This window comes from Haemophilus haemolyticus (assembly GCF_001008275.1).
Lineage (GTDB): Bacteria > Pseudomonadota > Gammaproteobacteria > Enterobacterales > Pasteurellaceae > Haemophilus > Haemophilus haemolyticus_P.
Window position 1 is genome coordinate 1 of record NZ_LCTH01000034.1, and the last position, 46,923, is coordinate 46,923.

A 46,923-nucleotide genomic window follows, 5' to 3' on the forward strand; every position below is an offset into this window, starting at 1 on the left:
ACCAACCAACCAACCAACCAACCAACCAACCAACCAACCAACCAACCAACCAACCAACCAACCAACCAACCAACCAACCAGATGGTAAAACCGTTGCGGTAGTGACGTCAACAATTGGTCGTCCAGAATTAACTTTGGCTATTAAAAGCGTACAAAATCAAACTTATCCATGTAAGCATTATGTATTTGTCGATGGCAATATTTTCTGGGATAAGGCCAAACCTATATTGGAACAATTCCCTGATGTCATTCCTATTTACTTACCAATGAATACAGGAAAAAACGGAATTCTTAACGGAGCTATTAACGCAGCAGCGGCTTTTCTTGTAGAAGAAGATATTATTTGTTATTTAGATGATGACAATCAGTTACGAGAAGATCATATAGAAAGTTTAATGAATGTGATTGAACAAGGGGCTGATTTTGCTTATTCACTTCGCGCTTTTTACGATTCTAATCATCAATTTATATGTCGTGATGATTACGAATCTCTCGGTAACTGGAAACCTAAAGAGAATGTGCTGGTTCGCTTTATTATGGAAGATGGTCAACAGATAGGTTGCTTTATTAATAATAAAACTAAGAAGCACATTGATACGAATTGTTATGCGATTCCTCGTGAAATTGCTCAGAAAACAGCACATGCTTGGTACACACCTTTTCTTGGAGATCAAAAATTTTTCTCAGCCTTAAATCAATCAGAATTAAAGGGGCAAACTTCTGGAAAATATACTGTAAAATATACAGTTGATTTTGATAAAATGATTGGAGTTCATCACTGGTTCCCTCAACTAACTTTATCTGATGAAATGATCAACCTCATTTCATCAGATATATTGAAAGAGCTAAATCAAACAAAATATTGAATATTACGAAGGTCGCCCTTGGGCAAAAGAGTAAAAGTAAACAATTTTTCATCAAAAAACATAAAAAAATGTTAATTCAGGCTTGACTTATCTCTATCGTACTAGTTTAATAGTACAAAAGTTTCCAAAAGGATATCAATATGCAAACTCAAGCCTTTATTGCGGTGACAGCTCAACCCGCTCCTTATTATGCTGACACCACTGCTGTTTTTAATACACTTTGCCAACCTAATTCAAATTCTCTCCTACTCGACTCTGCTGAAATCGGGAGTAAAAACAGCTTACAAAGCCTTATCTTAGTCAATGCGGCGGTTAAAATAACTTGCTTAGGTCATAATGTGACATTTAAAGCATTAAACGAGAATGGAAAACAAGTTTTAAAAGAAATTCATCCAAAATTGACCGCACTTGGAAAAGTAAGTGCGGTTAATTTTGATGATGAATTTTCTGTACAATTTTCGCCACTTGATAATCAACTCGATGAAGATAGTAAATTACAATCTTCCACTATTTTTGACGGACTGCGTGTTATTTCTACTCTTTATCAACATAGCCAAACGCCTATTTTCTTAGGTGGATTGTTTGCTTACGATCTCGTCGCAAATTTCATTCCAATGGATGGTATTACATTGCAAAATGATGGTATCAACTGCCCTGATTACAGTTTCTATCTTGCCGAACACCTCATTACTATCGATCATCAAAATCAACAAGCGACACTCAAAAGTTTCTGTTTTGCTCAAGAAGAACAAGTCAATATTGCGAAGACCTCGCTTTCTATTGCGCAAAAACTAAAAAATATTGATAACGTTCTTTCTATTAAAGCGGCAAGTGATGAAGTTAAAACAAACTTTGACGATCCTGAATTTACTGGCATTGTGAAAGCCTTAAAACACCATATTAACATTGGTGATGTATTCCAAATTGTGCCTTCTCGCCGTTTCTCCTTGGCTTGCCCAAATACATTAGCCAGTTACGCCCAACTCAAACAAAATAATCCAAGCCCTTATATGTTCTATATGAACGATGAAGACTTTATTTTATTTGGTGCATCGCCAGAAAGTGCGCTGAAATATGAGCCAGAAAATCGTCAGTTAGAAATTTACCCAATCGCAGGTTCACGCCCTCGTGGTTTTGATGCTCATGGCAATATCGATCCTGAATTAGATGCACGTTTAGAACTAGAACTTCGTCTTGATCACAAAGAACAAGCAGAACATTTAATGTTGGTTGATTTAGCGCGTAACGATATTGCTCGAGTTTGCCAAAGCGGTACGCGTAAAGTCGCTGAATTAATGCAAGTGGATCGTTATTCTCACATCATGCATTTAGTATCTCGCGTAGTGGGTAAATTACGCCCTGAGTTAGATGCACTTCACGCCTATCAAGCCTGTATGAATATGGGTACATTAACTGGTGCGCCAAAAATCAAAGCAATGCAGCTTATTTATCAATTTGAGCAACAAAAACGCCATAGTTACGGTGGTGCGGTGGGTTATCTCACCTCTGACGGCCGTTTTGATACCTGTATCGTGATCCGTTCTGCTTTTGTACAAAATGGGATTGCCCATGTACAAGCTGGTTGCGGCGAAGTATTGGATTCTGATCCACAAATGGAAGCCGATGAAACACGCCATAAAGCTGCGGCTGTCTTAAAAGCAATTCGTCAAGTTAATACACAAGCAAAATAAGGAAGAATTATTATGGCTAATATTTTATTTTTAGATAACTTCGATTCCTTCACTTACAACCTTGTGGATCAATTCCGTGTGTTGGGTCACAACGTCACAATTTACCGCAATGATTGTGATTTAGAAAAACTAATAGAAACGGCACGTAATACACCAGATACCATTCTTGCACTTTCTCCAGGGCCAGGAACACCATCAGAAGCGGGGATTTTACTGCCATTGATCGAGCGCTTAAAAAATCATGTGCCGATTATTGGAATTTGTTTAGGCCATCAAGCATTGATTCAAGCCTTTGGCGGGAAGGTTGTTCACGCTGGAGAAGTATTGCATGGTAAAGTTTCTCGTATCACCCATGATAACGAAGCCATGTTTAAAGATCTTGCTAATCCAATGCCTGTGGCGCGTTATCATTCTTTAATGGGACAAGATTTACCAAAAGAATTTATCGTCAATGCGGAATATAATGGCATTATCATGGCAATTCGTCATCGCGATTTACCCATTTGCGCATTCCAATTTCACCCTGAAAGCATTTTAACTGTGCAAGGTTCACAATTATTACAACAATCAATTGAATGGTTGTTAAATAGATAAGACATTAAAAAGTGCGGTGATTTTTAACCGCACTTTAAAGGAGAAAAAATGATCACCGTATTCGGACTTAAATCCAAACTCGCACCACGCCGTGAACAACTGGCAGAAGTAATTTATAACAGCCTCTACCTTGGCTTAGATATTCCAAAAGGCAAACACGCGATTCGCTTTTTGTGTTTAGAAAAAGAAGATTTTTACTACCCTTTCGACCGTAGCGATGATTACACGGTCATCGAAATTAACCTGATGTCTGGTCGTATGGAAGGCACGAAAAAACGCTTGATAAAAATGCTGTTTAGCGAGCTAGAGTACAAGCTCGGCATCCGTGCTCACGATGTGGAGATTACGATTAAAGAACAACCTGCGCATTGCTGGGGTTTCCGAGGAATGACAGGCGATGAAGCGCGCGATTTAGATTACGATATTTATGTTTAATAAAATATAGAAAATTAACAAATCCATATATAAAGAAAAACAGGAATAGACTATGCAACACAACCAATTATTAGAACAACTTTATAGCGGACATTCACTTTCAACCTCAGAAAGCACCGCACTTTTTAATGCAGTCATCCAAGGTGAACTTTCCAATGAACAAATTGCTGCAATGCTTATCGCTTTAAAAGTGCGGGGAGCAAATACTGAGGAAATTACGGGTGCGGTTGCCGCATCATTACAAAATGCTAAAGCATTCCCACATCCAAATTACTCTTTTGCGGATATTGTGGGAACAGGTGGTGATGGACAAAATACCATTAATATTTCCACCGCCAGTGCGATTGTGGCAGCATCAATGGGAGCCAAAGTAGCAAAACATGGCAATCGTAGCGTGTCGAGTAAATCAGGTGCTAGCGATGTGTTAACGGCACTTGGCGTTAATGTGAATGTCACACCAGAGCAAGCTCGACAAGCATTAGATGAAATTGGTGTCTGCTTTTTATTTGCTCAACAATATCATTCTGGTTTCCGCCATGTTGCGCCAGTCCGTGCAGCTTTAAAAACGCGCACTATCTTTAATATTTTAGGTCCGCTTATCAATCCTGCTCGCCCGACTTATCATTTACTTGGTGTATATGCGTCTGAATTAGTGAAAACCTATGCTGAAACTTCGGTTGCCTTAGGGCATCAACATTCCTTTGTTGTACATGGTTCTGGCTTAGATGAAGTCGCATTACACGGCGAAACACAAGTGGCAGAAATTAAAAATGGCAAAATTGAATATTTCACTTTAACACCTGAAGATTTTGGCTTAAAAACGCAATCTCTCGAAAGCCTTCGTGGGGGGGAACCGCAAGAAAATGCCCAAATGCTCACCGCACTTTTACAAGGTAAAGGAAAGGCTGAACACGCAAATGCTGTGGCGGCAAACACGGCATTATTATTGAAATTATTCGGGCACGATGACTTAAAACAAAATGTGCAAAATGTGTTGGCGCATCTTGCATCATGTAAAGCCTTTGAAACATTACAGAAATTAACCACATATTAATAAAAAGCTAATTTGATACGCCACAATAAGAAGAAAAATGATGATCACTCAAGATTTTACCAAACCCATTGATTCCGCTACGGTGTTACAAAAAATTGTGCTTGATAAAGCACAATGGGTTAAAGCAAAGGAAACTGAATTTCCGCTTTCACAATTTAAAGAAAACATTCAAATATCTGACCGCTCTTTTTACGCAGCGTTAGCAAAAGGCACGCATCAAAAGCCCGCCTATATTTTGGAATGTAAAAAAGCCTCCCCTTCCAAGGGATTAATTCGTGCTGAATTTAATTTGGAAGAAATCGCCAATGTCTATAAACACTATGCCTCTGCTGTATCTGTGCTGACAGATGAAAAATATTTCCAAGGTAATTTTGAGTTCTTGCCTTTAGTTCGCGGTATCGTGAGCCAACCTGTGCTTTGCAAAGATTTTATGATTAGCGAATATCAAGTTTACCTTGCACGCTACTATCAAGCGGATGCGATTTTATTAATGCTTTCCGTCGTCAACGATGAGACTTACCGTGTACTGGCAGATCTTGCGCATTCTCTTGGCATGGGCATATTGACTGAAACCAGCAATGAAGAAGAATTTGAACGCGCCCTTGCGCTTGGTGCAAAAATTATTGGTGTTAATAATCGTAACTTGCACGATTTAACTGTGGATTTAAATCGTGTTGTTGAACTCACTGAAAAATACGCCGATCGAATCCCTGCTGATGTACGTATTATTAGCGAATCAGGCATTTACAATCATAAGCAAATTCGTCAATTACAAAAAGTGGCGAATGGTTTCTTAATTGGGAGCAGCTTAATGGGCTACCAAGATTTGAATAATGCGGTTCGCTCGGTGATTTTTGGAGAAAATAAAGTATGCGGTTTAACACGCGCGCAAGATGTCAAAATCGTTTACGAAAACGGCTCACTTTACGGCGGATTAATCTTCGCAGAACATTCAAAACGTTGTGTGAGTTTACGCCAAGCGCAAGAATTAGTAATCGCTGCTCCACTTCGATTTGTTGGTGTATTTCAGAATCAAGAAATTGACTTTATCGTAAAAATAGCCAACCAGTTACAGCTTTATGCAGTGCAATTACACGGTGCAGAAACTGAAACATTTATCACCGTACTTCGCCAACAGCTACCAGAAAACACGCAAATCTGGAAAGCGATTTCTGTCAATACTGAAACCCAAAGTGCGGTCGATTTTACCGATGATTTGAATGTGGATCGTTATATTTTTGATAGCCAAACAGCGAACCAACAAGGCGGCACAGGTAAAACCTTTGATTGGTCATTAATTCCTGAAAATCTTAAATATAAGATTATTTTAGCTGGAGGGATCTCGCCAAATAATGTAGAACAAGCCATTCAACAAAATTGCTTAGGCTTGGATCTTAATTCTGGACTAGAAATTTCTGCGGGCGTAAAAGATCAAGAAAAAGTGCGGTTAGTTTTTGAAAAAATTTTTAACTCGTTCTAGAATTTTTTGTTTAAGCACCACTGAATTTCAGTGGTGCTTTATTTTTAATATTATTTTTGTTCAAGTAAGGCGATTATTTTTTTCAGTGATGCAATTTCATCAGATTGTTTTTGGAGAAGCTCATCTTTATGCATAATAATCAAATTCAGTTTTTCAATCACAAAATCGTTACCACTACTTTTACCATAATAATTAGAACTTAAGTTGCTATGTTCACTAATCAAAAATATATTTTGCTGATCTGAAGAAAGCAGTTCTACAATGTCCAAATTAAAAATCTGTGCAATCTGCTCTAACTTATCTAGACGTAATTTTGTTTCTCCACGTTCAATCTTGGCATAGCCATTAACAGACATATTCATCTTCGTTGCCATATCTTCTTGTGATAACGCATTTTGTTCACGTATTGTACGAATTTTTTGATTAAGATTCATTTTAGATTTTACCCAATTTGATGTTTTTCACCACAAAAAGGTGATTAAACACTCCCTTTTGTTGGTGTAGATTAATTAGTAGTTAGTGTACCATTTCTTCACCTAATAACCAATACGATTGAATAAAAGGCTTAATAAACAACATATTAAGGAATGAAAAATGAAAAAGTTAGTACCTAGTATTATTTTAACTACAGTCGCATCCACAGTATTATCTGGCTGTACTCAATTTGTGCCTTATGAAGGGAAATCTTTAAATCCTGAAGCAAGAGGAATTACAACAGTGCGTTCAACTCCCTACGGTTGTAAAGTGTTAGGTGAGGTGGAAGGCAAGGAAACAACTAATCCATCTACCTTATATACTAACGGCTCAGTTACTCGGGAAACCTTGAGAGATAGTGCACTCAATGATCTTAGAAATAATGCTGCAGAAGCAATTGGTAAAGGAAAAAGAATTACATTACGAATTGTTGAAGAAAAACCAATTTGTAGTGCTCGTTGCCCATTAGATGAAGAAGGCTATGCAATAGAAAGCTATATTACTGGCTATAGAATCAGCGCACAAATTTTTGAATGTGGCGATAAAGATATCCAAGAAAATACATCCGCTCGTCCCCAAAAGAAAAAATAACGATAATAGGCTGCACCAATATTGCAGCCTTTTTTCTTCCCTAAAAATAAACAAACAAGAATCCTTCTCATCTAAAATAACATTCCGTTCACAATTTGGACATATTTTTTCTATAAATTCTTCATTTCATGATTATGATCAAATTTTTTTTGAAGAAAACATTTATCATTGGCCAATTCCCACAATAAATGTGTGTCTTTGGAGTGATACTATGAATAATCCGGATGGCGTTTTTTCTGCATTGGCAGATGTTTCTCGCCGAGATTTTATGAAATTATGTACCGCACTTGCGGCTACGATGGGGCTAAATTCTAAAGCGGGCGCAGAAATGACGGCAGCAATGACCAGTCCAGCACGCCCACCAGTGCTTTGGATTGGTGCGCAAGAATGTACTGGCTGTACCGAATCTTTACTGCGTGCAACCCACCCAACTGTTGAAAATCTCGTACTCGATTTAATTTCTCTTGAATATCATGAGGTACTTTCTGCCGCATTTGGTGAACAAGCGGAAGAAAATAAACATAATGCTATCCATAACTATTACGGCAAATATGTGCTTGTAGTGGATGGTTCTATTCCAATTAAAGACGGCGGTGTGTACTGCATGGTGGCAGGCAAACCAATTGTAGAACATATTCGTGAAGCCGCAAAAGGTGCCGCAGCCATTATTGCAATTGGATCTTGCTCATCTTGGGGCGGTGTTCCATCTTGCGGTGGCAACCCAACAGGTGCAGTCAGTCTTTCTGAAGTTTTACCAAAAGGCACACCAATTATTAACATTCCAGGCTGTCCTCCTAACCCACATAATTTCTTGGCAACCGTTGCCTATATCATCACTTATAAAAAATTACCAGCAATGGATAAATTAAATCGTCCATTGTTTGCTTATGACCGTCTAATCCATGAAAACTGTTATCGCCGACCGCACTTTGATGCAGGCCGTTTTGCAAAAGAATTTGGCGATTATGGTCATCGCCATGGCTGGTGTTTATATCATTTAGGTTGTAAAGGACCCGAAACTTACGGCAACTGCTCTACACTAGAATTCTGTGATGTTGGTGGCAATAACTGGCCTGTGGGTATCGGACATCCTTGCTATGGCTGTAACGATCAAGGTATCGGCTTTACCAAAGGCATTTTCCAATTAGCGAATGTCGAAAATCCAACGCCACGCGTGGAAAAACCAGATGTAAACAATGTTGAAGGCGAAGGTGCCTCAATGACGGCGATTGGCTTATTAGGCGGTGCTGCAGCCATTTTAGCAGGTGTCAGCGTGATGACCTTGAAAGAATTGAGCAAACAACATAAAGCGAACAAAGCAGCAGACAAACAAGCCAATCAAGATCAAGGACATTAAAGATGGATAGACGAAATTTCCTAAAAGCAGGTCTGCTGGGAACAGTCACATCAGGTCTGCCCGTTGCAAAAGCCGAAGCGGTGGAAAACCTTCCGCCCATTCCTGGCGCACTTGGGATGCTTTATGACTCCACACTTTGCGTTGGCTGTCAGGCTTGTGTTGCAGAATGTCAACAAGTGAATAAAACACCTGTCAACCCAAAAGGTGAGCAAACTTGGGCAAACAACGACAAACTCACGCCGTTCACACGCAATGTGATTCAAGTATGGAGCGATGGAGACGGCAAAAATAAAGATAAAACAGAAAACGGTTATGCTTATGTTAAAAAACAATGCATGCACTGCGTTGATCCAAACTGCGTTTCTGTTTGTCCAGTACAGGCTTTAACCAAAGATCCTAAAACAGGTATTGTTAAATACGATCCTGATATTTGTACTGGTTGCCGTTATTGCATGGTGGGCTGTCCATTTGACGTGCCAAAATATGACTACGACAATCCATTTGGTCAAATCAGCAAATGTGAACTTTGCAACCAAAAAGGAGTGGAACGCTTAGATAAAGGTGAATTACCAGGTTGTTGTCATGTTTGTCCAACTGGGGCAATTATTTTTGGTACCCGTGAAGAACTTTTAGCGGAAGCAAAACGTCGTTTAAGTTTATTACGTGGCACTGAATATGACTATCCTCGCCAACATGTAAACAGTAAAGACACTTATCGCGCAACCGTGCCAGCCTATCAATATCGTATTTACGGTGAAAAAGAAGGTGGCGGTACACAAGTATTAGTGTTAAGTGCGGTTCCACAAGAAAATTTAGGTTTCCCTGAGTTAGATGATATTGCTACAGGTGCACGCGCAGCGCATTTACAGCACTTCTTGTATCGAGGTTTGGCATTGCCACTGGTGGCATTAGCTGGTTTAACAATGATGACTTATAAAAATATGCACGGCGATAAGATTCGTGAACGAATTGAAGCGCAAAAAGAAGCAATGCGCCAAGCGCGTAAAGAAATGGAAGAAGCGGAGGATGAACATCATGGGTAATCCACGTCCGGTGGGCGGCCGATTAGTTTCCGCCAGTATTCTCTTTTTTGCACCTTTGGCTGTAATTTGTATCTTATTAATTATCAAACGTTTGTTCTTAGGTATCGGTTCTGTCACCGCACTTAACGGCGGTTATCCTTGGGGCTTATGGATTTCCTTTGACTTACTTGTAGGTACAGGTTTTGCCTGTGGTGGTTGGGCATTAGCTTGGACAGTATATATTTTCAACAAAGGGAAATATCACCCTCTTGTGCGTCCCGCATTGCTTGCCAGCTTATTCGGCTATTCATTAGGTGGTCTTTCCATCACCATTGATATGGGACGTTACTGGCACTTGCCTTACTTCTACATTCCAGGCCAATTCAATACAAACTCGGTGTTATTTGAAACCGCATTTTGTATGACGATTTACATCATTGTTGTTACCCTTGAATTTGCGCCAGTTTGGCTCGGGTTCTTAGGGTTGAAAAAATGGTTCAATAAGCTCAACAAAATTATGTTCTTTGTCATCGCACTTGGCGCACTATTGCCGATGATGCACCAATCATCTATGGGATCATTAATGATCGCCGCAGGTCATAAAGTTCATCAAGTATGGCAAAGCTATGAAGCATTACCAATCTTATCCTTGCTTACCGCATTTATTATGGGCTTTTCTATCGTCATTTTTGAAGGTTCTTTAGTGCGTGCAGGTTTAGCAGGAAAAACACCAGATGAGCGTTCACTCTTTACCCAGCTTGCAAAAGTGACCGCTGGATTAATCGCACTTTTCCTTGCGGTACGTTTTGGTGAATTAATTTATCATGACAAACTCCATTATGTATTTGGATTCGATAAACTTGGTAAGTTTGAAGCTTGGATGTTTTGGATGGAAGTATGGCTAATGACATTACCATTACTCACTTTATTCCTTGGTGAGAAAAAATCTGATTCACGTTGGCTATTTATCTCAGCCTTGAGCATGTTACTCGGCGCAGCCCTATGGCGTTTAAATTATTCAATGATTATGTACGATCCAGGTAATGGCTATCGTTACTTCCCATCAGCAGAAGAATTGCTAATTTCTATTGGTTTCGTTTCCATCGAAATTTGCGCCTATATTTTAATAATTCGTCTATTCCCTGTCTTACCTGTGTTGAAAGAAAAACATCATGAAGACTCGGAACAAATTATTGCCGAAAAAGCACAATTCAGTAAAAAAATGAGCGGAGCAGAATAATGACTGAAAAAAAACGTATCTCAATCGATCCTATCACACGCATTGAAGGCCATTTGCGTATCGATTGCGAAATTGAAAATGGCGTAGTAACAAACGCTTGGTCATCAGGCACAATGTGGCGTGGAATGGAAAATATCGTGAAAGGTTCAGATCCGCGTGATGCTTGGATGATTATGCAACGTATTTGTGGCGTTTGTACAACCGTTCACGCCATTATAAGTGTGCGTGCAGTAGAAGATGCTCTCGGTGCCAAAGTGCCAGTAAATGCACAATATATCCGCAACATGATTCTTTCTGCTCATAGCATGCACGACCATATCGTTCATTTTTATCAACTTTCTGCGATGGACTGGGTGGATATCACTGCGGCACTGAATGCTGATCCCGATAAAGCTGCAGAAATGCTTAAAGGTGTTTCAACATGGGGACTAAACAGTGCAAATGAATTCCGCAATGTACAAAATAAAATCAAATCTTTAGTTGAAAGCGGTCAGCTTGGTATTTTTGCAAATGGCTATTTCGGTCACCCTGCAATGAAATTACCGCCAGAAGTAAACCTAATCGCGGTAGCTCACTATTTACAAGCACTTGAATGTCAGCGTGATTGTAACCGTATTGTGGCATTACTCGGCGGAAAAACACCACACATTCAAAACTTAGCAATTGGTGGCGTAGCAAACCCAATCAACTTAGACTCTCAATCAGTATTAAACTTAGAACGTTTAATGTTTGTAAAATCCTGTATTGATCGTTTAAATGACTTCGTGACCCAAGTTTATCGTGTTGATGCGGCTATCATTGCGACTTATTACCCTGAATGGCTTAATCTTGGTAAAACATCGGGTAACTACCTTTCTGTGCCTGAATATCCAATTGACGGTGATAATTCTAAATTTGCTCTAACGGGTGGATATATTGAAAACTTCGATATTTCGACCTTCCGCTCAATTACGCAACAAAAAGATGAATTTGTTGTAAAAGGAATTAAAGAAAGTGGTAAACACGCTTGGTATGAAGACGATGAACCGCTTGAACCTTGGGCTGGTTTAACACGTCCGAAATATACAGGCTGGCAAGATGAAGGCAAATATTCATGGGTTAAAGCACCAAGTTTCTACGGAAAAGTTGTTGAAGTTGGCCCTCTTGCCTATTTAATGTGTAACTTAGCAAACGAAAATAAAGATACATTACATCACTTTAACCATATTAAAGGGTTGTATGAAAAACTAAGCGGCAATACCTTATCTGTTGACCATTTACATTCAACCTTAGGGCGTATTATTGCTCGTACCGTACATTGTTGCGTGCTAAATAATATTCTTGAACAACAATGGAAACTACTTGTTGATAATATTGGCACAGGCGATACCGTTGCTTATCTCAAAACAGACATTCCACAAACTGGTGAGTTTAAAGGTGTTGGTTTTGGTGAAGTACCTCGTGGCATGCTCTCTCACTGGGTTGTCGTTAAAAATGGCAAAATTGAAAACTATCAAGCCGTCGTGCCATCAACTTGGAACGCAGGCCCTCGTAACCAAAATGATGAAATGGGGCCTTATGAGCTGTCCATCATCGGTACACCTGTAGCAGATCCGACAAAACCATTGGAAGTTGTGCGCACCATCCACTCTTTCGACCCTTGCATGTCATGCGCAGTGCATGTTGTGAACACAGAAAATGGTGAACTCACACAAGTGAAGGTGCTCTAATGAAGCCATTAATCTTAGGCGTTGGTAATATTTTACTCGGCGATGAAGGCGTGGGCGTACGAATTGCCCAAGCCCTAGAAAATCGCTCTGAAATTTTACCGCACTTTGATGTGGTTGATGGTGGCACTTGCGGCATGGAATTACTCGATGAAATGGCAAATCGTGAGCATATCATCATCATTGATGCTGTACTCGCCAATAAACAGCCAGGAGAAATCATTGTGCTTCATGATGAGCAAGTGCCAGTATTCTTCTCTCGTAAAATTTCACCACACCAACTTGGTATTTGTGATGTGCTTTCTGCGTTAAAATTAACGGATGAATTCCCTAAAAACCTATGTTTAATTGGAGTTCAACCAGAAACTTTTGATCCACAAATTGCATTAAGTGAAACAATTCAAAAACAATTTCCAGAAATTTTTAAAACATTAGAAAACGTTTTGAAAGAATATGGATTTCACGTTCAAATGTAGATGAGAAATAATACATTTCACGCACGCCATAATTTGCTCTTATGGTATGCGTGAATTGTTGAAATTCACCTCGCTGTAAATTTTAATAATTATGTATCGACACGAAAAAACACCAGAAAATACCACCGCACTTGAAGGTGTCATTCAAGGATTCGCCGAAGATCCATCTTCAATCTTTCAAAACGAAATGCGAAAAGTTGCAGAAGAAATGAAAGATCTTCCTTTCTATCGAAAAGGTATCGACTGCTATTGTCCTAAATTTGTACTTTTTGAAAACCAATGGATAGGTACAGTTGTGACACCTTGGATGTTGAGTATTATCATTTTGCCAGGCAAAGATCAAGAATGGGAACCGCGCGAAATTGGCGATAAACTTTCAGTACAACTGCCCTATAAAACCTTCACCTTCACAGTGAGTAGTTTAGAAAATATTCCACAATATCTTAGTTGCTCCCTTCATTCTCCAATTGATCCTGCAATGACAAATAGTCAAGCAGTTCAACTCGCACAAGATTGCCTCAGAATAATTTTATCAATGCCAACAAAAGCAACAACTTTTGATCCAGATCGACGTAACTTATTCCGCGCGATAGTAAAATAGGCACAAATTTCAATAGGAGTGAAAGTATTATGTGTTTAGGTGTTCCAGGCCAAATTGTTAAAATTGGCGAAAGCGCTCTTCAACTTGCCACTGTGGATGTATGTGGCGTACAACGTGATGTGAATATTTCTCTAGTCTGCACAGGAGATCCGGCCGATTTACTTGGCAAATGGGTGCTCGTTCATGTTGGCTTTGCAATGAGTGTTATTGATGAAGATGAAGCCAAGAAAACCCAAGAAGCCCTACTCGCTATGAGTCAACTAGAGCACGAAGTTGGGGATTTTTTAGGGTTAAATCAAAAATAGTAAAATAGTCGTTCTAATTGAACGACTATTTTATTTATATGCTATTCCAATCTAAATTCTGATAAAAAATATAATTATCTTTATAAAATTTGGGAAAGTCTTCATGATCTTCGTTTAACCAAGGTTTAAACTTTCCAGTATAATGAATAATATTTGGCACAAAAGTAAAATGAGGACTTAAATCTATATTAGCCTCTCTCAATCTATCTTCTAACAAACCCACTTGAAAATTAAATTTAAGAGGCAATAGTTTAATTAATTCCTTACTTAAGCTAAAGTTAATTGTATCTTGATCACCATATTCAAATTTCTTACCATATTTTAATGCGCCATCAATAAAATATTTATCAACATTTAATTCACGCCATTTATTTAAATTAATTAGCATCACACCAGAATTAATATACTGTTGTTTATCAAAATACTTATGGAACCAATGGAATTCCATACCGTAATCAGTAACAGCTCCCAATAAATAATTATCTATGTCAATATTCCAAAGTTCATCTATTGGCTTATTAATAATTACATCTACATCTAAATAAATAACTTTGTCTAGATTTTCTGGGAGTAAACGATGAACAAACAATCGAACTAAAGAAAATGCCCCAATATGATCTGGAGATCCTACTGTTGGAAATACAATTAACTTATTAACATCTTCAATATACAAGTCATGCAGAGAGTTGCCTCGATGAGCTAAATACTGTCCGACTCTCGTTAATTCAGCTCTTGAAATACCATCATGAATAATATAAATATTTACATTATGATGGTGATAGTGCACTGACTTCAGAGCCACCTCTAAATAACTAGAATAATTTTTATCTAGTACAAATACAATATTCATTATTTAAAAACCTTAATATAGAAAATAAAATCCTTTTCTCCTTTCCTGTATATATTAGATTGCTATCGAGTTATTCCATACCCAATTTTTGGTTTATCTGAAAATACTTAGCAAAACAAAGAAAAAAATAAAAACGTCAGATTAAACCGACGTTTTTATTATTAAAATTAAAGTGCTTCAATCGCCTTATACTGCTCTTGGATTTTTTCTAATCCAGATTGGTATTCTGCTTGTTTTTCACGTTCTTTCGCAATCACTGCTTCAGGTGCTTTAGCCACGAAAGCTTCGTTGCTAAGTTTATTCTCGATGCGTTTAACTTCATTTTGATATTTTTCAATCTCTTTGGTTAAACGAGCAAGCTCTGCTTCTTTATTGATAAAGCCAGCCATTGGTACGAGCAATTCAGCATTACCGACTAATTTCGCTACCGCAAGTGGTGCGGTTTCGTTTTCCGCTAACATTTGAACGTTGTCTAACTTCGCCATGGCTTTTAAAAGAGCGGTCTGTTTTTCAAGAATTTTTGCGTTTTCTGCACTTAAATTACGGAATAACAGATCTAAGCCTTTGCTTGGTGCGATGTTGCTTTCTGCACGAATATTACGCACCGCAACGATCACTTCTTTTAACCACTCAATTTCAGCTTCTGCTTCTGGATCAAAGCCGTTTTCTTCCACTTGTGGGAAAGGTTGTAACATAATGCTATCAGCAGTAATGCCGACAAAACCTTTCACTTTTTGCCAAATTTCTTCGGTAATAAATGGAATAAGCGGATGTGCTAAACGTAATAATTTCTCTAACACGTGAACCAATGTTTGGCTTGCTGCACGGATTTGTGCTGCGTTGCCGTTTGCAAATACTGGTTTAGTCAATTCTAAATACCAGTCGCAGAATTGGTTCCAGGTAAATTCATAAATTGCATTCGCACAAAGATCGAAACGATATTGGCTTAATGAATTACGGAAAGTTTCCACTGTCCGATTAAATTCTGATTGAATCCAACGGTCTGCCACGGAAAATTCAATTTCGCCTTGACTTAAATCTAATTTGTCATTGGTAAGCACGAAACGGCTTGCATTCCATAATTTATTACAGAAGTTACGGTAGCCTTCTAGGCGTTTCATATCCCAGTTGATATCACGACCGTTTGAAGCAAGCGCAGCTAATGTAAATCGCAATGCATCTGTACCGTGAGCAGCAATACCGTCTGCAAATTCTTTGCGGGTTGCTTTAGCAATTTTCTCTGCCAATTGCGGTTGCATCATGTTGCCAGTACGTTTTTCAAGTAAATCTTCAAGGCTAATACCGTCAATCATATCAATTGGGTCAAGCACGTTACCTTTCGATTTCGACATTTTTTGGCCTTGCTCATCACGGATTAAGCCAGTTACATATACCGTTTTAAATGGTACTTGCGGTTTGCCGTTTTCATCTTTTACGAAGTGCATCGTAAACATAATCATACGCGCAACCCAGAAGAAGATGATGTCAAAGCCTGTGATTAACACATCCGTTGGGTGGAACATTTTGAGCTCTTTAGTTTGCTCTGGCCAACCTAAAGTTGAGAACGTCCATAAGCCTGATGAGAACCACGTGTCTAACACATCTTCATCTTGTTTAAGTTCAACCGCAGAATCTAAGTTGTATTTTGACCGCACTTCTTCTTCGTTACGCGCAACATACACGTTACCCTCTGCGTCATACCACGCAGGAATACGGTGTCCCCACCAAAGTTGGCGAGAAATACACCAATCTTGAATATCACGCATCCAAGAGAAGTAAAGGTTTTCGTATTGCTTCGGCACGAATTGGATTTCGCCGTCTTCCACCGCTTTAATTGCTACATCGGCAAGCGGTTTCACGCTCACATACCATTGGTCGGTTAGCATTGGCTCGATTGGCACACCACCACGGTCGCCATAAGGCACTTTGAGATCGTGTGGTTTGATTTCGTCTAATAAACCCAGCGCTTCAAAATCTGCCACGATTTTTTTACGTGCAGCAAAACGCTCTAAGCCTCGGTAATCCGCAGGAATAGTCGCCTCATAACCCGCAAGTGGTTTGCCGTCAGTACCGATAATTTCCGCTTCATCACGAATATCTGCATTTAAAGTAAATACATTAACCATTGGCAAGCTGTGACGTTTACCCACTTCGTAGTCGTTGAAGTCGTGCGCAGGGGTAATTTTAACCACACCAGTACCGAATTCACGATCAACATATTCATCGGCAATAATCGGAATTTCACGGTTAGCAAGCGGTAGAATTACTGTCTTACCTTGCAAATCTTTGTAGCGTTCATCTTCAGGATGAACCGCAACCGCCGTATCGCCCAACATGGTTTCAGGACGAGTAGTTGCCACCACTAAATAATCTTTACCATCTGCCGTTTTTGCATCGTTTGCTAACGGATAACGGAAATGCCAAAGGGAACCTTTGCTCTCTTTATTTTCTACTTCTAAATCAGAAATTGCGGTGTGAAGTTTTGGATCCCAGTTTACTAAGCGTTTGCCACGGTAAATCAAACCCTCTTCGTGCAAGCGAACAAACACTTCTTTTACTGCATTAGATAAACCATCGTCCATGGTGAAACGCTCACGTTCCCAGTCTATTGAGTTACCTAAACGACGCATTTGTTGGCTGATTGTGCCGCCTGAATAGGCTTTCCAATCCCAAATTTTGTTGATGAACGCTTCACGGCCATAATCGTGACGGGTTTTGCCTTCTTCTGCGGCAATTTTACGCTCCACCACCATTTGGGTGGCGATGCCCGCGTGGTCTGTTCCCGCTTGCCATAAGGTGTTATGCCCTTCCATACGGTTAAAACGGATCAAAGTATCCATTAAGGTTTGCTGGAAAGCGTGCCCCATGTGTAGGGAACCTGTTACGTTCGGCGGCGGAATCGCGATGCAATAGCTCGGAGCGTTTTCATTTTCAGACGGTTTAAAATAACCGCTCTCTTCCCAATGTTGATAAAGGGCTTGTTCTACCGCAGACGGATTAAAACGGTCTGCCATTTCGAATTTTTGTGTCATTTATTTTTCTCTTGGTTAGGTGCGAATTGTTGCACCGTTAATTAAATTATCACTGTTGAAATTTTGAATTTTTCTGAAAAATCTTCTCTATTTTTCCATATAGAAAAGAATGGAATAATAACTTGTTCTACATCCATACCTAACATTTGTTCTCTTATAAAACTTTCGTTTAAATCAGAAATTGCAGGAATAATACTAAATTCTGGAAGATGATTACAAAACAAAAATGAATAAATTTTATTTACTTTATTTGATTTTACATTTCTACATATATTGGCAATATTTATTTTAGACTGAACTAATAATTTTTCTAGAGAATCAACCCAATTTGACTGTACTAAGGCATTAACATTAGAATCTTTAAAATCAGATATAAAGTCTAAACAATCAATAACATCCCAATGAACGATGTTTGAGTTTGTTATGCAAGTAACTAGCATTTCTAAAGCAAAAATCGCTCGCTCTTGAGTAATAAAATCTTTTTCTTGTATGAGCAAATTAAATTGCTTATTTTCATCAATCACTTCATCAGTGATAATAATTGTATTTATCTCATCTAGTTCATTTTCTAACTTTTTATATAAACCATCCTTATAGGGAAGAAAAACTAAATAAAAATCGCCTTGATAAGACTCTAAATTCAATCTTTGATAAAACGATTCTGAGTTATATTTCCCTTGACATACGATATAGAGTTTTCCCATAGGAATTAATTTGAAAGAGAGAATAAAAAACTGCTCTTCGTTCGGATAAATCCCTCGAATCACCTCTTTTAATTCTTCCAACCCCATATTTTCCTGAGCGGCATGTTGTTCCGTCAGTTCGTCAAGAGTAATCAGCGACACGCTTAACACTTTAATGGTGCAAAAATATTGATTATCCTCAAAGCGCCCAACACGCAAAATATCGCCGGCTTTAAAATGGCTTTCGGATTTATCTCGAATGGTGATGGTTTTACGCCCAGCGAGAATGTCGGTTTCAAAGCGTTGGTAGAAGGTGATGTCGTTTGGTTGCATTTTGATCCTTAAAGTGCGGTTGGGTTTTAAAAAGTTTTTACAAAAACTATTTCAATTCTTTCTTTAAACGATCAATTTCATTTAATAAGCGATATTCTTCTTGATGGCAAAAACTCTCAGAACCTAGTTTCTCTCCCTCGCTAGTACAACGAACTTGCTGATATTGTTGTTCTAGTATTTGTAATATTTTTCGTTTTTCTGTATTTGGATCATTCTTCTGTTTTATTTTAACTGGAGCTGACGATACTTTAGATGAAACTTGAGCTTCTTGCGTTTTTTGTTGAGCAGTCATCTCTACTGTTTTTTCAGATTCAACCGTTTTTTCTTGTTCAACAGCTTCAGATTTCTGATCTACAACAGAAGTTTTCTCTTTATTTTCTTCTAAAAGAGCAGCTTCCTTTTTAATATCCTGTTTTGTGGCCTGTTGAGTTTCTTCAACTTTAGGTGTTGCTTCAACTTTAGGTGTGGCTTCAACTTTAGGTGTGGCTTCAACTTTATTTTCTTGTTTCTCACAAGCTGAAATCATCAATACAGCTGTTCCCAATAATAAACTTAAGCAAAATTTGGTTTTCTTCATCATTACTCCATTCTGTTATGCTATATTTTCTGTGGAAAGTGCCCATCCCAATGCTCTTAACTGTTTATAACGTTCTCGGGCTTGTGTTTTTAAGGCATCATCTTTCGGCACAAAATCAATAATTTGGGTAAAACTATGGCTAAAATCTGGAATTTCTTGTTGCAAATTAATTAACACATCACGGCGTTGTAAATTTCGTTTTCCAAGCCATGAAATCTCAATCGGTGTGGGATATTGAGTAGCCTCACCCGATAAATTATGTGGAACAAATTCATTAGGATCTCGTTGCCATAAACGCTCGTCAATCTCTAACGCTTGAGCCTCACTTTCACAGCTAATCAATACTTTTTTCCCTAATCGCCATATTGAGGCGGCAAGATTACAGGCTATTTCTTCGACAGTTAACGTACAATCTTGCGTAAGAATGTAAAATTGTGCAGTTTTTGCCATTTTAGCCCCGTTATTTTCTCAATCTTGCCCTATAAAAAGGGTGAAATTTTAACGAAAAAACCCTAAAAAATAAATAATTAAATATACATTATTATAAATGCGTAAAAATCCACCGCACTTTTATGATCTATGTCACAAAACTGATTTTTAACGTTTTTGTTACGTTCCACTCATAACTCGGAAGTGTTAAAATCACTTGCGTTTTAATTTTCATTCAATTCATAGGAGTACAGAATGGCATTTCGTATTGAAAAAGACACAATGGGTGAAGTTCAAGTTCCAGCAGATAAATATTGGGCTGCACAAACTGAACGTTCACGTAATAACTTTAAAATTGGTCCTGCCGCATCAATGCCACATGAAATTATCGAAGCTTTTGGCTATTTGAAAAAAGCAGCCGCATTTGCTAATCATGATTTAGGTGTATTACCTCTTGAAAAACGTGATTTAATTGCTCAGGCTTGTGACGAAATTTTAGCAAATAAATTAGATGATCAATTCCCACTCGTTATTTGGCAAACTGGTTCTGGTACACAATCCAATATGAATGTAAACGAAGTGGTTGCAAATCGTGCTCATGTGCTAAACGGTGGCAAATTAGGTGAAAAATCCATCATTCACCCAAATGATGATGTGAACAAATCACAATCTTCAAATGATACTTTCCCAACGGCAATGCATATTGCGGCATATAAAAAAGTAGTTGAGCACACCATTCCTTGTGTTGAACGTTTACAAAAAACTTTTGCGGCAAAATCTGAAGCCTTCAAAAACGTGGTAAAAATTGGCCGCACTCACTTAATGGATGCAACGCCACTCACATTAGGTCAAGAATTTTCGGCTTATGCGGCTCAATTAGATTTCGGTTTAAAAGCATTAAAAAATACTCTTCCACATTTAAGTCAATTAGCGTTGGGTGGTACTGCGGTTGGTACAGGTTTAAACACGCCGAAAGGCTATGATGTGAAAGTGGCAGATTACATTGCAAAATTCACCGCACTTCCGTTTGTCACCGCAGATAATAAATTTGAAGCATTAGCCGCTCATGATGCGATTGTTGAAACTCACGGTGCATTACGTCAATTATCAATGAGTTTATTTAAAATTGCGAACGATATTCGTCTATTAGCATCAGGCCCTCGTTCGGGAATTGGCGAAATTTTAATTCCTGAAAATGAACCAGGTTCTTCAATTATGCCGGGTAAAGTCAACCCTACTCAATGCGAAGCGATGACAATGGTCTGCGCACAAGTATTTGGTAATGACACTACAATCGCATTTGTGGGCTCGCAAGGTCACTTCCAATTAAATGTGTTCAACCCAGTGATGATCGCAAACTTCTTACAATCTGCTCAATTATTAGGTGATGCTTGCGTATCTTTCGATGAACACTGCGCGGTAGGTATTGAACCAAACTATCCACGAATTAAACAACAACTTGAAAATTCATTGATGTTGGTGACCGCACTTAATACGCATATTGGTTATGAAAACGCGGCTAAAATTGCAAAAACTGCACACAAAAATGGTACAACATTGCGTGAAGAAGCAATTAATTTAGGTTTAGTTTCTGCCGAAGATTTTGATAAATGGGTTCGTCCAGAAGATATGGTGGGTAGCCTAAAATAATTCACCGCACAAATTAACATCAGTAATATTAAAGGCGAGTAAAATTACTCGCCTTTTTACTCGTTTCTCATTTGTTTTTTGATGCGGTTTGTTATAATCAACACAATTTTATTCACGGCAATTTATTATGAAAATGAAATCCCTTTTTGTGGCAATGATAACGTTTTTTTCTGCCGCACCTTTTGCTCATTGGCAACCCATCGGAAATGCCGAATACACGTGGGGGCCGTTCCATGTTTATACCATTGGTTTATTTTCCGAAACGGGCACTTATCAAGAAAATGAACGCCCATTAATGCTCTCGTTCAAATATGAAAAACCCATTGAAGGAAAAAATTTTGCGATTACGCTTATTAAAGAAATCGAAACCTTAAAACTTAATGATGGCGATACTCAAAGCTGGCTTAAAGAAATGCAATCCACATTTCCGGATTTCTCACCGAACGATATTTTAAACTATATTGCCTTACCAGATAGAGGCTACTTCGTCTTAAATAACACTGTTTTGGAACACGATTTTGATGCTAAATTTAATCAAGCATTTATCGGAATTTGGCTTGCACCAAATAGTACTTTTGTAAAACTTCAGCCACAATTATTAGGCAAAACAAAAAGCAATCATGAAGCGGCTGAATTTTATCTCAAACCTGAAATTGAATCCGTTGATGAACAAGATTCAATGCCTGAATTGCCGCCACATTATTTATTAGATAATCAGAAAAAATCCGAAGGATAAATTCAGTTTTTTATATTTTGAACCATAAAAAATACCTGTTTCCAAATAAATTTTATTATCAAGGAAACAGGGATTTATTATTTGAACATTCTCTATCTGACTAAAATTTTTCCCAAACTGGGATAACTTCATCAACTAAATCTAAATGTTTTCCTAACTCAATCCATCCACAAGGAAAATGAAAATCGGAACCAACCGATCCCAGCAGATCAAATTCTTTTGCCCAACGAGCAAGCATTTGACGCTGATCTTTTGTCTGACCACAATCCGCCATTTCCATGCCATCACCGCCCCAAGCCTTAAAATCGGTTATCAGCTTACGCACCCATTTCCCCGTCATGTTATAACGTAATGGATGCGCAATAACGGCTATACCGCCCGCGGCATGGATTGTCTCAATCGCTCTGGGAATATCTGTCCATTCAGCTTTGACAAATGCCGATTTTCCTTGCCCTAAATAGCGTTTAAAAGCTTGACCATCATTAGATACTTTACCAATCTGCACCAAATAACGTGCGTAATGAGCACGCGTGACTTCGCCATCTGCTAAAGCTTTTGCCCCTTCATAAGCATTAGGAATCCCTGCTTTTTCTAATTTATCGCCAATTTCCACCGCTCTTTTTTCGCGTAATGCTTTTTGGCCTTGTAAAAGTGCGGTCATTTTTGGATGAGCTTTATCGAAGTTTAATCCTACAATATGGATTCCTCGCCCTTCCCAATTTGTCGAAACTTCTACTCCAGTAATTAATTCAATGCCTACTTCTTTCGCTACAGTCGCAGCTTCATCAATACCCGCAATCGTATCGTGATCGCATAATGCCAACACGTTCACGCCTTGCGCATAAGCACGATGCACTAATTCCGTTGGACTCAACACCCCATCTGATGCGGTGCTATGGCAATGTAAGTCGTATTTTTTTGTCATTATTTAATATTTTTTACTAAATCTTTTACTAATTTTGGACCGTGATAAATCAATCCTGAATAAACTTGTAACAACTCTGCGCCAGCCTCAATTTTCTCTTGCGCATTTTGAAAGCCATCAATGCCGCCGCTACCAATAATCGGAATCTGACCTTTCAGTTCTTGATGTAATCGTTTAATAATATCTGTGCTTTTATGCTGCAGCGGCTTTCCACTTAATCCGCCTTGCTGCTCCGCATTTTTCATCCCCATAACCGTATCACGAGAAACCGTGGTATTCGTTGCAATAACCCCATCCATTTTATGGCGAACCAACGTATCTGCAATTTGCACTAATTCACTTTCTGCTAAATCTGGTGCAATTTTTACCACAATCGGCACATATTTATTGTATTGGTTTGCTAAAACAGCCTGACGATCCTTGATGCCTCGCAATAAATCATCGAAATAATCACCATATTGTAACTGACGTAAATCTGGTGTATTTGGTGATGAAATATTCACAGTAATATAACCTGCATAGTTATAGGCTTTGTTCAAACAGAAAATATAATCATCTTTGCCTTGTTCCAAGGGTGTGAATTTATTCTTACCAATATTGATACCAATCACGCCTTGATAACGGGCGTTTTTCACATTTTCTATAAGATAGTCTATGCCATTATTATTAAAGCCATTACGGTTAATAATGCCTTCAGCTTCAATCAAACGAAACTGACGTGGCTTTGCATTCCCATCTTGTGCAACAGGCGTGACAGTTCCTACTTCAAGAAAACCGAAACCCAATGCACCAAAACCATCAATCGCATCGCCGTTTTTATCTGCCCCTGCCGCCAATCCAATAGGATTAGGAAAATTCACTCCCATCACCGTTTTCGGAAAGCCTTTGGGAGCATGAGTAAGGGATTTTAAGATCGGTTGAAATAAAGGATTACCAGCTAATTTCAAGCATTGAATCGTGAAATTATGAGCCTTTTCAGCATCCATTTGGAAAATGCCTTGACGGAATAATTGATACATACTCGTTTATCTCTCGGGATAGTTGACTGTAAGAAAGTGCGGTCAATTTTTACCGCACTTTAAGGGGAAGACTGCTTGTATTCTACGAGGAACAAAGATGATGTGCAAATAAAAAACCGAACCCAATCGGATTCGGCTTTAATTATGTTGTGTTTGAAAATTATTCTTTCTATATTATTACTTATGCTAATTCCGCACGTAATTTTTTCGTTACATCCACCATCACTTTTAATTGATCGATAGTTTCTGTCCAACCACGTGTTTTTAAACCGCAGTCTGGGTTTACCCATAAGCGTTCTTTTGGAATTACATTTAATGCTTTGCGTAATAAGTGTTCAATTTCACCTGCGGTTGGTACACGTGGGCTGTGGATATCATACACACCAGGACCGATGTCATTCGGGTAGTTGAATTTCACGAAGGCATCTAATAATTCCATATCTGAACGTGAAGTTTCGATGGTAATTACGTCTGCATCTAATGCCGCAATGGCAGGTAAGATGTCGTTAAACTCGGAATAACACATATGTGTATGAATTTGTGTATCATCTTGCACGCCCATTGAGCTTAAGCGGAACGCTTCGCCAGCCCATTGTAAATATGCATCCCAATCTGCACGTTTAAGTGGTAAACCTTCACGAATTGCTGGCTCATCGATTTGGATAACTTTAATGCCCGCTGCTTCTAAATCTAACACTTCATCAGATAATGCCACTCCGATTTGTTTACATACGGTTGAACGTGGAATATCGTTACGCACGAATGACCATTGTAAAATAGTCACTGGGCCTGTGAGCATTCCTTTCATTACACGGTTTGTGAGGCTTTGTGCATATTGAGACCAACGTACTGTCATTGGCTCTGGGCGAGTTACATCACCGTAAATTACTGGAGGTTTCACACAACGTGAGCCGTAGCTTTGTACCCAACCAAATTTAGTGAATGCGAAACCATCTAATAATTCCCCGAAATATTCCACCATGTCGTTACGTTCTGCTTCACCGTGAACTAATACATCTAAATCTAATTCTTCTTGGCGACGTACCACATATTCGATTTCTTTTTTCATCGCCGCTTCGTAATCTGCAAGAGATAATTCACCTTTTTTGAAGCTTGCACGTGCGTGACGAATTTCAGTCGTTTGCGGGAATGAACCAATGTTTGTGGTTGGCAGAAGCGGTAAATTTAACCACGCATTTTGCTTAACAATACGCTCTGCAAATGGCGATTTACGTTGATCCGCACCTTTTGGCAAGTTTGCTAAACGTTCTGCCACTTCAGGACGATGAATTTCTTTTGAGGTTGCACGTGCATCTGCTGCCGCTTGGCTTGCATCTAATGCTGCTTGTACAGACGCTCTGCCATGATTTAATGCTTGTTTTAATACATTTAATTCTTCTACTTTTTGTAGCGTGAAAGATAACCAGCTATAAAGTGCGGTATTTTTTTCTTTTAATTGTACTTCCACTTCTAAATCAAATGGGGTGTGCAATAATGAACAGCTTGGTGCAATCCATAAACGCTCGCCTAATTTTGCTTTTAATGGCTCTAATACATCTAATACTTTATTTAAGTTTGCACGCCAGATATTACGGCCTTCAATCACACCCGCTGATAACACTTTGCTGTAATCTTCAAATGCCGCAAGCTGTTCTGGTGCACGCACTAAATCTAAATGTAAGCCCGCAACAGGTAAGGCTTTTAATAACTCAGCATGTTGTGCAACGGAACCAAAATAAGTAGCTAATAATAATTTTGCATTCACTTTGCTTAATTCAGCGTAAACAGATTTATAGGCTTCAACCCATTCTGCAGGTAAGTCTAATGCTAATGCAGGCTCATCAATTTGAATCCACTCTGCACCTTCAGCCACTAATGCATTTAAGATTTCAACATAAACAGGCACTAATTGATTTAATAAATCGAAACGGTTAAATGCTTCGCCTTTTTCTTTACCTAACCATAAGAATGTTAATGGGCCAACAATCACAGGTTTAAAGTTTAAGCCTAAGGCTTTTGCTTCACGGATTTGATTTACATAATGTGCTGGATTTGCTTTGAAAGCGGTCGATTTTTGGAACTCAGGCACAAGATAGTGATAGTTCGTATCAAACCATTTGGTCATTTCAATTGCGAATTGATCTTTGTTACCACGTGCAAGTTGGAAATATTGATCAAGGGTTAAATTTTGGCTATCAAAACCAAAACGAGCAGGAATTGCCCCTGTTGCCACTTGTAAATCTAAAATATGATCGTAGAACGTGAAATCGCCTACTGCCACAAAATCCGCATTGGCAGCCGCTTGATGTTTCCAGTTCTTTTCACGCAATGCTTTCGCTAAATCTAATAAATCTTGCTCGGCTAATTCTTTACGCCAATAACGTTCTTGTGCAAATTTTAATTCACGTTTTGCCCCTACACGAGGAAAGCCTAAGATATGTGATGTTGTCATAATAACTCCCGTTTTAAAGTAATCTTCTTAATCATTTAGACGGCTAAACGTCTGTACGGGTATAGAATGCGTCATCTCAGTGTATTATGCAAACTTATTATTTTCAGGATTTGTATGAAATAAATTAATATTAAAGCCGCGTATAAAACAAAGGGGCATACTAAATGCCCCAAAAACTATTGCAAAATTTACCGCACTTTTAACCATATTTTAAAGATCTGGCTTTAGGTGATTTCACTTTCAGTTGGCTACAAATTGTAGCCAACTCATTTCCCTTTTACGCACATTTACGCCACCTACTGCAACGCTTTCTCAATTTTTTCAAATAAATCTTTTGACAGATTTTCTACAATGCTTAGACGTTCTAAAGCTCGTTTCATCAGCGTTTGACGTTGGGCATCAAAGCGAGAAAAACGAATTAATGGCTCGATTAAACGCGCTGCCACTTGCGGATTGCTTTCATTTAAACGGATTAACACATCCGTTAAGAAACGATAGCCTGCTCCGCTTACGTTGTGAAATGCTTTTAAATTGTGATTTGCAAAGCTACCTACTAATGCACGTAAACGGTTTGGATTGTTGAAGTTAAAACTTGGGTGATCCATTAATAACTGAATAATTTCCAATACATTTTCATCTGGGCGAGTGGCTTGTAATGCAAACCATTTATCCATCACTAATCCATCGTGTTGCCATTTTTGTTCAAAATCAGCTAACAACGCATCTCTGCAAGGTAATGCCGCTTTAGTCGCAACACTTAATGCGGCTAATGTATCTGTCATATTATTCGCATTGTTGTAGTGTTTTTGCACTAGGTTGTTGCCCAAATTGGTATAAGCCAAATAAGTTAAGCAAAGATTACGCATTGCACGCAAGGCGATGTCTTGCTGTGTAACTTGATACTCATCAAGGCGAATATGGGTATAAACGCGCAAGAAATCATCTTTTAAAGTCTCGGCAATTTGCACTTGCATAAATGCTCTTGCGGCTGAAATGCCATCAGGATCGATGGTTTTGAAACCTTCCGCAAATTCCATTTCTTTTGGAAGGGTGAGAATTAAGGTTGCCAGTTCAATATCTTTCTCATAATGGTTCAGAACATGAGAAAGTGCGGTCAAGATTTCAGGCGAAATTTCTAGCGCCTCGCCTTGTTGGAAACGCACAACATTACGACGTAATTCTTGCGCAAATAACATCTGAGCCGCATCCCAACGGATAAATTGATTGTCTGCAAATTTCAGTAAGCCTAATAACTGCTCGGTTTTGTAATCATAATCCAGTTTTACTGGTGCGGAGAAATCACATAACAATGCTGGAATTGGGCGACCATAAATGCCATGAAACTCAAAGACTTGATCTTTTTCAGTAACATTTAATACGTCACTCAACAATTCACCATTATGTTGGAGCATTTGTTTCGTGCCGTTCGCATCATAAAGCGCCACTTTTAATGGAATATGTAAATTCACTTTTTCCATTTGATCGGCGGTTGGCGGTGTGGATTGAGAAACCGTTAAACGATAAGTATGCGTTTTTTCGTCGTAAGCATCGCTAATCAATAATTCAGGTGTACCCGATTGGCTATACCAACGGCGGAATTGATTTAAATCGAGGTTATTTGCCCGTTCCATGGCAGAAACAAAATCTTCACAGGTTGCCGCTTTGCCATCATTTTCAGCAATATAAAGCTGCATGCCTTTTTGGAAACCTTGCTCACCTAATAAAGTATGCAACATACGAATCACTTCTGCCCCTTTTTCATATACCGTCACTGTATAGAAGTTATTCATTTCAATCACTTTTTCAGGGCGAATTGGGTGTGACATTGGGCTTGCATCTTCGGCAAATTGCACGGTGCGTAAAAATTTCACATTATTAATGCGATTCACCGCACGCGAACCTGTGTCAGATGAAAATTCTTGATCACGGAAAACCGTTAACCCTTCTTTCAAACTTAATTGGAACCAATCTCGGCAAGTCACACGATTGCCTGTCCAGTTATGAAAATATTCATGAGCAATTACACTTTCAATGGCAAGATAATCCTCATCGGTTGCCGTTTGTGGATTGGCTAATACAAATTTAGAGTTAAAAATATTTAATCCTTTATTTTCCATCGCGCCCATATTGAAAAAATCGACGGCAACGATCATGTAAATATCTAAGTCATATTCTAAATTAAAGCGATCTTCATCCCATTTCATCGCTTTTTTCAGACTTTCCATTGCCCAAGTTGCTCGGTTAAGATTGCCACGATCTACATAAAGCTCTAAGGCCACTTCACGACCACTTTTAGTAATAAATTTATCTTGTAATAAATCAAAATCCCCCGCCACTAACGCGAATAAATAGCTTGGTTTTGGGAAAGGATCGTTCCATTCCACCCAATGGCGACCATCTTCTAATTCACCACTTGCAATGCGATTGCCGTTAGAAAGCAAGTAAGGATATTTAGTCTTATCTGCGGTAATTTTGGTCGTATAACGCGCCAGCACGTCAGGACGATCAAGCATATAAGTGATTTGACGGAAACCTTCCGCCTCACATTGCGTACAAATGCCCTCTCCAGACTGATATAACCCTTGTAATGAGGTGTTTTCGGCTGGTACAAGGAAGGTCACAATTTCAAGTTCAAATTCTTCCGCACTTTTACCTTTTAAATCGAGCGTTAAACTCTCGCCATCTTGTTGATAAGCAGAAAATGGCTCACCATTAAATTTAATAGAAGAAAACTGGAAACTATGCCCATCTAAACGTAAAGAAGTCGCTTCATCATTTAAGCGTTGGAATTTTGTGGTTGCGGTCACCACGGTGTGTTTAGGATCAAGTTGAAAATCTAAATAAATGTCAGTGACCGTAAAATCTGGTTGTTTGTAATCTTTTCTATATTTTGCTTTGGCTAACATAATTTGCCCTATTCTTATAAAAATTGTGCTTAGGATAAAATTTTATCCTTAAAGTTGCAATGGTATTTTCCTATAAAACCCATTTAGCAAACGTTTGCTTGATGTATGTAAGATATGCTATTCTACGCCACGTTTTTAATTAAAAAATTGAGAAAATAGCATGTCAAAAACTGCACAAATTGCCGTTGTAATGGGTTCCAAAAGCGATTGGGCTACCATGCAAGAGGCAACCCAGATTTTAGATGAGTTAAAAGTACCTTATCATGTGGAAATCGTCTCTGCTCATCGTACACCAGATAAACTTTTTGAATTTGCCGAAAATGCACAAAAAAATGGCTACAAAGTAATTATTGCTGGTGCAGGTGGTGCGGCGCATTTACCCGGTATGATCGCAGCCAAAACCCTTGTGCCAGTGCTGGGCGTGCCAGTAAAAAGTTCTATGTTAAGCGGTGTAGATAGCCTTTATTCAATCGTGCAAATGCCAAAAGGAATCCCAGTCGGAACATTAGCTATTGGCCCTGCGGGAGCGGCAAATGCTGGGTTATTAGCCGCCCAAATTCTAGCAAGTTGGGATGCAGAATTGCTTTCACGCTTGCAATCGTTCCGTGAAAACCAAACTCATGCTGTACTGGATAATCCCGATCCACGCACATAAAAATATCTTTAGATCTGACCGCACTTTTAAAGTGCGGTTGCTTTTTTCGTAAATTTAACGAGAAATATTATGCAAAACTCCACCTTATACCCAACCGTTTATGTACTTGGCAACGGACAACTCGGCAGAATGTTACGTTATGCTGGCGCACCTTTAGATATTTATGTTGAACCCTTAGCCTTCAATGCGCCAGTTTTTGACTTACCTGAAAATGCGATCATCACGGCAGAAATTGAACGCTGGGAAAAAACGCCTTTGACTGAATTACTCGGCAATCATAAAAACTTCGTCAATCAACATGTATTTGGATTATTAGCCGATCGTTTTACTCAAAAATCCTTGCTTGATGAACTGAATCTTTCGACCTCGCCTTGGTGTTTATTAAAAGATAAAAATCAATGGAATGATCTTTTCCAAACTGTTGGCGAGAAAGTCGTCGTTAAACGCAGAACTGGCGGATATAATGGACGTGGTCAATGGATTATCAGCGATGAAAACAAAGCGGACATCACTGATGACTTATTCGGTGAAGTGATCGCAGAAAAATTTATTCCTTTCGATTATGAGGTTTCTATTGTAGGCGCAAGATTTAAAAATGGCGAAAAGCGTTTTTATCCCGTTACACATAACCTGCAACAAAACGGTATTTTACGTTACAGTGTGGTTGATATTGCGTTTCCTCAACAATCTGCACAACAAAAGCAAGCGGAAGCCATGCTCTGCAAAATTATGGATAAGCTAGGCTATATTGGTGTGATGGCAATGGAATGTTTTGTTGTAGGTGACAAATTACTAATTAACGAACTTGCGCCTCGCGTACATAACAGTGGGCATTGGACTCAACTAGGATGCTCGATTAGCCAATTTGAATTACATTTACGTGCGCTACTTAATTTGCCAACGCCTGAATTACAAACATTCTCCCCTAGTGTGATGGTGAATTTAATCGGAACAAACCATAACCCAAAATGGCTTAATACACCGTTTGCACAACTTCATTGGTACGGTAAAGAAGTGAGAGCTGGACGTAAGGTTGGGCATATCAATCTTTCTCATCCAAATAGAGCGGTCATTATTCAACAATTAGAAAAACTTCGCTCTGAATTACCGGAAGATTATCAATCGGGATTAAATTGGGCGATTGAAAAACTAAAATAATGTAAAAAATGACCGCACTTTTTGATGAATATTTAAAAATATCAAAGTGCGGTTAATTTTTATAAAAATCTTTCTTGATAAAATAAAACGGCTGAAGTATAAAATTATCCACCACACAACACATACATAAGGAAAAGCTATGTTTGAACATATCAAAGCGGCACCAGCCGATCCAATCTTAGGCTTAGGCGAAGCATTCAAATCCGAAACTCGCGAAAATAAAATTAACTTGGGCATTGGCGTTTATAAAGATGCGCAAGGCACAACCCCAATTATGCGTGCGGTAAAAGAAGCCGAAAAACGCTTATTTGATAAGGAAAAAACGAAGAATTATCTGACTATCGATGGTATTGCGGATTATAACGAACGCACAAAAGCACTACTTTTCGGTAAAGATTCTGAAGTCATCAAATCTAATCGTGCAAGAACAGTACAAAGCTTAGGCGGAACAGGCGCATTACGTATTGCTGCTGAATTCATTAAACGCCAAACCAAAGCACAAAATGTTTGGATCAGCACCCCAACATGGCCAAATCACAATGCCATTTTCAATGCGGTGGGGATGACGATTCGTGAATATCGTTATTATGATGCTGAACGTAAATCCCTTGATTGGGAACATTTACTCGAAGATTTAAGCCAAGCAAATAAAGGTGATGTAGTACTTTTACACGGTTGCTGCCACAACCCAACTGGTATTGACCCAACCCCTGAACAATGGCAAAAATTAGCCGCACTTTCAGCAAAAAATGGCTGGTTACCACTCTTTGACTTTGCTTATCAAGGTTTAGCCAATGGCTTAGACCAAGATGCTTACGGTTTACGTGCATTTGCAGCAAATCATAAAGAATTATTAGTGGCGAGCTCATTCTCTAAAAACTTTGGTTTATACAATGAGCGTGTAGGTGCCTTTACGCTTGTAGCTGAAAATGCAGAAATTGCTTCCACCGCATTAACACAGGTGAAATCAATTATTCGCACACTCTACTCTAACCCAGCATCTCACGGTGGGGCGACCGTAGCAACAGTATTAAATGATCCACAACTTCGCCAAGAATGGGAAAATGAATTAACTGAAATGCGTGAACGCATCAAAAAAATGCGTCATTTATTCGTTCAGTTATTAAAAGAATACGGTGCAGAACAAGATTTCAGTTTTATCATGGAACAAAATGGTATGTTCTCTTTCAGCGGCTTATCACCAGAACAAGTAGATCGTTTAAAAGATGAGTTTGCCATTTACGCTGTTCGTTCTGGTCGTATCAATGTGGCTGGTATTACTGAAGACAATATTCGTTATTTATGTGAGAGCATTGTGAAAGTGCTGTAATTCATAAAAAGCAAAAGTGCGGTTAAGTTTAACCGCACTTTGTCATTACCACTTCTCTAACGCTTCTTTGTCGCCCTCTCTTGCTTCAATCCAACGTTCGCCTTGATTGGTTTGTTCTTTTTTCCAAAACGGTGCTTTGGATTTTAAGAAGTCCATAATAAATTCATTAGCATGGTAGGCATCTCCACGATGAGCAGAACTGATGCCGACTAAAACAATTTCATCGCCAGTATGTAAAAGTCCCACACGATGAATCACTGACACTCGCTGGATATCCCAACGCGCTTTCGCCTGTTCTACAATTTCACGTAAGGCTTTTTCTGTCATTGCGGGATAATGTTCTAAGTATAAGCTGGACACTTCATCACCTAAATTAAGATCGCGAACTTTACCCACGAAAATAACCGTTGCGCCAACCGAATGTTGCTCAGAAAGCCATTGGTAAACGACATTTTGATCAAAAGGTTGTTCTTGTACTGAAATTTGAATATCCGTCATTTAGCCCCCTGTTACTGGTGGGAAAAATGCAATTTCATCGCCATTTTTGACCGCACTTTCTAACGGCATCAAAGTTTGATTAATCGCTACTAAAAGTTTACCTTTTTCAAGTGCCAATGCCCACTTATCACCTTTTTGAGCAAGATGTTCACGCACCGCCTCAGCTGTATCAAAATCGCCTTCAAGCTGAATTGAATCTTCACCAATTAATTCTCGAGTTTGAGCAAAAAATAAAACATTTAACATCTTATTTTTCCTCCGCAATAAAATGGCCGGATTTTCCACCGCTCTTTTCTAATAGGCGAACGTGCTCAATTACCATGTCTTTTTGTACGGCTTTACACATATCGTAAATGGTTAAGGCTGCTACGCTTGCTGCCGTTAATGCTTCCATTTCTACGCCGGTTTTTCCGGTTAATTTACAAAGAGATTGAATGCGAACTTGATTAGTTTCAAGTAACGGCTCTAAATTCACTTCCACTTTAGAAAGTAACAATGGATGGCAAAGTGGGATAAGTTCCCAAGTGCGTTTTGCCGCTTGAATACCTGCAATACGAGCAGTAGCAAATACATCGCCTTTGTGATGTTTGCCTTCCACGATCATGGAAAGGGTTTCTTTTGACATAGTTACAATGGCTTCAGCACGAGCTTCGCGAACAGTCTCTGCTTTTGCAGAAACATCCACCATATTGGCTTCGCCTTGAGAATTGATATGCGTAAATGTAGTCATAATAAAATAAAGTGCGGTTAAAATTTTGAATGTTTTATATGTGTGACAAAAGCAAAATAAGTGAACAGTAAAATTCGCCTATTTTCTTTTAGCCACCGATAGAGGCTAAATGATTTCTTACGCCACTATCACCGATATGCAAATAATGATGCTCACGTTTTCCTTGAAGTGCGGCAAAAATACGAGCCTGTAAAATATCTTGCTGTTCATGGGATTGCAATAAATCACGTAATTCAATGCCTTCTTCGCCGAATAAACAGAGATGAAGTTTGCCCTTCGCTGACACTCTGAGACGATTACAGCTTGCGCAGAAATTCTTCTCATAAGGCATAATTAAACCAATTTCTCCTGCATAATCAGGATGTGTGAAGACTTTAGCTGGGCCATCAGTATAGGATTTGTGCTGTAATGTCCAACCATTTTTCAGCAATTTATCCGCTAAAACTTGTCCAGAAAGATGGTGTTTATCAAAGAAGCTATCCATTTCACCTGTTTGCATGAGTTCGATAAAGCGCATTTGAATTGGACGATCTTTCACCCAAACAAGGAATTGGTCAAACTCTTTGTCATTCAAATTTTTCATCAAAACTGAATTGACTTTGACTTTGTTGTAGCCCACCTCAAATGCACGATCTATACCACGCATCACGTCATCAAATTTATTGATGCCTGTAATTTGATGGAACATTTTTGGATCTAAACTATCAACACTGACGTTAATAGACGTAATCCCTGCTTTCTTCCAATCAGCCACATCTTTTGCCATGCGATAGCCATTTGTCGTGACGGCTAATTGACGGATTCCATCAATATTAGCAATGCTTTCAGCAATAGAAATAAAATCTTTGCGTAAAGTCGGTTCGCCACCCGTTAAACGAATTTTCTCTGTGCCCATTTCAGCAAACGCTTGAGCAAGATGGGTAATTTCTTTTAACGTTAAGAAACTTGGCTTGTTAGTTTCAGGTTGATAACCATCAGGCAAACAATAGGTACAACGAAAATTACACTGATCGGTAATCGACAGTCGTAGATAGTAATATTGGCGTTGGAAAGGATCGACTAAGCGAGACTCTCCTACGTTCTTGATAGGAATGGATTGCATTTTACACCTTTCTAAATACGGAGAGGATAAACCGTTTCCAGCGTATCCCTGAATAACACACGGCGTTATTGGCTTGTCGCCGTATTTCTATGAAACTTAGGCCAAACAAGCTCGGAGTTATGCGTTAAATTTAATTTGTCATCATTCTAAAAGATTTCACTTCATAAAAACAATCAATAATACTGATAAAAATCAGGATTTTCCCAAATTCTTAAAAATTAATTATATAAAAAAATACATAATGAATTTAAAGCTGGCTCATTAGTGATAATTAATCCTATTTATGTAAATAACCATAAATTTTGACCTGATTATTATGAGGTATTTTTATTGATTTAAATCATAATTTAATCAATAAATAAATCTCTCTACTTTTCATAATCATAAAAATATCCTACTATTTTTATCGGATTTATTTTTACTTAATCAATATAGGAGTGATTTATGTCTTTTGCCCAACAAAAACTTAGCGAACTCGCTGTTTCAATTCCAGGTGCAACTAAAATTTTTCGTGAATATGATTTAGATTTTTGCTGTGGAGGTTCTGTATTATTAGAAGTCGCGGCACAACAAAAGAATCTTAACCTTGCTGAAATTGAAAAACGTTTAACTGATTTACAACAAAGTAAAGCAGAAAATAATGATAAAGATTGGACTTCGGCATCTTATGCAGAAATGATCGATCATATTGTTGCCCGTTTTCATAATCGCCACCGTGAACAACTCCCTGAATTAATTACATTGGCGGAGAAAGTAGAAAATGTACATGGTGATCGTGATGACTGTCCTATCGGCGTAGCAGCACAATTAGAAAAAATTTATGCTGAACTTAGCCAGCATTTAATGAAAGAAGAACAAATTTTGTTCCCAATGATAAAAATGGGAAATTATGCTATGGCCTCAATGCCAATTCGTGTAATGGAAATGGAACATGATGAAGCTGGGCAAGATGTGGAAGTGATCAAATCGCTTACTAATAACTGTACGCCACCAGCAGATGCTTGTTTCAGTTGGAAAGCCTTATATAGCGGTATTAATGAATTTATTGATGATTTAATGCACCATATTCATTTGGAAAATAATATTTTATTTCCACGTGTATTAAGTGAAAAATAATTTAATATTCGTCAAAAAATAACCGCACTTTAATCTATTCCAAAAAACAAACTAAAGTGCGGTCATTTCTATAAAAATTTTGAGTTGGTCGATAAGCCGAGTTCTGTCGTGGACAATCATTCCTCTAGGCGACAAATTACTCTGCCGCTCAAGCAACCTACCCGAATCCTGAGCGGGCCACTCATTGGATTCCTATTTGGTCTTGCTACGAGTGGAGTTTACCCTGCTGCCAACCGTTACCGGAGGCACGGTGCGCTCTTACCGCACCCTTTCACCCTTACCGTTTACACGGCGGTCTGCTCTCTGTTGCACTGGTCGTCGGCTCACGCCGCCCGGACGTTATCCGGCACTCTGCCCTGTGTAGCTCGGACTTTCCTCTCGTTTACTTGTCCCACTAGGTCGTATAAATACGGTTAAGGGCTTCAATAAACCAGCGATTGTCTAACCAACTCGGCACGTAGTATAGGGGCAATCACTAGTGCGGTCAATAAAATCCCCAATTTTTGAATATTGCTCGTCAATCTTATAAACAATAATGCCTAGCTTACATCGAATTTTTCATTCGTATTTTTTTATGATTCCGCTAAAATAGCGCCAATTTCAACCGCTCTTTTAGGAAGAAGAATGAACTATCTAAAAATTGCACAGGATTCCCTTTCAGTGGAAAGCAACGCACTTTTGCAACTCAGCCAACGTTTAGGCGAGGATTTTAATCAAGTCATAGATTTAATCCTTGCTTGTGAAGGACGATTAGTCATCGGCGGGATAGGGAAATCTGGTTTAATCGGTAAAAAAATGGTAGCAACATTTGCCTCTACGGGCACGCCAAGTTTCTTTTTACATCCGACAGAAGCCTTCCATGGCGATTTAGGTATGTTGAAACCAATTGATATTGTGATGTTAATTTCCTATAGCGGCGAAACCGATGATGTCAATAAACTAATTCCAAGTTTAAAAAATTTCGGTAATAAAATTATTGCCGTAACCAGTAACAAAAATTCCACACTCGCACGTCACGCAGATTATGTTTTAGATATTACTGTTGAGCGTGAAGTCTGTCCAAATAATCTCGCGCCAACAACATCCGCACTTGTGACGCTTGCGCTTGGTGATGCACTCGCCGTGTCGCTCATTACGGCACGCAATTTCCAACCAGCTGACTTTGCTAAATTCCATCCAGGTGGCAGTCTTGGTCGTCGTTTATTATGTAAAGTAAAAGACCAAATGCAAACTCGCCTACCAACAATTTTACCCACCACCAATTTTACTGACTGCCTCACCGTCATGAATGAAGGGCGAATGGGCGTTGCCTTAGTGATGGAAAATGAGCAACTTAAAGGCATTATCACGGATGGAGATATTCGCCGCGCACTTACAGCCAATGGTGCAGAAACGCTGAATAAAACAGCCAAAGATTTTATGACAAGTTCACCAAAAACTATTCATCAAGAAGAATTTTTATCAAAAGCAGAAGACTTTATGAAAGCGAAAAAAATTCACTCGCTAGTCGTTGTTAATGATGAAAATCACGTAGTAGGTTTAGTGGAATTTTCAAGCTAAGGAATCCCGATGCAACAAAAATTAGAAAATATTAAATTTGTCATTACTGATGTAGACGGCGTACTCACCGATGGACAACTCCATTATGATGCCAATGGTGAAGCCATCAAAAGCTTTCATGTACGAGATGGTTTAGGCATAAAAATGCTGATGGATGCGGGTATCCAAGTGGCAGTACTTTCTGGTCGTGACTCCCCTATTTTACGTCGTCGTATTGCCGATCTTGGCATTAAATTATACTTTCTTGGCAAACTTGAAAAAGAAACCGCTTGTTTTGATCTTATGAAACAAGCAGGCGTCACCGCCGAACAAACTGCTTATATTGGTGATGATAGCGTAGATCTCCCCGCCTTTGCAGTGTGTGGAACTTCTTTTGCTGTGGCTGATGCCCCTATTTATGTGAAGAATGCTGTTGATCATGTACTTTCCACCAATGGCGGAAAAGGTGCCTTCCGAGAAATGTCCGATATGATTTTACAAGCGCAGGGAAAATCTTCTGTGTTTGATAGCGCCCAAGGTTTCCTAAAATCAGTAAAAAACATGGGACAATAATAACTAATTCGTCAGTGTTATTGCTTAATAAAAAATAAAGTGCGGTAAATTTTCAACGAGTTTTAAAATCTCTCAAAAATCAACCGCACTTTAATATTTACGTTCCTATACCTTAATAGCTTATCCTTTTAACAAGACTCTTTCCTAAAATACTCATAGAACTGCGGTAAGAGTTGTGTAATCAAATTCAATTGCTGATACGGTAAACTAAAGACAGCTCGTTCTTCGGCAGTCATGTCTTGTTTTTCTAATTCTTTTAAATGTGTTTCGATACTTTCTTGCTGTTGGTTAAAAATAGCTTCGGGTATTTCTTCAATGTGTTCTAAGGTATAGATAATTTTCTTTGCCACGGGATAAAAACCAGATAAAAACTGTGCGGTCTGTTGCAAATTTTTCATTCTGTCTCGATAAGAGCCAAGGGCTGAAATATAGCTTAATAGAGAATAATTAAGCTTGAGCAAATCAAAACCTTTCTGTAAATATGCCTTATATTTCACTGGCTCATTATTCATATTAGAAAGTGTTGTACTCAATGCGGCTGCATATTGATGCGCATTGCGACGTGCTATGCGATATTTAAGATCGTCGCTTTTACCAAATTGCAATTGACTAATAATATGCAATAAATACACCGCATCGCTACGCAATGCTTGATGGCTCACTTTATCAAGTTGCAAATATTTCCAATCTGGCCATAAGTAAGATACGGCAAACCATGAAATCGCGGCACCAAGTAAAGTATCAAGTAAACGAGGCATTAATGCGGCTGCCGTATCGAATCCCATGACATCAAAACTGAGCAATACTTGTAGTGTGATGAAAAAGGTCGAGAAACTATAATTATTACTGCGGAAGAAAAAGAATAGCGTACTTGTAAGCACCACAAGACCCAGTTTTAATTCTAAGGTTGGATTTAAATAAGGTAATAGTGACCCCACCACTACACCTAATATCGTGCCAATAATGCGCTGACGTAAACGGACTTTAGTTGCAGAATAGTTTGGCTGGCACACAAATACAGTGGTCAATAAAATCCAATAACCAAGATTAAATTGGAAAAACTCAACAATGGCACAGCACAGAAATACCACAATAGATAAGCGTACCGCATGACGGAACAACGGTGACTCAAAAGTAAAATGGCTAAAAATCACCGCACTTATATTTTTTAACCCCGTGATTTGTTCTGTATGAATTTGAGCTAATTGTTCGGTATCCGTCGTTTCTTGCGCTAACTGGCGAAGTTGCCAGTTAATGCTTTGTAAATTATCTAACAAGGTTTGAATATCAATCAGTTCATCTTGATCATTGAGATGTTGTGCTCGATATAGATCAAAGGAATGCAAGGTGCCTAAAAGTGCACGTTCGACACGTTCATTAAAATGATAGGGTTTATTTTCACGCAAACTCGCCGTGATTTCTTTACAGGATTGAGCTTGTAACTCTAGCAAACGTTGAATACGGAAAATCAAATCTGTATTTTTTAGTTTTTCCGTTATTTGTTGATAATCAAAATGAGTAGAATTAGCGCACTCATGAATGTCTTGTGCCGCAAAATAGTAACGTAACATTCTCTGGGTGCGAGGATGGCGATGTTGCCCTCGAATACGATAAAAAAGTGCAGTGCGCACAATATTAAATGCCGTGACAACATTCGCATTTTTCATCGCGAAATTAAGATGTTTTTTTTCAATCTCAGCTACTTCGTCAGGATCAAAAAAACAGGATTTGGTATCTAAATATTCTCCCAACGCACAAAACGCTTTAGCGACACTTTCTTGTACGGGGCGATTTGGGAAAAACAGGTAAACAATCAGAGTGACCACACTATACAGCAAGGTACCGCATAAAATCATTAAGGGGTTAATAAACCATACATTTCCTTCAGGCACATAAGTCAATGTGGTATAAAGCGCAACCACTAATGAACCAAACGCAATTGTGCTATAACGCTGCCCCACGGTGCCAATCATGGTGAAAATAAATGTCAGCACCGTCATTAACACAATATATTGGATAGGCTTACCGATATGTAACTGCACAATAAAGGATGAAATAGAAAAGGCAATGAGCGTGAAAAATACGTTTTTCAATCGTCCAGTTAAACGGTTATCCAAATCCACCAAACCACCTGCAATGATCCCTAGAATCAAAGGCATTGATTGCGAAGAAATATCAAAAGCCCATATTCCTACTGCCGCAATATTTACGGCAATAAAAACAGGAATCGCAGCGATTACTTTGGCATTTAACCGAATATTCATTTCAAATCCTTATCAAAATAGAAAAGTGAGCAACAAGGCTCACTTTTTATTGTATGAAGTGCGGTAATTATTTATGGGATTTTGCCCAATTTAAGAAACGTGTTTGAGTTTCTTTATCAGCTTGTTGGAACCAATATTGGAGCTGTTGCTCTGCAACGTTTTCGCCTTGAACAACCACTTTACCTTTATTCGCTTTTGTATTACCTGCTGGAGTAGCGATCATTGGACTCGCAGCTGTGGTTGCAGCAAATGCAGCAACAGATGCGGTTGCACCAGACGCATTATATTCAGCAAGATCATTCACCACATTAGCACTCGGGAATAAACCTTCTTGTTTTAATACATCCACTTTTGCTGAAAGCGTATTACCAGATTTTGTTTTCACGCTAATACTTGGCATCTCATTGAATTTATCACCTTCTGAACGACCACGAATAGCTGGCGCCGAAATAACAAGATCCTCTGCATTGCCTTGGAATGTAACGATTACTGGGTTAGATTCAAAAAGAGTTTGGTTAGATCCAGAACCAATAATTTCACTTAAACGAACAACAACCTGATGGCTTTGGGTATCATTTACAGTAAATGTTTTAGCATCTTTTGCGAGAGATTTAGAGGCTTTTTGGCCATCAATTGCTAAAAGCTCAAGATTAGATGAAGTAGAAACCATGCCTGCAAAAGTTGCAGTGCTAGCACATAATGTTGCAAGACCTAATACAACAGCACGTAATTTCATAATTGCTCCTTTGGTATAAATGAAATTCTTGCCTATGCTATGCTAAATCAGGAAAAATGAAAATAAAAAAGTGAGAATTGGTTTAAAAACCTTTGTTGTAATAGCACAAATACTCACAATATTTTATCATATTGATGTCTAGCCTAGTCACAACTAGTAAAAAGCACAATGTAATCTATTAAATATCAATAGGAGTAACAATGTTAAACGATATTTTAACTGGCTATGGAATTTTTATTCTGGAAATTTTGACAATTTTATTACTCATTCTTGCCATTGTTGGTTTGGTAATTTCTTATCGCCAACATAACAAATCTAAAGCAGGAGAATTAGAAATTAAAGATTTATCAGAGGAATTTGATCATCAAGTTCGTGTATTGCGTGATTTTAATCTTTCAGAAGAAGAGCTAAAACAGCAAGCTAAAGCAGAGAAAAAAGCTGAAAAACAAAAGGCTAAAAAACGTAAAGAAAAATTAAAAAGAGGTGAAATCTTAGATGACAAAAAGAAAAGCTGTGTGTATGTCTTAGATTTTCATGGTGATATTTCAGCATCAGAAACGACCGCACTTCGAGAAGAAATTTCAGCAATCTTAAATGTAGCAAAACCAGAAGACGAAGTATTATTACGTTTAGAAAGCCCAGGCGGTATTGTTCATGATTATGGGTTTGCAGCCTCTCAGTTGTCTCGTTTGAAACAAAAAGGCATAAAATTAACCATCGCTGTAGATAAGGTTGCAGCAAGTGGCGGTTATATGATGGCTTGTGTTGCCGATAAAATTGTATCTGCGCCTTTTGCTGTTATTGGTTCTATTGGCGTCGTAGCACAAATTCCAAACGTTCATCGTTTATTGAAAAAATATGATGTTGATGTAGATGTGATGACAGCTGGTGAGTTTAAACGCACAGTAACTGTATTAGGTGAGAATACCGAAAAAGGCAAGCAAAAATTTCAACAAGAGTTGGAAGAAACACATCAATTATTTAAACAATTCGTCTCACAAAATCGCCCTTGTGTAGATATTGATAAAATTGCTACTGGGGAACATTGGTTTGGCCAACAAGCAATCGACTTGAAATTAGTCGATGAAATTTCAACCAGTGATGATTTAATTTTGGAGAAAATGAAAGAAAAAGATGTATTAAGTGTGAAGTATCGCTTGAAAAAATCCTTGATAAAAAAATTAGGTCATCAAGCTGAAGAAAGTGCGGTAAATATTGTTCATCGTTATACTACAAAGCGAGCAAATGATTTTATACATTAAAAATAGATATCTTTACATTCCTTTACAAAAAAGAGGGCTAGTTCACTGATTTTATTATTTACAAGGCGATTTTTTGCCATTAGTATATGCACCCGAAACTTTAACAGTTTTGTTATATTTTATTCATAAAGTTTAGTTATGCCCTTTCTAGGGTTTCTAGCAAATAAAAGGTAAAGCCAATGAAATTATCTCGTATTTTATTATCAACTGTTGCTATCGCAACTCTTGCTGCTTGTGGCAACTTAAGCAAAGTGACTGACGCAGGCACTCCAGAATATAAAGATGTAAATGGTCAACAAGTACCTCAATTAGTATGGCCTAAAATTGATTCAGCGACCTTCAACCACGATGGTAGCCAATTCGGTAGTTGGCCAAATTGGGATAACGTACGCATGATTGAAAGTGGTATGAACAAAGATCAAATTCGTCAATTAATCGGTGATCCTCATTTTACTGAAGGTTTATATGGCGTATCTGAATGGGATTATGTATTCAATTATCGTGAAAACGGCATCCATAAAGTTTGCCAGTACAAAGTATTATTTGACAAAAACCATAATGCACAAAGTTTTTTCTGGTATCCAAACGGTTGTAACGGTAATTCAGCATTCAATTTAAGCGGTGATTTCTTATTTGACTTCAATAAAGACACCTTAACTGCACAAGGTAAACAAGTTATTGATAGCGTAGCATCTCAATTAAAATCTACTGGTGCTAAAGAAGTTAAAGTTGCTGGTTATACAGACCGTTTAGGTTCTGATGCTTACAACTTAGATCTATCTCAACGTCGTGCAAATACTGTTAAAGCGCGTTTAACTGAAGACGGTGTGAACTCTCTAATTACTGCTGTGGGCTATGGTAAAAATCCGCAAGTGAAAGCTTGTGAGGGTGTTAATGGACAAGCGTTAAAAGATTGTTTACGTCCTAATCGTCGTGTTGAGATTATTGCCTCTGGTTCTGAATTAAAACTACAAGAAGGTGGAAAATCTAACGGTGGTACTCAAGGTCCAGCAAAACTATATCAAAAATAATTGATATTAAACTTCAAGCAGTACTCTACTCACATAAGTCAAGTTGAGTACTGTTAATTCAAATATTACGCAGCTAATAGTTTAAATGATTAGCTGCGTTTTTTATTCATATCTAACAAAATCAAAAATCTCAATTTTCTCTTTCTCCTACCCCAAATTTTCTATTGTTATCGCGCCTATAAATGAGGATAATAGCCAGCTTATACACAAGGCAGAAAGCAATGACACACTATATTTTATTAATTATCGGTACTGCGCTGATTAACAACTTTGTATTGGTGAAATTCTTAGGACTTTGTCCTTTTATGGGCGTATCCAAAAAAATTGAAACCGCAGTGGGAATGGGGTTAGCAACAATGTTTGTATTAACAGTTGCCTCCCTTTGCGCATATTTAGTTGATCATTATATTCTTGTTCCCTTGAATGCTACTTTTTTACGCACATTAGTATTTATTTTGGTTATTGCCGTAGTTGTACAATTTACCGAAATGGTGATAAATAAAACTAGCCCAACACTATATCGTTTACTTGGAATTTTCTTGCCTTTAATAACCACAAACTGTGCAGTTCTCGGTGTCGCATTATTAAATGTAAATCTTGCTCATAATTTAACGGAATCTGTCGTTTATGGTTTTGGTGCATCTCTTGGGTTTGCACTTGTATTAGTGCTTTTTGCTGCACTTCGTGAACGTCTTGTCGCAGCTGATGTACCTTTAACTTTCAAGGGTTCATCTATCGCACTAATTACAGCTGGTTTAATGTCTCTCGCATTTATGGGATTTACAGGACTAGTGAAGTAATAAAATGATCTATCTTTTAATGGCTATTACCATTTTGATTTTATTTATTGGGTTCTCTCAGTATTTTTCAGGAAAAAGAAAGAAATAATGACCCTTCTATTCATCATAATCACTTTACTCGCTTTAATTTTCGGTGCGATTTTAGGATTTGCTTCACTTAAACTCAAAGTTGAAGCCGATCCTATTGTGGAAAAAATAGACTCTATTTTGCCACAAAGCCAATGTGGACAATGTGGTTATCCTGGATGCAAACCATACGCTGAAGCTATTTGCAATGGAGATGACATCACAAAATGTATTCCTGGTGGTCAACCTACCATCGTAAAAATTGCAGAGATTTTAGGTGTTGATGTACCAGCTATGGAGGGCGTAGAAGAACCTATCGAGAAAGTCGCTTTTATTGATGAAAATATGTGTATTGGCTGCACAAAATGTATCCAAGCCTGTCCTGTTGATGCCATTATTGGTACAAATAAATTCATGCACACGATCATTCCAGATCTCTGTACAGGTTGTGAACTTTGCGTAGCGCCCTGCCCGACAGATTGTATATCAATGATTCCCGTGAAAAAAAATATCGATAATTGGGATTGGAAGTTTGATGCAAAATTAGTCATTCCAGTAATGAATGTAAATGGCACTGAGAAAAAATTGGTTGTGGGGAAATAAATGGCGGACGTATTATCTCGTTTCAATTCCGGTAAATTATGGGATTTCAAAGGTGGCATTCATCCGCCTGAAATGAAATCACAATCTAATTCACAACCATTACGTCATCAGCCTTTAGTCACTGATTTTTATATTCCTCTTAAACAGCACGCAGGAACAACAGGTAACCTTTTAGTAAAGGAAGGCGATTACGTACTAAAAGGTCAAGCCTTAACAAACGGCGATGGCTTGCGTATGTTGCCAGTTCATGCGCCCACTTCTGGCACAATTAAATCGATTAAACCTTATGTCGCCGCACATCCGTCTGGTCTTGATGAACCTGCAATTCATTTGCAAGCAGATGGCTTGGATCAATGGCTAGAGCGTAATCCTATTGATGACTTTTTAACACTCTCGCCAGAACAACTCATTAATAAAATCTATCAAGCTGGTATAGCTGGCTTGGGCGGTGCAGTGTTTCCGACTGCTGCTAAAATTCAATCAGCAGAGAAAAAAGTTAAACTCTTGATTATCAATGGTGCAGAATGTGAGCCTTATATTACTTGTGATGATCGTCTTATGCGTGAACGCGCCGATGAAATCATCGAAGGCATTCGTATTTTGCGTTATATACTACGACCTGAAAACGTAGTCATCGCCATTGAAGATAACAAACCTGAAGCAATAGAGGCAATCCACAAAGCGCTACAGGGAGCAAATGACATTAGCGTTCGGGTCATTCCAACAAAATATCCTTCGGGTGCCGCAAAACAGCTTATTTATTTACTTACAGGAATGGAAGTGCCAAGTGGTGCGCGTTCTTCTAGTATTGGTGTACTGATGCATAATGTTGGTACAGCCTTTGCAATTAAAAGAGCGGTTATAAATGACGAACCTTTAATTGAACGTATCGTCACCCTTACAGGTGATAAAATTCCTGAAAAAGGTAATTATTGGGTTCGACTTGGTACACCAATTTCTCAAGTATTAACGCACGCGGGCTATCAATTTGATGAACGTTATCCAGTGTTTGCGGGTGGTCCAATGATGGGATTGGAACTTTCCAATCTCAATGCACCAGTGACCAAAATTGTCAACTGCTTGCTTGCACCAAACTATTTTGAATATGCAGAACCAGAGCCTGAACAAGCTTGTATTCGCTGTTCTAGCTGTTCTGATGCCTGCCCAGTCAACTTGATGCCACAGCAACTCTACTGGTTTGCGCGTAGTGAAGATCACAAAAAATCGGAAGAATACGCCCTCAAAGATTGTATCGAGTGCGGTATTTGCGCCTACGTATGCCCAAGCCATATTCCGCTGATTCAGTATTTCCGCCAAGAAAAAGCAAAAATTTGGCAAATCAAAGAAAAACAGAAAAAATCGGATGAAGCCAAAATTCGCTTTGAAGCCAAACAAGCGAGAATGGAACGTGAAGAACAAGAGCGTAAAGCACGTTCACAACGTGCCGCGGAGGCTCGTCGAGAAGAATTAGCGAAAACCAAAGGTGAAGATCCTGTTAAAGCAGCTCTAGAACGCTTGAAAGCGAAAAAAGCCAATGAAACAGAATCAATACAAGTTAAAACGATCACCTCAGAAAAAGGGGAAGTTTTACCTGATAACACGGATTTAATGGCACAACGTAAAGCTCGTCGTCTGGCTCGTCAGCAAGCGGAATCTCAAGTCGAAAATCAAGAACAACAAACTCAACCAACCGATGCGAAAAAAGCAGCGATTGCAGCCGCACTTGCTCGAGCAAAAGCGAAAAAACTTGCACAAGCAAATGAAACCGCTGAATCAGTTCCAAACACTCAAGCCATAGAAAGTGCGGTAGAAAAAACAGACGAAAATTCAACCGCACTTGATCCGAAAAAAGCGGCGGTAGCTGCAGCGATTGCTCGTGCAAAAGCAAAAAAACTTGCGCAAGCGAATGGAACCACTGAATCAGTCTCAAATATTCAAACCGTAGAAAGTGCGGTAGAAAAAACAGAAAGAAAATT

41 protein-coding genes, 1 other RNA gene, 2 pseudogenes and 1 riboswitch are annotated in these 46,923 nt (G+C 38.6%); of the genes and pseudogenes, 27 read left to right on the forward strand and 17 right to left on the reverse strand.

Annotated elements, in window-relative coordinates:
- Window positions 1–134: 134 nt before the first annotated feature.
- The 6 genes and pseudogenes from AAX15_RS05490 to trpCF all read left to right on the forward strand — a co-directional run bounded on the left by AAX15_RS05490 (window position 135) and on the right by trpCF (window position 6,120).
- A pseudogene (locus tag AAX15_RS05490) lies at window positions 135–900 on the forward strand (glycosyltransferase family 2 protein).
- Between the two features lie 106 nt (window positions 901–1,006).
- Window positions 1,007–2,557, forward strand: a complete 1,551-nt coding sequence (trpE, locus tag AAX15_RS05495) for an anthranilate synthase component I (protein ID WP_046939468.1) — start codon at window positions 1,007–1,009, stop codon at window positions 2,555–2,557.
- Between the two features lie 12 nt (window positions 2,558–2,569).
- The gene (locus AAX15_RS05500) at window positions 2,570–3,151 is read left to right on the forward strand and encodes an aminodeoxychorismate/anthranilate synthase component II (protein WP_046939469.1); all 582 of its coding nucleotides are present in this window, start codon (window positions 2,570–2,572) and stop codon (window positions 3,149–3,151) included.
- A gap of 48 nt (window positions 3,152–3,199) precedes the next feature.
- Window positions 3,200–3,586 (forward strand): tautomerase family protein, encoded by a 387-nt coding sequence (locus AAX15_RS05505; RefSeq protein ID WP_046939470.1) that lies wholly within the window; start codon window positions 3,200–3,202, stop codon window positions 3,584–3,586.
- Between the two features lie 52 nt (window positions 3,587–3,638).
- Window positions 3,639–4,640: an anthranilate phosphoribosyltransferase gene (gene trpD / locus AAX15_RS05510; RefSeq protein ID WP_046939471.1), complete on the forward strand. Its 1,002-nt coding sequence runs from the start codon at window positions 3,639–3,641 to the stop codon at window positions 4,638–4,640.
- Between the two features lie 40 nt (window positions 4,641–4,680).
- Window positions 4,681–6,120, forward strand: coding sequence for a bifunctional indole-3-glycerol-phosphate synthase TrpC/phosphoribosylanthranilate isomerase TrpF (gene trpCF, locus AAX15_RS05515; protein WP_046939502.1), 1,440 nt, complete (start codon window positions 4,681–4,683; stop codon window positions 6,118–6,120).
- Between the two features lie 50 nt (window positions 6,121–6,170).
- On the opposite strand, the gene AAX15_RS05520 is transcribed toward trpCF, so the two are convergent.
- Window positions 6,171–6,554, reverse strand: coding sequence for a helix-turn-helix domain-containing protein (locus AAX15_RS05520; RefSeq protein ID WP_046939472.1), 384 nt, complete (start codon window positions 6,552–6,554; stop codon window positions 6,171–6,173).
- 160 nt (window positions 6,555–6,714) lie between these two features.
- On the opposite strand from AAX15_RS05520, the gene AAX15_RS05525 reads away from it, so the two are divergent.
- From AAX15_RS05525 to hybG, 8 genes are all read left to right on the forward strand, one after another.
- Window positions 6,715–7,185 (forward strand): DUF4156 domain-containing protein, encoded by a 471-nt coding sequence (locus AAX15_RS05525; RefSeq protein ID WP_046939473.1) that lies wholly within the window; start codon window positions 6,715–6,717, stop codon window positions 7,183–7,185.
- Window positions 7,186–7,396: 211 nt separating this feature from the next.
- Window positions 7,397–8,542 carry a hydrogenase 2 small subunit gene (gene hybO, locus AAX15_RS05530; protein ID WP_009500323.1) on the forward strand — a complete coding sequence of 382 codons (1,146 nt, stop codon included), beginning with the start codon at window positions 7,397–7,399 and terminating at the stop codon, window positions 8,540–8,542.
- Window positions 8,543–8,544: 2 nt separating this feature from the next.
- The gene (gene hybA / locus AAX15_RS05535; RefSeq protein WP_005636015.1) at window positions 8,545–9,585 is read left to right on the forward strand and encodes a hydrogenase 2 operon protein HybA; all 1,041 of its coding nucleotides are present in this window, start codon (window positions 8,545–8,547) and stop codon (window positions 9,583–9,585) included.
- The gene (hybB, locus tag AAX15_RS05540; protein ID WP_005629305.1) at window positions 9,578–10,804 is read left to right on the forward strand and encodes a Ni/Fe-hydrogenase cytochrome b subunit; all 1,227 of its coding nucleotides are present in this window, start codon (window positions 9,578–9,580) and stop codon (window positions 10,802–10,804) included. The genes hybA and hybB overlap by 8 nt, the downstream gene beginning before the upstream one ends.
- Entirely contained in the window at window positions 10,804–12,513 is a 1,710-nt protein-coding gene (gene hybC / locus AAX15_RS05545; protein WP_046939474.1) for a hydrogenase 2 large subunit, read from the forward strand. The genes hybB and hybC overlap by 1 nt, the downstream gene beginning before the upstream one ends.
- Window positions 12,513–12,986 carry a HyaD/HybD family hydrogenase maturation endopeptidase gene (locus tag AAX15_RS05550; RefSeq protein WP_046939475.1) on the forward strand — a complete coding sequence of 158 codons (474 nt, stop codon included), beginning with the start codon at window positions 12,513–12,515 and terminating at the stop codon, window positions 12,984–12,986. Before hybC ends, AAX15_RS05550 begins: the two co-directional genes overlap by 1 nt.
- 91 nt (window positions 12,987–13,077) lie before the next feature.
- A complete protein-coding gene (gene hybE, locus AAX15_RS05555; protein ID WP_046939476.1) occupies window positions 13,078–13,587 on the forward strand; it encodes a hydrogenase-2 assembly chaperone in 510 nt (169 codons plus the stop codon).
- Between the two features lie 29 nt (window positions 13,588–13,616).
- The gene (gene hybG, locus AAX15_RS05560; protein ID WP_005626486.1) at window positions 13,617–13,892 is read left to right on the forward strand and encodes a hydrogenase maturation factor HybG; all 276 of its coding nucleotides are present in this window, start codon (window positions 13,617–13,619) and stop codon (window positions 13,890–13,892) included.
- 34 nt (window positions 13,893–13,926) lie between these two features.
- On the opposite strand, the gene AAX15_RS05565 is transcribed toward hybG, so the two are convergent.
- The 5 genes and pseudogenes from AAX15_RS05565 to AAX15_RS05585 form a co-directional block, all read right to left on the reverse strand.
- Window positions 13,927–14,742 carry a glycosyltransferase family 8 protein gene (locus tag AAX15_RS05565; protein ID WP_046939477.1) on the reverse strand — a complete coding sequence of 272 codons (816 nt, stop codon included), beginning with the start codon at window positions 14,740–14,742 and terminating at the stop codon, window positions 13,927–13,929.
- A gap of 167 nt (window positions 14,743–14,909) precedes the next feature.
- Complete coding sequence (gene valS / locus AAX15_RS05570; RefSeq protein WP_046939478.1) at window positions 14,910–17,774, reverse strand: valine--tRNA ligase; 2,865 nt, start codon at window positions 17,772–17,774, stop codon at window positions 14,910–14,912.
- 707 nt (window positions 17,775–18,481) lie between these two features.
- Window positions 18,482–18,790, reverse strand: a pseudogene (gene yqfB, locus AAX15_RS05575) (N(4)-acetylcytidine aminohydrolase); the annotation flags it as partial.
- 46 nt (window positions 18,791–18,836) lie between these two features.
- Entirely contained in the window at window positions 18,837–19,367 is a 531-nt protein-coding gene (locus tag AAX15_RS05580; protein ID WP_046939479.1) for a hypothetical protein, read from the reverse strand.
- A gap of 15 nt (window positions 19,368–19,382) precedes the next feature.
- Window positions 19,383–19,817, reverse strand: a complete 435-nt coding sequence (locus AAX15_RS05585; RefSeq protein ID WP_046939480.1) for a DNA polymerase III subunit chi — start codon at window positions 19,815–19,817, stop codon at window positions 19,383–19,385.
- A 234-nt stretch (window positions 19,818–20,051) separates the two neighbouring features.
- Here AAX15_RS05585 and fumC point away from each other — a divergent pair, with 234 nt between their 5' ends.
- Window positions 20,052–21,446 (forward strand): class II fumarate hydratase, encoded by a 1,395-nt coding sequence (gene fumC / locus AAX15_RS05590; protein ID WP_046939481.1) that lies wholly within the window; start codon window positions 20,052–20,054, stop codon window positions 21,444–21,446.
- A gap of 127 nt (window positions 21,447–21,573) precedes the next feature.
- The gene (locus tag AAX15_RS05595) at window positions 21,574–22,182 is read left to right on the forward strand and encodes a chalcone isomerase family protein (protein ID WP_046939482.1); all 609 of its coding nucleotides are present in this window, start codon (window positions 21,574–21,576) and stop codon (window positions 22,180–22,182) included.
- 100 nt (window positions 22,183–22,282) lie between these two features.
- Here AAX15_RS05595 and rnm read toward each other — a convergent pair whose 3' ends face one another.
- The 4 genes from rnm to pepN form a co-directional block, all read right to left on the reverse strand.
- On the reverse strand, window positions 22,283–23,107 hold the full coding sequence (gene rnm / locus AAX15_RS05600) for an RNase RNM (protein ID WP_046939483.1): 825 nt from the start codon (window positions 23,105–23,107) through the stop codon (window positions 22,283–22,285).
- The gene (pyrD, locus tag AAX15_RS05605; protein WP_046939484.1) at window positions 23,107–24,126 is read right to left on the reverse strand and encodes a quinone-dependent dihydroorotate dehydrogenase; all 1,020 of its coding nucleotides are present in this window, start codon (window positions 24,124–24,126) and stop codon (window positions 23,107–23,109) included. Before pyrD ends, rnm begins: the two co-directional genes overlap by 1 nt.
- A gap of 181 nt (window positions 24,127–24,307) precedes the next feature.
- Entirely contained in the window at window positions 24,308–26,578 is a 2,271-nt protein-coding gene (metE, locus tag AAX15_RS05610) for a 5-methyltetrahydropteroyltriglutamate--homocysteine S-methyltransferase (protein ID WP_046939485.1), read from the reverse strand.
- A gap of 296 nt (window positions 26,579–26,874) precedes the next feature.
- Complete coding sequence (gene pepN, locus AAX15_RS05615; RefSeq protein WP_046939486.1) at window positions 26,875–29,484, reverse strand: aminopeptidase N; 2,610 nt, start codon at window positions 29,482–29,484, stop codon at window positions 26,875–26,877.
- A gap of 160 nt (window positions 29,485–29,644) precedes the next feature.
- Between pepN and purE the strand changes: the two genes are divergently transcribed.
- The 3 genes from purE to AAX15_RS05630 all read left to right on the forward strand — a co-directional run bounded on the left by purE (window position 29,645) and on the right by AAX15_RS05630 (window position 32,627).
- The gene (purE, locus tag AAX15_RS05620) at window positions 29,645–30,139 is read left to right on the forward strand and encodes a 5-(carboxyamino)imidazole ribonucleotide mutase (protein WP_046939487.1); all 495 of its coding nucleotides are present in this window, start codon (window positions 29,645–29,647) and stop codon (window positions 30,137–30,139) included.
- Window positions 30,140–30,208: 69 nt separating this feature from the next.
- The gene (purK, locus tag AAX15_RS05625) at window positions 30,209–31,297 is read left to right on the forward strand and encodes a 5-(carboxyamino)imidazole ribonucleotide synthase (protein WP_046939488.1); all 1,089 of its coding nucleotides are present in this window, start codon (window positions 30,209–30,211) and stop codon (window positions 31,295–31,297) included.
- 139 nt (window positions 31,298–31,436) lie between these two features.
- Window positions 31,437–32,627 carry an amino acid aminotransferase gene (locus AAX15_RS05630; RefSeq protein ID WP_046939489.1) on the forward strand — a complete coding sequence of 397 codons (1,191 nt, stop codon included), beginning with the start codon at window positions 31,437–31,439 and terminating at the stop codon, window positions 32,625–32,627.
- Between the two features lie 45 nt (window positions 32,628–32,672).
- Here the strand turns inward: AAX15_RS05630 and moaE are convergent, their stop codons facing one another.
- The 4 genes from moaE to moaA all read right to left on the reverse strand — a co-directional run bounded on the left by moaE (window position 32,673) and on the right by moaA (window position 34,957).
- Complete coding sequence (gene moaE / locus AAX15_RS05635; RefSeq protein WP_046939490.1) at window positions 32,673–33,125, reverse strand: molybdopterin synthase catalytic subunit MoaE; 453 nt, start codon at window positions 33,123–33,125, stop codon at window positions 32,673–32,675.
- Window positions 33,126–33,371 carry a molybdopterin synthase sulfur carrier subunit gene (gene moaD / locus AAX15_RS05640; protein ID WP_046939491.1) on the reverse strand — a complete coding sequence of 82 codons (246 nt, stop codon included), beginning with the start codon at window positions 33,369–33,371 and terminating at the stop codon, window positions 33,126–33,128.
- A 1-nt stretch (window position 33,372) separates the two neighbouring features.
- Window positions 33,373–33,855 (reverse strand): cyclic pyranopterin monophosphate synthase MoaC, encoded by a 483-nt coding sequence (moaC, locus tag AAX15_RS05645; RefSeq protein WP_009499888.1) that lies wholly within the window; start codon window positions 33,853–33,855, stop codon window positions 33,373–33,375.
- An 88-nt stretch (window positions 33,856–33,943) separates the two neighbouring features.
- Window positions 33,944–34,957, reverse strand: coding sequence for a GTP 3',8-cyclase MoaA (moaA, locus tag AAX15_RS05650; protein WP_046939492.1), 1,014 nt, complete (start codon window positions 34,955–34,957; stop codon window positions 33,944–33,946).
- Window positions 34,946–35,086, reverse strand: a riboswitch (molybdenum cofactor riboswitch). It overlaps the preceding gene by 12 nt.
- A 315-nt stretch (window positions 35,087–35,401) precedes the next feature.
- On the opposite strand from moaA, the gene ytfE reads away from it, so the two are divergent.
- On the forward strand, window positions 35,402–36,073 hold the full coding sequence (ytfE, locus tag AAX15_RS05655) for an iron-sulfur cluster repair protein YtfE (RefSeq protein WP_046939493.1): 672 nt from the start codon (window positions 35,402–35,404) through the stop codon (window positions 36,071–36,073).
- A gap of 76 nt (window positions 36,074–36,149) precedes the next feature.
- On the opposite strand, the gene rnpB is transcribed toward ytfE, so the two are convergent.
- Window positions 36,150–36,526, reverse strand: an RNA gene (gene rnpB / locus AAX15_RS09170) — RNase P RNA component class A.
- A gap of 171 nt (window positions 36,527–36,697) precedes the next feature.
- On the opposite strand from rnpB, the gene AAX15_RS05660 reads away from it, so the two are divergent.
- Both AAX15_RS05660 and AAX15_RS05665 read left to right on the forward strand, forming a co-directional pair.
- A complete protein-coding gene (locus AAX15_RS05660; protein WP_046939494.1) occupies window positions 36,698–37,633 on the forward strand; it encodes a KpsF/GutQ family sugar isomerase in 936 nt (311 codons plus the stop codon).
- Between the two features lie 9 nt (window positions 37,634–37,642).
- Window positions 37,643–38,185 (forward strand): KdsC family phosphatase, encoded by a 543-nt coding sequence (locus tag AAX15_RS05665; protein WP_046939495.1) that lies wholly within the window; start codon window positions 37,643–37,645, stop codon window positions 38,183–38,185.
- A 128-nt stretch (window positions 38,186–38,313) separates the two neighbouring features.
- On the opposite strand, the gene yccS is transcribed toward AAX15_RS05665, so the two are convergent.
- Window positions 38,314–40,449 carry a YccS family putative transporter gene (yccS, locus tag AAX15_RS05670; protein WP_046939496.1) on the reverse strand — a complete coding sequence of 712 codons (2,136 nt, stop codon included), beginning with the start codon at window positions 40,447–40,449 and terminating at the stop codon, window positions 38,314–38,316.
- 67 nt (window positions 40,450–40,516) lie between these two features.
- Window positions 40,517–41,185, reverse strand: coding sequence for a curli polymerization inhibitor CsgI-related protein (locus AAX15_RS05675; RefSeq protein WP_046939497.1), 669 nt, complete (start codon window positions 41,183–41,185; stop codon window positions 40,517–40,519).
- Window positions 41,186–41,385: 200 nt separating this feature from the next.
- Here AAX15_RS05675 and sohB point away from each other — a divergent pair, with 200 nt between their 5' ends.
- From sohB to rsxC, 5 genes are all read left to right on the forward strand, one after another.
- Window positions 41,386–42,447, forward strand: coding sequence for a protease SohB (gene sohB / locus AAX15_RS05680; RefSeq protein ID WP_046939498.1), 1,062 nt, complete (start codon window positions 41,386–41,388; stop codon window positions 42,445–42,447).
- A gap of 179 nt (window positions 42,448–42,626) precedes the next feature.
- Entirely contained in the window at window positions 42,627–43,478 is an 852-nt protein-coding gene (locus tag AAX15_RS05685) for an OmpA family protein (RefSeq protein WP_046939499.1), read from the forward strand.
- Between the two features lie 221 nt (window positions 43,479–43,699).
- Window positions 43,700–44,278 carry an electron transport complex subunit RsxA gene (gene rsxA, locus AAX15_RS05690; protein WP_005636563.1) on the forward strand — a complete coding sequence of 193 codons (579 nt, stop codon included), beginning with the start codon at window positions 43,700–43,702 and terminating at the stop codon, window positions 44,276–44,278.
- Window positions 44,279–44,365: 87 nt separating this feature from the next.
- Window positions 44,366–44,947, forward strand: a complete 582-nt coding sequence (rsxB, locus tag AAX15_RS05695; RefSeq protein ID WP_046939500.1) for an electron transport complex subunit RsxB — start codon at window positions 44,366–44,368, stop codon at window positions 44,945–44,947.
- On the forward strand, window positions 44,948–46,923 hold a 1,976-nt coding region (gene rsxC / locus AAX15_RS05700), incomplete at its 3' end, for an electron transport complex subunit RsxC (protein ID WP_046939501.1).

What these genes read in the sequence shown, in the direction of transcription:
- trpE (WP_046939468.1), top strand. Translation starts at nt 1,007, where the DNA reads ATGCAAACTCAAGCCTTTATTGCGGTGACAGCTCAACCCGCTCCTTAT.
- AAX15_RS05500 (WP_046939469.1), top strand. Translation starts at nt 2,570, where the DNA reads ATGGCTAATATTTTATTTTTAGATAACTTCGATTCCTTCACTTACAAC.
- AAX15_RS05505 (WP_046939470.1), top strand. Translation starts at nt 3,200, where the DNA reads ATGATCACCGTATTCGGACTTAAATCCAAACTCGCACCACGCCGTGAA.
- trpD (WP_046939471.1), top strand. Translation starts at nt 3,639, where the DNA reads ATGCAACACAACCAATTATTAGAACAACTTTATAGCGGACATTCACTT.
- trpCF (WP_046939502.1), top strand. Translation starts at nt 4,681, where the DNA reads ATGATCACTCAAGATTTTACCAAACCCATTGATTCCGCTACGGTGTTA.
- AAX15_RS05520 (WP_046939472.1), bottom strand. Translation starts at nt 6,554, where the DNA reads ATGAATCTTAATCAAAAAATTCGTACAATACGTGAACAAAATGCGTTA.
- AAX15_RS05525 (WP_046939473.1), top strand. Translation starts at nt 6,715, where the DNA reads ATGAAAAAGTTAGTACCTAGTATTATTTTAACTACAGTCGCATCCACA.
- hybO (WP_009500323.1), top strand. Translation starts at nt 7,397, where the DNA reads ATGAATAATCCGGATGGCGTTTTTTCTGCATTGGCAGATGTTTCTCGC.
- hybA (WP_005636015.1), top strand. Translation starts at nt 8,545, where the DNA reads ATGGATAGACGAAATTTCCTAAAAGCAGGTCTGCTGGGAACAGTCACA.
- hybB (WP_005629305.1), top strand. Translation starts at nt 9,578, where the DNA reads ATGGGTAATCCACGTCCGGTGGGCGGCCGATTAGTTTCCGCCAGTATT.
- hybC (WP_046939474.1), top strand. Translation starts at nt 10,804, where the DNA reads ATGACTGAAAAAAAACGTATCTCAATCGATCCTATCACACGCATTGAA.
- AAX15_RS05550 (WP_046939475.1), top strand. Translation starts at nt 12,513, where the DNA reads ATGAAGCCATTAATCTTAGGCGTTGGTAATATTTTACTCGGCGATGAA.
- hybE (WP_046939476.1), top strand. Translation starts at nt 13,078, where the DNA reads ATGTATCGACACGAAAAAACACCAGAAAATACCACCGCACTTGAAGGT.
- hybG (WP_005626486.1), top strand. Translation starts at nt 13,617, where the DNA reads ATGTGTTTAGGTGTTCCAGGCCAAATTGTTAAAATTGGCGAAAGCGCT.
- AAX15_RS05565 (WP_046939477.1), bottom strand. Translation starts at nt 14,742, where the DNA reads ATGAATATTGTATTTGTACTAGATAAAAATTATTCTAGTTATTTAGAG.
- valS (WP_046939478.1), bottom strand. Translation starts at nt 17,774, where the DNA reads ATGACACAAAAATTCGAAATGGCAGACCGTTTTAATCCGTCTGCGGTA.
- AAX15_RS05580 (WP_046939479.1), bottom strand. Translation starts at nt 19,367, where the DNA reads ATGAAGAAAACCAAATTTTGCTTAAGTTTATTATTGGGAACAGCTGTA.
- AAX15_RS05585 (WP_046939480.1), bottom strand. Translation starts at nt 19,817, where the DNA reads ATGGCAAAAACTGCACAATTTTACATTCTTACGCAAGATTGTACGTTA.
- fumC (WP_046939481.1), top strand. Translation starts at nt 20,052, where the DNA reads ATGGCATTTCGTATTGAAAAAGACACAATGGGTGAAGTTCAAGTTCCA.
- AAX15_RS05595 (WP_046939482.1), top strand. Translation starts at nt 21,574, where the DNA reads ATGAAAATGAAATCCCTTTTTGTGGCAATGATAACGTTTTTTTCTGCC.
- rnm (WP_046939483.1), bottom strand. Translation starts at nt 23,107, where the DNA reads ATGACAAAAAAATACGACTTACATTGCCATAGCACCGCATCAGATGGG.
- pyrD (WP_046939484.1), bottom strand. Translation starts at nt 24,126, where the DNA reads ATGTATCAATTATTCCGTCAAGGCATTTTCCAAATGGATGCTGAAAAG.
- metE (WP_046939485.1), bottom strand. Translation starts at nt 26,578, where the DNA reads ATGACAACATCACATATCTTAGGCTTTCCTCGTGTAGGGGCAAAACGT.
- pepN (WP_046939486.1), bottom strand. Translation starts at nt 29,484, where the DNA reads ATGTTAGCCAAAGCAAAATATAGAAAAGATTACAAACAACCAGATTTT.
- purE (WP_046939487.1), top strand. Translation starts at nt 29,645, where the DNA reads ATGTCAAAAACTGCACAAATTGCCGTTGTAATGGGTTCCAAAAGCGAT.
- purK (WP_046939488.1), top strand. Translation starts at nt 30,209, where the DNA reads ATGCAAAACTCCACCTTATACCCAACCGTTTATGTACTTGGCAACGGA.
- AAX15_RS05630 (WP_046939489.1), top strand. Translation starts at nt 31,437, where the DNA reads ATGTTTGAACATATCAAAGCGGCACCAGCCGATCCAATCTTAGGCTTA.
- moaE (WP_046939490.1), bottom strand. Translation starts at nt 33,125, where the DNA reads ATGACGGATATTCAAATTTCAGTACAAGAACAACCTTTTGATCAAAAT.
- moaD (WP_046939491.1), bottom strand. Translation starts at nt 33,371, where the DNA reads ATGTTAAATGTTTTATTTTTTGCTCAAACTCGAGAATTAATTGGTGAA.
- moaC (WP_009499888.1), bottom strand. Translation starts at nt 33,855, where the DNA reads ATGACTACATTTACGCATATCAATTCTCAAGGCGAAGCCAATATGGTG.
- moaA (WP_046939492.1), bottom strand. Translation starts at nt 34,957, where the DNA reads ATGCAATCCATTCCTATCAAGAACGTAGGAGAGTCTCGCTTAGTCGAT.
- ytfE (WP_046939493.1), top strand. Translation starts at nt 35,402, where the DNA reads ATGTCTTTTGCCCAACAAAAACTTAGCGAACTCGCTGTTTCAATTCCA.
- AAX15_RS05660 (WP_046939494.1), top strand. Translation starts at nt 36,698, where the DNA reads ATGAACTATCTAAAAATTGCACAGGATTCCCTTTCAGTGGAAAGCAAC.
- AAX15_RS05665 (WP_046939495.1), top strand. Translation starts at nt 37,643, where the DNA reads ATGCAACAAAAATTAGAAAATATTAAATTTGTCATTACTGATGTAGAC.
- yccS (WP_046939496.1), bottom strand. Translation starts at nt 40,449, where the DNA reads ATGAATATTCGGTTAAATGCCAAAGTAATCGCTGCGATTCCTGTTTTT.
- AAX15_RS05675 (WP_046939497.1), bottom strand. Translation starts at nt 41,185, where the DNA reads ATGAAATTACGTGCTGTTGTATTAGGTCTTGCAACATTATGTGCTAGC.
- sohB (WP_046939498.1), top strand. Translation starts at nt 41,386, where the DNA reads ATGTTAAACGATATTTTAACTGGCTATGGAATTTTTATTCTGGAAATT.
- AAX15_RS05685 (WP_046939499.1), top strand. Translation starts at nt 42,627, where the DNA reads ATGAAATTATCTCGTATTTTATTATCAACTGTTGCTATCGCAACTCTT.
- rsxA (WP_005636563.1), top strand. Translation starts at nt 43,700, where the DNA reads ATGACACACTATATTTTATTAATTATCGGTACTGCGCTGATTAACAAC.
- rsxB (WP_046939500.1), top strand. Translation starts at nt 44,366, where the DNA reads ATGACCCTTCTATTCATCATAATCACTTTACTCGCTTTAATTTTCGGT.